This is a genomic window from Clostridium sp. AF34-10BH (assembly GCF_003478095.1).
In the GTDB taxonomy this organism is placed as follows: Bacteria; Bacillota; Clostridia; order Lachnospirales; family Lachnospiraceae; genus Acetatifactor; species Acetatifactor acetigignens.
Genome location: NZ_QUEC01000016.1, coordinates 4197 through 61867, shown reverse-complemented (window position 1 = coordinate 61867; position 57671 = coordinate 4197). Strand labels below are relative to the sequence as shown.

The following is a 57671-nucleotide window of genomic DNA, read 5'->3' as shown; positions in this document are numbered from 1 at the left end:
TCTCATAATCCGTGGTATCGTATTTATGATAGGTGACGGAGGGCATCACCGGCATGAGCCAGATACCATTGATTCCCAGATCCATATCTGTGGTATCATCACCGTCATTCAGGTAATCCAGCTTTTCCAGTACGCCCTGTAGATCTCCAATGCCATCACCGTCGCTGTCATAGAAGGAATATACGAAAAGCTCATAGTAGGTACGGTAGTTGTCGTCCGGGATCTGCAGTACCCGGTTGTCCTGCACCAGAGACGTGGTACTGCCGGTGCTGTCAGTGTTACTGTCCGTGCTCTCATCCTGTACGATGGCAGTCTCATTCTGTGTACCGGCAGCAGACGCATTGCTGTTTTCTCCTTTGCTGCCTCCACAGGCAGTCAGAGACGCTGTCATTCCCACCGCCAGTATTGCTGCCCATATTTTTCTGTTCCATTTGCTCATAGTTATCGCTTACTCCTCTGATCCGCTTTTTTCAAACCGGAACCATTTGAAATCAAAATTGCATCCCGGCAGGAAAACGAAGGTCACATTCTGCTCTCCCGTCACTCTTTCCAGAGGGAAACGCAGTTCCCTATATTCCTCGCTGTGCGGGAAGGGAAGTACCTGTGTAGCTCCATCGGTAAACCTAAGCTGGATCGTATTCTGCTGTAAAGGAGTTCTTCCGCAGATGACAATGCTATCGGTTCCCGCTTCTCCAAAGTTCATATCCGTAAATTCGAGAGAGACATTATTGCCGATCTGTTCAACGGCATCCCCGGTTCTCACAAAGCTGTCACCATAGGTAACTCCGTCCGTGAGAGCACTCAGTCTTGCATAAGCTTTTTCCTGTCTGGTGAAATGGAACTCTTTCAGGAAAATTTTGCTTTCTGACACTATTGTCAGTTTTGTTACACCCTTTAATCTCCGGGGCAATACGAAGGTATCCGGCTGGAAGACTTCCCAGATGCCCGGCTTCTGATAGGTTATTTCACCCACCAGTGTTCCCTGTGTCCCGGAACCGCTCTCTTCGGGCTCTCCCTTCCATATCTGAATCCGGTGGGGATCATTATCATTGGCAAAAATAGACAGCGTGATCTCGTCACTTCCGAATTCACCAAAGTCTAACGCTTCATAGACCAGTCCGGTAGGCTGTGCCTTGTCCGTTCCGGCACTGTTCTCCACTCCGCGGCTTACGTCTCCGCCAAAACTTCCGACATAAGAAATACCCGTCACCGGCTCATACGGAGAATGGAACGTCTGTCCCATGCCCTCCACTGCAAAGTCAAGTTGGGAAATCATTTTAATATTGGTTGTTCCGTTACAGGTCATACACCTTACCTGAAAACTGCCATCACTGACGCCTGTGATCCGGATGCTCTCGCCGTCTTCCAGTTCCTCCAGTTTTGCCACAGGGCTGGGGATACCGGAAGCATCAGTAATGCTCCAGAGAAGCTTACGGTCTGTGGCTTCCATGGGATAGATACGGGTATGTAGCAATACATACGGCTTCTCCGGTGTCAATCTCATATAGGGAGCGCTCATTTCCAGTTTCCGCACCGGAACAAATCCGGGATCCACAAAGGCGGGCGGATATTCTCTGTTTTCTTCTGTTGCGCAGACACCGGGACGAATCGGTGCTTCGACTGCCTGTAACGTCACTGTCGCCGTGCGGTGCCCGGCAGCTGCCTTTGCTGTTCCAGTGCCGGTTTCATTGGTCATGCTGTTCACTGTGGCTGCCCATGCATCCTCCACAGTCACACGAATCTCCCCCGGCGTAGTTTTTGCTGCGATCATAGCCAGTAATTTTCCCTGGAACAACTTACGTACGGTTCCCTTGTAGGCATCGTAATCGGCGCTGTCACCATTGTCCAGTCCCACCAGTCTTCCAGCACCTTCCACGGTCACTCTCACATAATCGGAGGCATTTTCCACAGGGTATCCATCCCGGTCCTCCGCAGAGATCTCCACGAAGATCATATCCTCGCCGTTGGCGCACATGGTAGATTTATTGGCTTTTACTATATAATGATCTGTGTTGCCGAAGGAATGTCTCTCCTGTCTGGCTATCTCCCTACCCGTTTCGTCGTATGCCACGGCACAGATACTGCCGGGTACATACGGTACTTTCCAGGAAGGCTGTAATACTGTTCCTTTCTGATGATCGATCTGCTGTTTTCCCTGTGACACTCCGTTTACGAACAGTTCCACCTCCGGAGCATTGCTGGTGATCCGCACGTCCACCTGCTGTCCCGGATTAAAATCCCAGTAGGGATATACATGGATCATGGGATCTTTTTTCCCATCCGTCCATTCCGAACGGAAGACGTAGTAGGAGTCTTTGGGAAATCCCGCCGTATCCATCTGTCCGAAATAGCTGTTTTTCGTCTGATAAGGGGTCGGCTCACCGATATAGTCAATGGCTGTCCAGATGAACTGACCACAGGAATAAGGGGTATCTCTGTCCATAGTGATACAGTATTCCGTATTTTTCGCCGCCCAGCTGGTAGTACTGTTGCCCAACGCAGAACACTGTTCGTCCGCTTCGATCAGATTCGCCCTCTCCAGCGGAAAATGATACACCCCTCGGCTCTGTACCACAGAGGAAGTCTCACTTCCGTAGATGATCCAGTCCGGATGCTTTTCATGGTGTTCCGCATAATATTTTTCCGCGTAGTTATAGCCCGCCACTTTCACGATATCCGCACATTTCTGGGCATTTTCCCAGGGCATGTAATTGGAACCGATCGTCACCGGTGCCACCTTCCGGTAATCCCACTTTCTGACTACTGCAAGGAGGCTACGGGTGATCTCCTGTCCATGGGCATCCGCATGGGTATCCGGAATCTCGTTGCCAATGCTCCACATGATAACGGAAGGATGATTGCGGTCTCTGCGGATCCAGCTGCGTACATCCTTCTCCATCCATTCCTTGAAAAATCTGGCATAATCATAAGGATTCTTTGCCATCTCCCACATATCGAACGCTTCGGATACGATCAGAAATCCCATCTCATCCGCCAGTTCCATCAGTTCCACAGCGGGCATATTGTGGGAAGTCCGCACAGCATTGACACCCATGGAACGCATGAGTTCAAATTTCCGGCGCATGGCTTCTTTGTGAAAAGCCGCTCCCAGTGCTCCGAGGTCATGGTGATCGCAGGCACCGTTCAGGCGCACTTTTCTGCCGTTTAATAAAAAGCCCCTGGCAGGATCAAATTGCATGGTGCGGAAACCGATGCGAAGATGTTCTTCCTGTGTGATTTCCGTCTTCTGTAAGGCTTCACCTGCTCCGTTCTCCCCGTCGTTCATTGGAAGTTTGCATAGACGAACTGTAAGATCATACAGATAAGGATCTGTGATGTCCCATTTCCGGGGATTATCCACAGGAATCGCCACAGATGTCTTCTCCTGTCCACCGGCGAGGGGCTGTTTTACCCGGAAAATCTCCCTGTTTTCCGTTTCTGCAGAGTTTTTACTGTCCCCGGCATAATGCAAGCAATATTCCAGTTCATAATTCTCAGTGATTGCTCCCCATTCCAGTTCCGTATCGATGGTCAGATCGTAGCCGTTTTCCGTCTCCACGGAGGAGGTATAGATACCGTCCAGCGGAATATGTGTCTCAGGCAGACGGATCATCCAGACATTACGATAGATTCCGGCACCGCTGTACCATCTGCTGTTGGGTGCCTGAAAGGTTACCCGGAGAACAACTTCATTTTCACCTTCACGCAGATGATCCGTAATGTCCCAGTCAAAGGTGGAGTAGCCGTATTTCCAGTCACCGAGGCACACGCCGTTTATATAGATGGAAGAATCCATGTAAACACCCTCGAAGCGCAAAATGACACGTTCGTCACATGTCGTGCAGGCATTACCTGCCACAGAATTTGACTGCTCCCGCAAGTTCTCCTGCGCCGCTTCGCCTGCACGCTTTACTCCGGATGCGGAATACACGAATTTCTTCCGATACCAGCCGATACTGTCTTCATAGAGGTTCTTCGTATCATAGATCAGCCAGTCGTGAGGCAAGTCTGCCGGCTGCATCTCCCGCTCCCAGAGAGTTCTGTCTTCCCAATTCACACCCAATGCTGTTTTTGCAAAATACCAGTTATCATTCCATAACGTTTTGCTGTTCATCGAAATTTCTGCCCTTTCTGTCCATATCGTTTCCTGTCAGATCCCTGCTTCTATAGTGCTGCTTTTCCTACCTGTGTCCCGTCTTATCGTTGTCTGATACGGTCTTCGCATCTGCCCGGTCTTCCAGACGTTTTACTATGTAAACTGCCAGTACTGCATCCAATGTTCCCAGTACCATGCCGCCCAGAATATCCGTGGGATAGTGGACAAAGAAATAAAGTCTGGAAAAGGCAATGACTGCTGCCATAAGCAGACTTAAAATACCCGCCTTACGATAATAACTGAAAATGGTCACCGCTCCGGCAAAACCGTTGGAAGTGTGTCCCGAAGGGAAGGAATATTCCGAAGGGAACGGAATTTTCAGCGTCACACCGGTGTCCACAGCACAGGGACGGGGTCTCGCGATCACATTTTTCAGGAACAAATTTCCCACAAGATAGGTGATTGCCATGGCGATTATCATGGTCAGACCGCATTTCCGGGTCTTCGGAATGCATGTCAGCACAATCGCAATGACGATCCATACCAGACCGCTTTCTCCGATCGTAGTAAAAAAACGCAGGATCTCTGTCAGCCATTCCTGATGGATCCCCTGAATCGCATGCAATATCTGTAATTCCATCCTTCGTTCCTCCTTGTCCGTCTTCCGGCTTGGTTATCGGCCGCTCCGTAATTTCACCGTCAGACATTCTTTTGAACTATTGTAATCTATTCAGAAATGCCTTTGCATTGGCTGCAATGTCATCCTTAAATACAGCGGAACCGGCTACAATGACATTGGCTCCTTTTTCCATGGCAAATGCTACATTGTCCAGATTGATACCACCGTCTACTTCCAGATCGGTAGACAGCCCCTTATCGTTGATCATTTTCCGGATCACCTGTACCTTATCCAGGCACTCCGGGATCAGCTTCTGTCCGCCGAATCCGGGCTCCACAGTCATTACCAGCACCAGATCCACCAGTTCCAGATAAGGTTCCACTGCCTCTGCCGGAGTGGCGGGCTTAATGGTGATGCCGGCCTTTTTGCCTGTGGCATGTATTTTTTCAATGCATCCCTCCACATCTTCTGTGGCTTCCAGGTGAAAATTCACCAGGTCCGCACCACAGGCAGCGAACTCTTCCACATAACGTTCCGGCTTCTCGATCATCAGATGCACATCGAGAAACATATCCGTGTGGGATCTGACAGCTTTTAATACCGGCATACCGTAGGAAATCGACGGTACAAACAATCCGTCCATCACGTCTACATGCAGCCAGGGGACTCCTGCTCCTTCCACAGCTTTGATATCCTCTCCCAGTTTCCATAAATCCGCCGAAAGAATTGAAGGTGATAATAAATTCATGTTACTCCTCATTTCTGCCCCGCAAGGCCTTGTCTGTTGCTTATTACCGTTCTATTCTAGCAAACTTGTTTTCGTAAAACAAGACTAACGAAAAGGAACCTTTTCCTTTTGGAAAAAAGTTCCTCCGTTCGCAATTCTCTATAGGTTTTTCACGTCTTCTTTCAGTTTGTTCCAGGCATCTTCATGCTCCGTATAGTAAATGGGACATTTCTTTCCGCCACAATCATAGTGGCGCAAGATGTCATCGGGTTGCAGGTCATAGGCATCAGTCAGCCATTTCAATAATTTGATCAGAGAATCATAGGTCTCCTGAGTAAACTGGCCGTTGTCCGCCTTGTAGCAGCATTCGATAGAAATAGAATCCTCATTGCGGGTCTGTACTGCATAGGCGATCTCGTCCAGAGGAACGCACTGAAGAATCTCGCCATCATAGCCAATGATAAAATGGGCACTGGCACTGCGTTCATGATTGTCTTTCAGCTGTTCGAAATAGCTGCGGTTCTGGGCCGCGCTGGTCCCAGGATTCGCCGTGTAATGTACAAAAATATTTTTCACTTCCGTCAGGGGATCTCCCGGTCTGGAATATTCATTCACGGTGAGAAAATCTTCTGTCCAGTTGGGATGTGCTGCATATACATCCGCCGGAAGTCCCTGGATCCGGGTTCCCGTGGTCTCCCCGATCTGTTTTTCGATCCGCTGCACAGCTTCTGCCGCAACTTCCACAGGAGTACTGGCCTCCGCAGTGCTGGCAGGTACTTCCAACAAATTTTTCAACATAAAGATTCCTGCAAGAATGCTGGCACACAGCAGGGAAATCTTAATATATCTGCGGATTCTTGCCTGTCTGCGGCGGCGCTGCCTCCCGGCTCTGACCCGGCGTTGTCTGACGCGGGTGCTGTAAGTATTGTCTTTGTAAACATTTTGCTCATATGCATTGCCCGGATGACCCTGCTCCTGCCGCCAGGCCTTGTTTTTCTGCTGTGCTGTCGTCGAATACTGCGGATGTGATTTCTTCCTTCCGCCTTCCTGCGGCATTGCCGATATGCTATGTTGTGACCGTTCTGTGCGTCCTCCGGTATGATTGCTTCGTGATTGATCGGCGTATCTTCCGGTCTGTCTGTCTTGCGGTTGTCCTACACGTCTTCCTACGTGTCTGACTATATTTTTTCCAGTCCGGTAATCCACCAGATACGGATTTCTTCGCACCTGTATCATTTCCAGATCCGGTTGTCTGCTCGAACGATTCTCCTGTGTCATATTGCTGCCCCCCAGAGTTAATTGCTTTCTTTGAGTCCCAGTTTAATCCGGAGTTGTCACATTTTTCGGCACATATTCCTTAAGATTTTATAAATTTATTGTTTAAAAAGTTCCAGCAAATACTTTTCTATCACCTGTGCTGCTTTGCGATGAGCTTTCACTCCGGGATGCAGGCGGCTGCCTACGGTGTCCGGTGTGGTGTTGGGAAGTTGTAAAAAGTGGATTCTGGTATCACCAGTCTGTTCCGCGTAGGTTTCCACCGCTTCACGGATGACGGGCAGGAAATTGTCTCCCAGCATACCATAGCCCCAGATGATCTGTGCCTCAGGATTGCAGTCACGCACAGCTTTCAGGAAATCTCGGATTGCTGTAGTCAGGATCTTTTTGACTTCTTTTATGTCACGGGTTCCTGCCCATTCTCTTACCAGTTCCGCTGCGGACTGGATTGCTGTGGCATCGTTGGTTCCCAGATTAATGATCACGGCATCCGGCTGCCATGCCTTGAAATCATAGTCTTCCAGTGCTCCCAGCGAAGCATTTCGCTCCCCGGTAAGCAATCCGCAGACCTGTTTATAATAGGGAGGAATCTTATTCTCTACAATGCCATCCCAGCCGGTGACGATTCCCCAGCCACTCTGGGACACCACACGATATTCCGCAGAAAGCGCATCCGATACCATACGGGGATACGTATTTTCCGCAGAGAAGAACGCACTGATCCAGTCTTCCTCACCTACCGGCCCCATAGTTCCCTCTCCACTGGTAATACTGTCTCCTACAAATTCCAGGCGATATTCAGGATCCGGCAGAACCAAAAATTTCCCATCTCCATATTGCAATCCCAAAATCTGTATCATGTGCAGCGGGTCCTGGTGCATAGCCTGTACTTCCTTCAGAATCCGTACATGCTTCGGCTTTCCTACTGTCATTCCTCGAAACAGGCATACTTCATTTTTCCCTTTATTAACCGGAAAACGGCTGATCTGGGCACCATTCAGTTCTACCGCCAGCCATGGCTCCATCGTGTCGTAATCAGCATTTACTTCCAGCCACAATTCACTGCCAGTATATAGAAATTCTATACCGCTGCCGGTCCAGAATAAATTGATCACATCTTTTCCCGTGGTCCGGCCCAATACCCGCACTTGCGGCAAATCCGCTATACTTATAATCTTTTTCTGCTGTTCCATTTTCCCATACCTTCTACTCTGTTTTCTGTTGCTTCGACATTTTCTGTTATGATCTTTCGATTGCCTGCTTTACTCTCTCCTGCCGTACTCTTCTGCGATCACATTCTCCGCAGGACGTCCACATACCGCATAAGGGCTCAATCCTTCCAAATTTCCCGGCCAATCCCAGATGCCGAAGCCTTTCACCCAGTCACGTTTTCTGCAGGCTGTAAACATTGCCCGGTACCAGTCCGCCTGTTCCGCATCATCCTCTTCACCCTGCAGTTCCCAGTTATTCGGAACCTGCGCAGAACCATGAATATTCATGCAACCCGCTTCCGAAAACAAAAAGGGCTTCTGAAATTTTTTCACAACCTTTTCGATCCGGTCTAACTGGTTGTCCCAGTCGTCTATGGGATAATATCCGCTGGACGCAATCACATCCACGGCATCCCACCATGTAATATGATCTTCTCCATATTTGTCGCAATTATAACCGACAGGTCCGTCATATACCGTCCGTACTTCTGCGATAAGTTTTCTCCACTCTGTCTCCCGGTGCTCCGTCATGGTCATTTCACACCCCGCCAGGAACAATTCACAGCCTGTCCGCTGCGCAATCTGTGCATAATGTTTCTGAAAGGCAATGTGACTCTCGAACCAGTTGCCCCATTTGGGTTCGCAAGGTACATCATGGTCAAAAAAGCTGATTCGTGCCCGCCAGACACCATTGTCACAATTCACCGTCGGTTTCAAAGCAACTTTCAGTCCCAGGCTCTGTGCATATCGAATCATATCATACAGTTCCTCATCCGTACAGCTTTTCTCCCCATCATAACGGATTTCCTCACTGTAAGGTGTTTCCTGCATCCCCGATGGTGTGAATATCACCCAATTCGTATGGATCCTTCGTACCATTTCCTCCATACTTTTTCTGGATTCTTCCGAACCCAATACTCCTCTGTGCGGAAAAACCGCAAAATTCACAGCGCGAAATGCCTCCATACAATACCTTCCCTTCCAAGTATCCCATTTGTGTTTCATTTCCTGTATTGTATCATTTTTAATTTTATTTAGCTAGTAAAATTAGCTTTTATTTGCCTAAATTTATTTTCCTGCATTTCATTGTGTTCATTCACACGATATGCTACCATGAAACTATATACAGTGCTTTCAGAAAGGAGCTATCTGCCATGCATTTTGTACAGGCAAAGGGGATTCTGTCTCAGAATAACGGAATGAATATTTACCGCGGATGCTCTCACGGCTGCATCTATTGCGACAGTCGCAGTAAGTGCTACGGCTTTACACATGCTTTTGAAGATATCGAAGTGAAAGGAAATGCACCGGAGCTGTTGGAACAAGCGCTGCGCTCCAAGCGTCACAGGTGTATGATTGGTACCGGTGCTATGTGCGATCCTTATCTTCCGGCTGAAAAAGAGCTGCGATTGACCAGAAAATGTCTGGAGCTGATCGATCAATATGAATATGGTGTGACCGTGCTCACAAAAGCCAGCCTGGTGCTTCGGGATCTGGATCTTCTGCAATCTATTAATCAGAAAGCCAAGGCAGTGGTTCAGATGACGTTTACTACTTATGATGAGGATTTGTGCCGGAAAATAGAGCCTAATGTCTCTACCACGAGAGAACGTTTTGAGGTGCTGATGAAATGTAAGGAATTGGGAATTCCCACCCTTGTGTGGATGACTCCCATTCTTCCTTTTATTAATGATACCCGGGAAAATATCGAGGGGCTTCTTGACTATTGCCTGCAGGCGGATGTGAAGGGAATCCTGCTGTTCGATGTAGGAGTCACGTTGCGGGAAGGAGATCGGGAATTTTTCTATCAGGCTCTGGATCGTGATTTTCCCGGCATTCGGCAAAAATATGTCCATACTTACGGAAATGCCTATGATATTCCCAGTCCTCACGCAAAAGAGCTTATGACACTGATTCAAAATACCTGCACAGCGAATGGCATGCTGTGTTCCCCGAAGGAATGCTTTACTTACCTGCATGAATTCCCCGAGAGATACGTGCAGCAGACATTGTTTTAGGTTCCAATGGCGATAATTTCTACAAAAAAGTTTATATAGACAACACAGTAAAATCGGGAGCTTTTGCTCCCGACATCTTGATAACGCAAAAACGAATATTTACATTCAGAATAGAACTACACTCAGAAAATTGGTAGCTATAGCTTCAGCGCCCAGAACAAAAACGGCATTGTGATCACGGAAAGCAATGTGGTCAAAGCCACGCCCCTGGATGTCAACCGATAATCGCCATTGTACTGCTGTGCCAACATTACTGTCATGCTGCCTACCGGTGTTGCCATCATTACCAGACAAACGCCTCGGAATATCGGATCCTTGATAAAAAAGCACAGTCCCCACAGAAGCAATGCCGGCAATAGTACCAGTTTTACTACAGAGAAAACGAGTAGGCGCACATCTGTAAACAAATCTCTTAACCGGGTCTGCGCCAAAGAGTCACCAATGACCAACATGCTTAACGGACCTGTGATGGCACCAGTGAAAGTTGCTGTATCTTCAAGGATCAATGGGACCGGAAGATTGGTGATATACAGAACTATCGCAATAATGCAAGAGCCTACGCCTATATTCACGAGTTGTTTCCAATTTATATTTTTCTGACAACCACCAATCTGCATTTTGTGGATGCCATAAGTATAGATCAAGACATTATATAACAAGTTGAAGATTACAGCGTGAATTATTGCATTGCTGCCATACATGACATCCAGCAAGGGATAACCCATAAATCCAATATTGGAAAAAAGCATCATGACCTGATAAGCGCCGTAGTCCTCTCTGTCTGCATGAAGCAATCTGGGCAATAGTTCCGCGACAGCAAACATAATTGCAAAATAGATCAGCGCAACACCCAGAGTAAACAACAATTTTCCTTTATTCTCCAGTCTCTCAGGATTCATACCAGAGGCAATAATCAGCGCAGGATTTCCAATATTGATTACTATACTTGAAATTGTTTTGCCTGTAGTATCTTTAAACACACCGATTTTCCGACAGATATATCCGATGAGCATAATCAAGAAAAACATTATCATTTTTTGGAGTAAAAGCATACAACACCTTCATATAGTAAATATATAAGCTCGCAAATTATACGTTCTTACAAATGCATCTCTAACCGCTGCCAACATTACTTTGCAGAGTCGCCCATTATAACACAGGAAGGAGAGGGAATTACAATTTCCTGTCCGCTCCACTTTAAAATCCCTTTATTTTCATCAAAGAAAAAGGTCTGTACCACATCTGTATGCTGAATACCCACTATCAGCATAGAGCCATCTGGTACAAAACAAAACTCCCGGCAGAAATCACCTGCCAACATTGTATGTCCTTTCAACATCAACAAACCGGTTTCCTTATCTACCTCATAGACAACAATTGAATTGTGCCCTCTGTTCCCAGCCAAAAGATATCTACCGGATGGATGCATCTGTAGTGCCGAAGTATAGTTCTCCCGGTCATAACCATCCTCACGTCTCGTCGATATTACCTGGACATTCCGTAACATATCTTTGCAATCCGGCTGATACTCAAACACAAAAATTTGACAGCTCAATTCAGATACCATATATAGATATTTTCCATCCGGACTGAAACGGAGTTGTCTGGGTCCACTGTCTTCCGGTGCTTTCCACTCGAAAACTTTTTGATACGTTTTTGCATCATAAAGATATATATAATCAAGACCACAATCCGCAACCGCAATATATTTTCCATCCGGTGTAGGCATGGATGCATGAATATGAGACATCCTTCCATTTGGTTCCTGGTGATGCTCTACTCGTCTTTCCTCCCCAATGCTTCCATCCTGATTAATGCCGTACACCACCAACAATCCATTACGAAAAACAGATACTAAAAGACTATCTTTTTCCTCATCCGCTATAACATGACATGGCCAGCCACCATAAGCATATCTGCTATTTAAAAATGAAAGTTTATTATCCTCTATGCGATAAGCAGCAACACCTCCACCCGGTACACCTTTATATTCCAGTGATTCCATAACCGCATACAGACATTTTCTCTTTTCCGAAACATATAAATATGCAGAATCGTCAGCCTCTACTGTTGAAGCTTCCCTCATTTCCCCATTTTGAGTATTTATCTCCAATGTGTAAATACCTTTCGATCCTCTCAAGGAGTTCGTTCCTACGTAACACTTCATCCATTTCTCCATATCTTTACCTTTCAGTTTCGTCATTGTACTCTCCGTTGTAAATTTGATAAGCTCTTGGCATTCTTTTTTCCCATAAACGTTTTCCCTCACATAGATCAAAAAGCTCCAGTCTTCCGGTTGATTCCGCAAATTCTTCATCAGCAATCAGCAAACAATCTAGCTGTTTCAGATACAGAAAGCTCCTGGGCCATCCCAGTGTTTGCAAAATTCTCCCTTCCCGGATCATTCCGTTTTGCTCAACGACCAATTCCCGGATCAGATTAGCTCCCCGTACTCCTACGAACAATCTTCCTTTTGTCCAATCTGGACACAAAATTGAAGAAAGACTTTTTCGTGCTCCGGCAGGGAGCAAACTGACACGCTGCTTTTCTTTCAAACCTCCGTCTGAATTTTTCTCCAACACGATCAATTCATTCGATAATTCTGTAACGAGGTATACGATTTTTCCTAATGGATGTATCTCCAGAAATCTTGGACCTGATCCCCGGGGCTGTTGCTCTATTCTCCAGTTGTCCCGGTTTCCCCAAAGTTGGCTCTCACTACTATGATATACTGCATCCGCGCCCAGATCGGCAATCCAGCACTCCTCCTGCATCCACTTTACAAAATGCGGATGAGACGCTTCCTGCCTGCTAACTACCGGACCATTTCCTTTGAAAATCACCCTTCCAGATTCTTTGCCGATGCGCCCCTCCGCTACGTCCACTGATACAACCATTTGTTCTCCATACACAGCAATCAAAAGAGCCTTTCCCTGCTCCCAAAAGCTCATATGGCTGATCCCTCTCCAAGGGAAACAGCTTTTCTCCAAAAAAAACAGTTCTCCTGTAAGTTGCTTCAAATAAAACGACTGAATATAACTTCCCCCTGATTCTTCCTGTCCTACCGCATACAGTATTCCGTTGGGCGCAATACACGCCCATTCCAGATTTTTCAGTGGTGCAGCCAAAGTTTCCCTGCTGTCATTTCTCCCCAGGTCAATACGATATATCCCATCTGTCGATGTGTTTCCAAATGTATTGCAAAAATAGAATGTCATTTAAGTCAGCTCTCTCCATTATGAAAACAAAAACTCTACTTCCTCTTGCGTTAATCTCTTTTCTGATGCACGAAGGCTCTCTTCCAGTTCCTTAACCCTGCAAGGTCCTACGATCGGAATAACCTGAAAAGGCTGCGCATAAAGATATGCTAATGTTATTTCCAATGGAGTGGCATTCGTGAGCTTGCATAGTTCGTCTACTCTCTCCGCTCTTTTTAAGGATTCCGCATTATAAAACATATCTCTGGGGAAAGCAAATTTATCGTCCTTGAGAAATCCCTCTTCCTTATGTAATACAAAAAATCCTGCTGCCTGAGAAGTATATGCAGTTACCGGTTTACCGGTTTTTTGGTGATATTCATATATGTTCTCTGTCATATGGGTCTGTACAGCTGCCTCCACTGCCTCGTCATTCGGTTTTGCCAAATTAAACATAATTTCATGCCCAACAAAGGATTTCAAATTATGCTCTTTCGCGTAAGCATCTGCAGCCCACATTCTTTCTGCCGACCAGTTCGAACAAGCAAAATATCTCACCTTTCCTTCTCTGACAAAGCTGTTCAAAGTTTCAATAATTTCACCAACCTCACGCTTCGGATCATCTGCATGTAAATAGTATAAATCTATATAATCAGTCTGTAAGCTTTTCAAACTGCTCTCCAGATCCTCTCGTATCTCTTCCGGCGCCAGCCTTTTTATGCTCGGTGTTTCAAGTGCATGGCAGGCTCCTTTGGTCGCAACTACCAGCTTGCTTCTCAATCTATGCTGTTTCATCCATCTTCCAATCAATAATTCAGATAGTGGAAGATTTCCTGGATTCCACCTTCCATACACATTCGCTGTATCAATAAATGTACCCCCATTTCCTACAAAACAATCGAGGATATCGAATGATGCCTGGTCGGAAATACGGCTCCCGAGCACTCCACCTCCCAACGCTATATCTGACACTCGCAAATTTGTTCCTTTATAATTTACAATATTCATCCTTCGCTCTCCTTTTAAAACACTTCTCAGCCTTTCACTGCTCCAACTGTCATACCTCTTGCAAAATAGGACTGGAAAAACGGAAATATCATCATAAGAGGTAAAATACCGATTACTGCAATTGCCATACGAACCGTGATGGTAGGCATTTTACCCAAGGCATTGGCAGCCTCTGCGCTTCCTGCCATACTTTGTGTCATAAACTGAATATCCAGCAAAATTCTATTCAAATAATTTTGCAGACTGAATAATTTTGTATTCGTAAGATAAAGGAGACCATTATACCAGTCATTCCAATAACCAATACCAATCAACAATCCTACCGTAGCCAGGATGGGTTTCGAAATCGGCATAATAATACTAAAGAAAATTCGGAACTCCTTAGCGCCATCTACCATAGCTGATTCGATCAATTCCTTAGGCGTATTGTTATTAAAGTATGTTCTCACCAGCAGAACATTGAAACCATTTACCAAAATATTATTTGGCAAAAGTAATGCAAATATAGTATTTTTGACATGTAACGTATTTACATATAATAAATAGGTGGGAACCATACCTCCGTTAAAAAGCAATGTAAAAAACACGAGAAAATTGATTATCTTTCTTCCGGGTAATTCATTACGCGAAAGTGTATATCCCAGCATGGCTGTAAGCATCAATCCGGAAATCGTACCTATAAATGTAGTTAGTATTGAAATCCCGTATGCACGGAATATTGTCTGCCCCTGCGTTGCCATATAGCGATATGCTCCCAGACTCCACTCTTTGGGCCAAAAGGAATAACCATTTCGGAACACACTATCATTATCCGACAGAGAAGACGTTACCAGCAACAACGTAGGAAGAGTACAGAAAAGCACGAAACAAATTAAAACTATATGTGCTACTAATGCTGATTTGTTTACTTTCATTCGTTTCATCTCACACCTCCTAAAACAGAGAATCTTCCGGGCTGATCTTCCGAAGTAACAAATTTGTAATTAAAACAATTAAAAAGCCGACTACTGACTGATATACTCCTGCTGCTGCAGACATACCCACGTCTCCTGTCTGTATCAATGTGCGGTACACATAGGTATCTATTGTATTTGTAGTACTGTATATTGCTCCTGAGTTCTGCGTAACCTGATAAAATAAACCAAAATCAGAATAAAAAATCTTTCCTACCGCCAATAATATCATCATTATAATAACCGGTTTCAACAATACCAGTGTGATATACCGTACCTGTTGAAGCTTTGATGCCCCATCCAGTTGAGCCGCTTCATAGTAAGACTTATCAATAGAAATAACATTGGCATAATAAATAGTTGCCTGAAATCCAAATGACTTCCATGTATTTACGATCGGTAATATTATAGGCCAGTACTTTGACTCATTGTACCAGGATATCGTGCTTTTTCCCAAGGGCTCCAGGATCCCTTTATTAATAAAGCCTACATCCGTACTTAAGAAAGCAAATACCAGATAACTGATAATGACGATAGAAAACAAATATGGCAAAAGAATCACTGTCTGATATACTTTTAAAGCCTTTTTGCTTGTCACTTCGCTCAAAAGAATTGCTACTAAAATACCTAAAAATGTATTAATTATAATAAATGCCACATTGTACAATATTGTGTTTCTGGTAATAATAAAAGCAACTGAGTTTTTAAATAAAAACAAAAAATTTCTAAAGCCTGCCCAATCACTTCCATAAATTCCTTTGCTGTAGTCGAAATCTTTAAAAGCTACCACCATACCCGTTAGTGGTAAATAATTGTTAATAAACAAATAAACCAATGCCGGCAAAGCCATAATGTATAGTGGCAAAAGCTTTTTTATTTTTTTTAATCTTTTATACATACCAGGCTCCTTTGAATAGAAAGGTCAGTTGTGTTATACCTCTGACCTTTCCGAGAAACTTTACTTATTTTGTTGCCGCCCACTCGTCTAACTGCCGCTGCTTTTCTGCAATAACAGTATCAATCCCTGCATCCTTCAGTGTCTGTCGGAATTTCGGTAAATTTTCATCAGGATCGATTACTCCATTCTCCAGAGGCAGACGATACTCATCCATTACTGCCTGTACAGCCGCCGCTTCTGCCTTCACAGGAGTGGTGTCAAACACAAATCCCAGCGCTTTAGATTTGATTGCATTATCATTAAATTCCTCATATTTTTCATTTAAATCTTCGGGATCCGTATTCCAAATATAACTCAGATAACGATTTCCAAAAGCGTAAGTTGCACTCAGAGTATAGCCGGATGTTTCTCCAGTTACACCGTCCGGATAAGTAATCCACTTTTCGCTTCCTTTTACATGCTGATAGTGTGTACCTTCAATACCCCATACCAACGCATTATATACTTCTGCATCACTATAAAGCAGATTGACAAACTCCAACACTTTTTCAGGATTCTTACAGCTGACAGGGATCGACTGAATAACAGCTCCAACCGTTTGTGTATTTCCAAAAGCCGGATTTACAATTGCTGTACTGCATGGAATACCTGTCATATTGGTGCTGTCTGTAGGCACACCCGGATGAATCAGGGACATTGTGGATGCCACTTTTCCTGTTTTGAAATAAGCTACTCCTGTATCAGGATTCGTTGAAGCATCTGGAAGAATATAGCCCTTCTCATTCCACTCTCTGGCTTTCCTCACACACTCCTCGTAATATTCTGTATCAAAGAGATTTTGCACGGTCAGATCGCCCTGTCCCCAATCCATCAGGACTCCCATGGTATCACCCAGCCCATCATATGTTTTAAAAAGGCTTTCCAGAATGCTGGTTCCCTGGCTTTGCGGCTGCGTTACATACTTGTCCGGTTCTCCCTCTTTAATTCTGGCAAAAAGGTCATCTAATTGTTCTACTGTTAATCCTGCATCAGCATCAATTCCATATTTCTCGATAATATCATTGCGAAGAATCAGTCCGTATGCACTTGCCATATCACGTATGGTCGGAAATCCATATATTTTTCCGTCAACTGTGGTAGCTTCCATATAGTCGCCGATTACTTCCATTGCATCCGGTGCATATTTACGAACCGTTTCTTCATCCAGCCCAAGCAGTTTATTGGAAGTGACATCACTACTGAATGTAGTTCTGGCTGATGCATTTACCAGATCCAGCTTTTCGCCACTGGTAATCATCAGATTAACCTCCTGCTGATAGTTTGCTCCTGTCATAGGCAAAAGCTTAACCTTGGCACCAATCTTGTCATAAACAATGTTGCTTAGATTCTCCTCTACCAAATCCCAATCTGCCTGCTGTACCCATACATCAAATGCATAAACAATGGTATATGGTTCCTCTCCTTCCTGCACAGTGTCATTCGTTTCACTTTTGTCTGTCTGACCTACGCTCTGATTACCGCTTTCATTTCCACATGCGGAAAGCACTGTACATGCTGCCAACAATAAGGCAAATACTTTACTTACAATTTTCTTTTTCATATCATTTTCTCCTTCCTTTTATGTATGTTTTGTATCTTTTGTAATTAAACTATATCTCTTATAATTATTTCTTTCTCCCTGAATTTCGACCTTCACTTATGAATTTTATACGCTTTTTGTTTTATCGAAATCCAGCTCATGAAATGGATCTTTGTCCTCTCCATCATAATCCGTCAGCTTACTCGCGATCCTTTTCAGATAACTATTTGTGTTTGCAAGAGATCCGCTAATAATATCCTCTTCTGTTATTTTGGCAATTAAAATTTCTCTGGCGGAAGCCATCACCTCTTTCATATTGGATAGATAACTTCCACGTTCCCGATCATATGTTACATAGATAAATCCATCATCTGCTTCCTTTGCATCCGGATAAGAAACTTCTCTCTCGTCTAATAGTAATTTATAAGGGAACGTTTTTCCTTCATCCTCTGACAGCATTGCCGTAAGATTATTTCTTCCACTAAACTTAAAATGATTGATCAGCAGGATTCTACCTGAACGCAATCTTGTAATATGGAATCTCGAACAGGGACCACCATAGCCAGTGTCAAAATCTTTACTCCAGCTTCTTCCTCCATCATAAGAATTCGATGCGCCAATCCCATACTTTGTCCTAACAAACATTCTTAGGCTTCCATCCTTCATCTCCAAGATCATATGTTCATCATAATGCCGGTCTTTCACGTCTGCAAAGCCAAGCTTCTGAAAGGTTTTCCCGCAATCATTGGTAGCATAAACAAAGGAGCCTTTTTCCGTAATTTTAGTATCATATTCTTCTGATAATACTCTTATACCATCATTCCATACAGCAATCGGGAACAACCATTCACCAGATTTCACCACTATAGGTTTATTCATCATTACATTATGGCCTACCAGAAATTCTTCTCCCCAAACCAGCTCCTCTGCATCAGGATCTCGGCAAACAGATGCATATAAACCATCGTCCGGACACTTTGCCCATGTCAGCCAAAGTTCTCCCAATGAATCTATCCAAAGGCATGGGTCATAGCATCTTCCATTATCTTCTTTTACAATAACAATCGGTTCCGAGAAATGATTCCCTCCGTCATCCGACTTAATTACGATCACATAATTTCCTATTTCTTCCTTGACTCCACCTGAATAGAAAGTAAGGAAAATCCTTCCTCGTTTTGTCACCTCAATGCTTGGGATTCCTTGCCATAGGCGTTTTGAAGCCCTGTATTTTTGTAATTCCTTTGTTTCCGTATACAACATAATCGTTTCCTCCAACAGACTTATATCCATGTTTTCTGCATCTTCTTTAAAAATACAGGAGCTGTTATATCAACGGAACAACGGACAATGCAGCCCCTCTTTTTTCATTTTCTAAATATACAGTATATATAATATATAATTTATGATCTGCTTCATAGGCGCATGGGTAACACCACGCTTTTCCATAACCTAATCTGTCGGAAAAGCCATTTTGTAGTATAATGCCTGTCTCAAAGGTACTTTCTTTGGGTTTGGAGAATGCGAGTACAAGTTTTTCTCTTCCCGGATACCAATTTCCTATTATATAATTTCTACCATCAGAAAGCGTGCCCGCATATATTTTTGAATCTGAAAAAGGAATATCATAGGAAAAGGCATCCGACCATGTCTCGCCATAATCCTGTGATAAATATACAAGCGGAACTTTTCGCTCGTCATCTCTCGAAAACATGGCAATTTTATTATCTTCTATGATTGCGGTAATTTCCGGATGTACCAGCTTAGAACCATCAGGTAAGTCTCCATTTTCCTGAATATATACTAATCTCCAATCATCATCTATTTTCCCGGAATCCGAAATAAGTACCGCCGGAGTATTCGGGAAGCCATCTAGTTCAGCAATACGTCCCGGCAAAAGCAATTTCCCATTTGCCATCTTATACACATTCGTATTTAGCTTAAAAGGAATCGGTTTGGACCATAAAAATTCAAAACAGTCCTTTTCCTCTTGAAATACATAAAGATCAAGAGCATGAATATGATCTGCTGATACCATTTCATTAATAAGCATATATAGTTTATCTTCGCAAATACCGTACACTGGTGGGCAGAACAAAATTTTGCCGGTTTGATCCTCCGCTATCGTTTCAATATCACTCCATGTCTTTCCACCGTCTTTTGACCTTTTTTGTCTGATTGGAGTAGGTCCGATCAGTTCTTTTTCCTCGCAATTATACCAGGCAGCAAATAGCGTTCCATGATATTCTATAATAGCTGCTTCATGCAAAAAAGCATATTTATCATCCGGGCCGGCGACTTCATATATCTCTGTTTCACTGTTATCCTTTAAGCTTATTTCTTTTTCAGCCATATTCAGATGTCCTAACATATTATATAGTTGTTTATCTTCCTTTGAAAAAAAATCAAACATTTTGTTCCTCCCTTTCCATATCATTCTTTTCATTTAGGATCAACTATAGTATAATCTGCTATTATGTTCTGACTCTACTTGAAACTCGACCTTCACTTATGATTTTTATACAAAAAGACCTGATCCTCAAAGATCAGGTCTTTCCATCCCACCGTTTTTTCGATATTCATTTGGTGAAATTCCTACTTCTCTTTTAAACATTGCAGAAAAATTAGACATATTTTCATAGCCGCACCGGGATGCAATCTCACATACGGAAATCTTTGGGTTTAACAGCAATCCTTTTGCCATATTTACCTGTTCCCTTAAAATATAGCGATTTACCGAACATCCCATTTCCTTTTTAAATCGTCTATCCAGGTAATCCGGATTTAAATACAGTGCTGAAGCAACTTTTATCCTATTCAGTTCCTCATCGAGATGGGTCTGTATATAATAAATCGTTTGTTCCCTGATCCCACTTAAGTTCGATACATCCTGCATGATCCTGGAAACAGCTCCCATAGTTTCCTCAATCCATGCATCCATTTCCTCCAGTGAACCAATTGCTGTTACTCTGTTACATCCATTTTCTCTATCATATAAAAATTGATGTGCCTGAATTCCATTTTCCTGAAGTGTCGAATAGAACAACTGTTCCAAATCATACTGAAGCATTTGAAGTGCTCTCCTATTTAACTTTGCCTCATTGTCTTTTCCCCAAAGCCATTTTCGGATTATATCTTGAAGTTCCACAGTCTTGCCATTATCAATATATGCTTTCCATAGCGTCATATCAGGCATACCAATTGCTTCACTGTTTTTAGGCATATTTATAATATCCAAAATCTGTCTTCTACTGCAAACATTATTCCATGCAAACTGTCGAAGCTTATCTACCATGGACTGTACTTCTCTCCCTGTACACACTTCTCCTATGCATATTCCAATTTTTTCGTATAATCTTTCTGTCTTAAATTGCTGTAATATCGCATCTTTTAATATTATGCCATTTCTTTCAGTGCCAGAACTCAGCCACTCGTCTGAAATAAAAACCAGGCCTGCAAATTCTTTTTGAGACAATACCGGAAGCAGAAAGTCACCAGCCACTGTTCCCAAGTCCTCTTTTACCTTCTTCCTGGTCTGCTTTATGTCTTCTTCTGCTTTGTCATTTGCATATTGATAAAATAAAATTGGGATCAGCCTTCTATCTTGCTCCTCTTTCCATTGCTTCTCCTCATATTCTTCACACTCCCTGTTCGGATCATCACGTAGTCCTCTGAGCATTTCCTCCCAATATTTTTCTTTCCATACTGGTTTTAACTGGTTCCATACAATTCCTTCTTCCTGTAACTGCGCCTGATGACGCTCTCTTTCAATCTTAGTGACAAGATTTTTCATCACCTTAATAATATCATCTTCCATGACCGGTTTAAGCAGATAATCATAACATCCGTATCGCAAGGCAGTTCTGACATAAATAAACTCCGCATGGCTTGTCAACATGACGATTTCTAAATCCGGAAAATTTTCCTTTGCCTTTTTTGATAATTCCAATCCATCTGTCTGAGGCATTTCAATATCGCAGATCATAATATCAATTTTTTTCTCATTTAAAATTCGAACAGCGCTAACTGCATTTGTAGCAGAATAAATCTCCGTAATACCCAGCATCCCCCAGTCCGTTACTGTAACTACTTCTTCTACCACCAGATATTCATCATCTACAATAAGTAAGTTCATAGCTGATCTCCATTCCAACATCTTTTTCTAGTTATCTTATAGTTTCCCTTTTGTTCATTTTGGTACATTTATGACAACGCTAACTCCTCCACTGTCCCGATTTGTAACCTTGACACTGGCAGCCTCTCCATAATGCATGTGCATTCTATCTACTATATTTTTTATTCCAATATGCTCCCTATCGTTTTTCACAATTTTCTCATTTTGGTTTATTTTTTTAAGAATGTTCTCCTCAATTCCTTCTCCATTATCCTGAATTTCAATTTTTATATTGTCTCCCTCTACTTTGGCTGAAACGACAATCATCAAATCATTCGAGAAATCCGTGGAATATTTGATTGCATTTTCCACAAAAGTTAATACACACATAGCCGGCACCATGCTGATTTCTGCTTCCGGCTCTATTTCACACTGAAGATGCATAGCACCCGCAAAACGAAACTTTTGAATCGCCATATAGTTTAACATAAAATTGATTTCCTCCTTCAGAGGAACCATTTCTCCTTGACGAGCAAACACACTTTTAAAATAATTTATCAGATATGTTAGAAGAATATTTACCTGATTGTTATCTTTTCTTTTATTCAACATATAAATAGTATTTAAAGCATTTAAAAAGAAATGAGGGTTAATCTGAAGCATTAAATATTGTTTATACAGCTCAGACTGCTTTTTTTCTTTCTCATAAACATCAATTTTCAGAATTTTAATTTTTTCCATCATATTGTTAAAGTTTTTACTGACAATATGATACTCTTCCCAGTTGTCAAACTCCGGCATTTTAAGATCTATTCCTTCTTCATCCACCTTTTGCATTACTGATACAATCCTTTTTACCGGATTTGTAAACCAGTGATACATGGAAATATAAAGAGCAAAAAGCAGTATGATCAAAATCACAGCAAAAACCATACTGAAGTTTAATAACGGTCTGATTTCTTCAAATAGCTTTTCTGAAGGAATTACAATTCTTACACCCACATCTGTTTCTTGAATTGGCAGTTCTATTTTTAGATCTTTCCCTGACTCGTTGTCTAAAATCATTGTGCCAATTTTATAGTAAGAAACATAATAATCACTTAGTTGTACAGCTTGCATTGTTTCAATCAGTCGATTAAGGCTCACTGCACAGCCAATCCCCACACCATCCTTTGATACAACTCTGATTAAATATTGATAACCTTCTGCATCAAACAGCTCCCATTTTTCTGTAGGTTCTCTACTCTCCAATAACCTTTTCAACTGTTCTCTGATATTCTGACTTTGTATTTTTGCTTTCTTTTTTGCAGATTCCACCATCATGATATCTGCATATTTGTCTTGAAATATAAAAAAGTAATCAGCAGAACTATAAACAAGAATATCCTCATTCAATTGATTATACAGCCGCTGTCTTGACAAATTGTTCATAGATTCTTTATCCTCTTCACAATTAGTCATACCATAATAATCCGCCGTTTCGCTTATTCTAAGAAGATAGTCCGAAACATTGCTCAAATTATTTTCTACATCGCGTGTATAGTACTCCCCCATAGAATGATAAGTCTTTTTTGCCTGTTTCCAAGTCGTACGAGCTGCACTGATGCAACTACATAAAAGCATTATTATCATGCAAAAAATAATTACAGATATAAGACTATTCATGCAAATTACAACAGATTTTTTCATTTTGCTTAACATGATTTCGCCTTTCTTAAGAGCACCAACCGTTGTGACACCAGCACCGTATATATATTTCTATCTAATATAGTATCATATTCTTGTGTAACTTCCGCTTGAATATCGACTTTTGATACCTAATTTTCGACTTCTTTTACCTGATTATCGACTTCTTTACAATATTATCTTCTTTTTCATTTATTATTTCGAGCTCATGATACCACGACGCAAAAGAAGCCGCCAGTCTCTGTTTTCACATAACTGGCGGCTTCCTCTTGATATCTTATATTCTCTTACAGAAATTCTTTGACAGACTTGTAAACGCCCTTGGCATCCAGACCGTACTTCTCTACCAGAGCAGCAGCGGAACCGGACTCACCGAAGACATCCTGCATGCCGACCTTCTTCACAGGCACGGGATGATTTGCGCACAGACAGTCGCAGACAGCGCTTCCCAGTCCACCAATCACGGAATGCTCTTCCACGGTCACTACCTTGCCGGTCTTCTTGGCGCTGTTAATGATGATCTCCTCGTCCAGAGGCTTGATGGTACAGATATTTACAACCTCTGCACTGATGCCTTCCTCTTCCAGCATCTTTGCTGCACCCAGAGCGGAATCTACGCAGATACCAGTGGCTACGATGGTGACATCCTTACCTTCACGGACTACGGTTCCCTTACCGATCTCGAAATGATAACCGGGATGATCATTGATCACGGGTACTGCAGCACGTCCGAAACGAATATATACAGGTCCTTCATATTCCAGAGCGGCACGAACAGCGGCTCTTGCTTCCACATCATCGGAAGGGCACATTACTACCATGCCGGGAATGGTACGCATCAGAGCGATATCCTCGTTACACTGGTGGGTAGCGCCGTCCTCACCTACGGTGATACCTGCATGGGTCGCACCGATCTTGACATTCAGATGAGGGTAACCGATAGAGTTCCGTACCTGTTCAAAGGCACGTCCTGCTGCGAACATTGCAAAAGAGCTTACGAAGGGAATCTTACCTACCAGAGACAGTCCTGCAGCCACACCCATCATGTTGGACTCTGCGATACCGCAGTCGATGTGGCGGTCGGGATATGCCTTACGGAAGATTCCGGTCTTGGTAGCTGCTGCCAGGTCGGCATCCAATACGACCAGATTGGGGAATTCTTCTGCCAGCTCCTTCAGGGAGTTACCATAGCTTTCTCTGGTTGCGATTTTTTTCACGGTATTCTCTGCCATTACTGCTCACCTGCTTTCTCTAATTCTTTTTCGATCTTATCAAGGTCTGCCATTGCCACTGCATACTCCTCATCGTTGGGAGCCTTGCCGTGCCAGTCCACACTGTTCTCCATGAAGGAAACGCCCTTACCCTTCAGGCTATGGAATACGATACAGGTGGGCATGCCCTTGGTCTCTCTTGCTTCCTTGAATGCTGCACGGATCGCATCAAAGTCATGAGCATCTGCATTGATTACATGGAAATTGAATGCCTCGAACTTCTTATCGATAGGATAAGGAGAGCATACCTGGTCGATAGGTCCATCGATCTGCAGATTATTGTTATCTACCATAACACAGAGGTTGTCCAGCTTACGGAAGCCTGCGAACATGGCTGCCTCCCATACCTGACCTTCCTCGATCTCACCGTCACCCAGCAGTGTGTATACACGGAAATCACGATTCTCCATCTTTGCACCCAGTGCCATACCTACTGCTGCGGAAATGCCCTGTCCCAGGGATCCGGAAGACATATCCACGCCGGGGATATGGATGCAGGGATGACCCTGCAGATAGGAACCCAGGTGACGCAGAGTAGGCAGATCCTCTACCGGGAAATATCCTCTGTAAGCCAGTGCGGAATAGAGTCCGGGAGCTGTATGACCCTTGGACAGTACGAATCTGTCACGCTCCTCCATATCGGGATTCTGTGGGTCAATGTTCATCTCCTCAAAATATAAAAATGTAAAAATATCTGCGGCTGACAGGGATCCACCGGGATGTCCCGCTTTCGCACCATGAACTGCGGTCACAATGCCCTTGCGGACATCATTGGCACGCTTTTGCAGTTCTAAATTCTTCATTGTCTCCTCCATTCCGCCATATTGGCTTGTCTGTTGCGATTTACGTTGTTATACTAGCATACTTACGAATGCTAGTCTAGTAAAAGAATTGCTCTTCTACCGTAAAATATTGCGGTGGCAAATTCCAGCATACAGTTCAGACCTCCATTCATAAATTTGTTCGTTCCACTCACAAATTCATTTCATGGAGGTGCGCTCCGCTAATAGAATTTGTCATATAGTGCTCTGTGTGCAAGCACCCTCGCACTATAAGCCAAATTCTATTTCTGAACTGTTTGGCCATAGTATGCATTCTTTCCATGCTTGCGATTATAGTGCTTATCCTGCAGCTCCTGCGGTGCCGGCTGAATTCTGGGGTTGATCGTCTCTGCACGATAAGCCATTTTTGCCACCTCTTCCAGTACTACCGCATTGTGGACAGCCTCTCTGGCATCCTTGCCCCAGGCAAAAGGCCCATGGTTCTTGCACAGAACGGCAGGCACTGCTTTCGGGTCCTTGCCCAGACGTTTGAACTCGTTGACAATCAAGTGTCCGGTATTTTCCTCGTAAGCGTCCTCGATTTCTTCCTTTGTCAGGCAGCGCACGCAGGGAACCGGACCGTAGATATAATCTGCATGGGTGGTTCCGTAGCAGGGAATGTCTCTTCCCGCCTGTGCCCAACTGGTAGCATAGGAAGAATGGGTATGCACGATACCGCCGATCTCCGGGAACGCCTTGTACAGCTCCAGATGAGTTGCAGTGTCGGAAGAGGGATTCAGATCCCCTTCCACCTTATTGCCGTTCAGATCCATGACTACCATCATCTCCGGTGTCAGCTTGTCATAATCCACACCACTGGGTTTGATCACGAACAGTCCATTCTCTCTGTCAATGGCGCTGACATTTCCCCAGGTGAAAGTCACCAGACCATACCGGGGCAGATCCATATTTGCTTCATATACTTTCTGTTTTAATTCCTCTAACATATACTTAATCTCATTCCTTTCCACAGCCTGCCAACTTTCCGACACATAGGTATCGTGTACTTCCGTACACTATGCAGGCTCAAATTGCATCTGAAAAATTATTTTGCCGCAACGGCTGCCTTTTCTGCGGGAAGCAGTTTCTTGTACTCTTCCAGGAAAGCATCAAATCCCTTCACATCCTCAGGATCCGGGTTCAGTGTGGTTCCGGTCTGTCCTGCGAAGATCTTGTCATTCAGATAGGAAGAAAGAGTCTCGCCGTCTTTTTTCTCCTTCATGAAAGCTGCCAGAATAGCAATACCCCAGGCACCGCCTTCACTGGCTGTATCCATAACGGTGATCGGTGCGTTCATGCCTGCTGCCATGACACGCTGTCCCACCACGGGAGTCTTGAAGAAGCCGCCATGGCCCATCAGGGAATCCACGGCTACATGCTCTTCTTTTAACAGAATGTCCATGCCAATCTTCAGGGTAGCAACTGCGCTGTACAGATGGGAACGCATGAAGTTTGCCAGTGAGAAATCCGCATCGGGAGTTCTTACCACCATGGGACGCCCTGCATCCAGTCCGGTGATGGGCTCTCCTGAGAAATAATTGTATGCTGTCACGCCGCCGCAGTCCGCAGCACCTTCCAGTGCCTTGCGGTACAGCACGCCGTACAGTTCATTCTTATCTACTTTTACGCCAAAGCTCTCTGCACATTCGCCCAGAAGATTTACCCAGGCATTCAGATCGGAGGTACAGTTGTTGCAGTGTACCATAGCTACCGGCATACCGTCGGGAGTGGTGACCATATCGATCTCTTCGTGTACTTTTTCCATAGCCTTCTCCAGTACCACCATAGCGAAAATGGAGGTTCCGGCAGAGACATTACCGGTGCGGACTGCCACACTGTTGGTGGCTACCATGCCGGTTCCCGCATCACCTTCGGGAGGACACATGGGTGCGCCGGGCTGTAAGGTTCCGGTGGAATCCAGTAATTTTGCACCTTCCGCGGTCAGAACACCGGCAGGCTCTCCGGCTACCAGTACCTTCGGCAGAATGTCACGGATCTTCCAGTCAAAATTGTGTAAGCCATCGAACTGATCCAGCATCTTCTGATCAAAATCCATAATGGTGGAATCAATGGGGAACATACCTGCTGCCTCACCGATGCCCAGCACCTTTTCTCCGGACAGCTTCCAGTGAATGTATCCTGCCAGGGTGGTGAAGAATGCGATATCCTTCACATGATCTTCTCCGCTCAAAATAGCCTGATACAGATGTGCAATGCTCCATCTCTGGGGAATGTTGAAATTAAATACCGGGATTAGCTTCTTGCAGGCTTCTTCCGTCATGGTATTTCTCCAGGTACGGAAAGGCACCAGAAGTTCTCCGGCTGCATTGAACGGCATATAGCCGTGCATCATTCCGCTGAATCCCAGAGAGCCCAGGGTGGTCAGCTTCTCACCGTATTTTGCCTCTACATCGTCTGTCAGGCTCTTGTAGCATCCTTGCAGACCTTTCCAGATATCTTCCAGGCTGTAGGTCCAGATGTTGTTCTCCAGACGGTTCTCCCAGTCGTAGGTTCCCATGGCGATGGGTGCGTGGCTCCCATCTACCAGTACCGCTTTGATTCTGGTGGAACCAAACTCAATACCGAGGGCTGTTTTTCCTGTTCTGATCGCTTCTTTTACTGCTTCGTTCATTGTGTTCTCTCCTTTTCACTTCTTTATATTTATCTCATTTTTTATTTCCGTTTTCAGTGCATTCCGCAACAGATTCCCGCTCTACGACACGGGTGTCAAATTCGTAAGTCAGGTCCTTTTTCCTGCCCGCGATCATCTGTAACAATGTCTCCGCTGCTTTTTTCCCCAGATTCTCCTTGGGGTGCGGCAGGGAAGTGATGGGCACCTCGCTGTGTCTCGCCAGATCCGAATCGTCGATGCTGATGACTGACACATCTTCCGGTACCCGGATATTGCGTTCTGTCAACATCCGAATCAACTGAAAAGCAATCTGATCATTGTATGCCAGAAGGGCGGTGCATTCCTCCACCCGATTCAGGATTCTGTCCCGGCAGTAACCAAGTTGCTTCGATTCGTCCGTGTCGATCCACACCATCCGGGAATCCGTCACAGTGAGCCCGGCCTCTTCCATGGCCTTCAGATATCCCAGATAACGCTGTCTGCCCTGACCGTCATCCAGCTTCAGGATTGCCCCGATCTTCTGATGCCCCTTGCCAATCAGATATCTTACGGCCTTGTAGGCCGCCTCCGCATCATTTAACGATACATGCGGTGCCTCCAGTTCGGGATAATAGGTATTGAAAAACAGAAGCGGTATCTTTCTGGCCATCAGGTGCCGGTACAGATCCAGGTTCGGATTCGGCAATCCGCTCTTTGTCCCCTCCATGATCACTCCGGCCACATCGTCCCGTTTCAACAGATCCTTCAGAATACTTTTCTCCCGGTCCAGCGTGTTGTTTGTGAAATAGATCTGGACAGAAAACCCGCTTTCAAATAAAGTATTCTGCATTCCCTGTAAAATTCTGGGGAAAATGTAGCTGTCCACGTAGGTAGTCACCACGGCGATGCTGTTGCGCTGTTCCAGATTCTTCCGGCGGTCAAAGCTCACATAAGTGCCACTGCCACGGATCCTCTGCACCAGCCCGTCCTCCTCCAGCGTGCCGATAGCTTTCCGCACCGTCTGCCTGCTGATATGGAACTGTTCCGACAGCTGATTCTCCGAGGGAACTTTCTCTCCCGGACCTAGTTGTCCGTCTGAGATCTGTTCCTGTATGTAATTAATGAGGTTTTGATATTTTGTCTCCATAATCACTTTCAGTATAATCAGACCACCGTACAAAGTCAATACATCTTTTACCTGTTTTAGGTACATTTGTATATAGTTGTATGGTATACAACCTTGCAGTAAGTCTATCCCGTGGAGTATTCACATATACTCTTACCAACACTCTTTTTCATCAGGTAATCATCGTGCGTAAACGTCCCCCTCTCTCCTTCCCTCAACTACTCATATGTATTAGTCTTCTCTGCGCCCTCACCGGTGCTCTGACCCTTGTAGCTTCCCATACCTCCCCGGATAGACATTTTGAGCAGTTCACCTCCCAACTTTTTCAGGAGGAAATGACTGGCAGTACCCTGAATATGCACTACACCATTGCCGATCCAAAGACCTTTGGCATCTCCGAATATGAACCTGTGCTTCCGATCTACCACTCCGGCCAGCCGGAAGACAGCAAAGAACACTGTTCCGACTTGTTGCACCGGCTTGACCGTATAGACCCTGACAGACTTTCCCCGGAAAATGCCTATACTTACCGGTTATTGCATCGCTCTCTGGAAAATGATCTGGCTCTGGCAGATTTTCCTTATTACAATGAGCCTCTGTCACCTTCCTCCGGAATGCAGTCCCAGCTTCCCGTTCTGCTGGCGGAATACACCTTCCGCACAAAACGGGATGTCACGGATTACCTGGCTCTCCTGGATCAGATAGATGACTATTTTGCCTCCCTGCTTCTCTACGAGCAGGAAAAAGCTGCCGCAGGCTTCTTTATGCCTGCCTGCTCCTCAGAAAAAGTCCGGAAGCAATGTGACACCATTGTCACAACCGAAGAACTGGCACAGGGAACCCATTTTTTACAGACTACTTTTGAAGACCGCCTGTCAGAGCTACAGAAGCAGGGACTTTTTACACCGGAGGAGACTGCCTCTCTGATTGAGACCAACGAACACCTGCTTGCCACGGTGGTGCAGCCCGCCTATGCCGCCCTGTCCGAAGGGCTTCTTTCTCTGGAAACTTCCACCAATGCCGATTCCACTGCATCCGAAACAACTGCCAATGCTGCTTCGGGCGAAAACAACAGTGCCCACAATGGGCTCCCGAAAGGGCTCGCCCTGTTGCCGGACGGAAAGACCTACTATCTCCATCTGCTGTTTTCCGAGACCGGTTCCTCCCGTTCCGAAAAAGAACTGGTGCAGATGCTGCTTGTGCAATTTCAGAAAGAGCAATCTGCGATCCGCAATCTGGCTTCCCAGTCCCCTTCCCTGATTACACTGCTTTCTGAAGAAAATACGGCAGTTTTCCCTCTGGCAGAACCGGAAGAAATGCTCTCGGATCTACAGGCTCGTATGAAAAATGACTTTCCTGTCAGCAGTCCCGTTCCCACCGTCACTGTCAAAGATGTGGTCCCCAGTCTGGAGCCCTATAGTGCACCGGCCTTTTACCTAACCACGCCTCTGGGAGATTCCGACAATAATGTCATATATATAAACCGCCGGAACTCCCCTCAGGGACTGGAGCTCTACACCACACTGGCTCATGAAGGATTCCCGGGACATCTCTACCAGACCGTGTACAGTAACCGCACCTTTTCCAACAGAGACAGGAATCCCGCCAGGAAACTCATCTGGTACGGCGGTTATCTCGAAGGCTGGGCACTGTATGTGGAATTTCTTTCCTATGATTATGCGGCCACTCTGTTGGAACAGGCCGGACAGTCGGATGCCGCACAGTCGGCCCGGCTGGAGAAGCATACCCGCAGCTTGCAGTTGTGCATGTACACTCTGTTGGACCTCCTGATCCACGGAGAGGGCGCCGGATACGATCAGGTGGCAGAGGTTCTTGGGAAATTCGGTATTGATTCTCCCGGGACCTGCGAAGCAATCTACACTTATATCGCAGAAGAGCCCTGTAATTATCCGAAATATTACATCGGTTATCTGGAGATTCTGCAGCTGCAGGACACCGCCAGAAGTCACTGGAAAGATGCTTACTCCGACCTTAGATTCCATACCTTTTATCTGGAACAGGGAACTTCTGATTTTTCCTCACTGGAAGACCTGCTTTTAATGACAAATTAACGTTTTTGTGATAGGATAAAGTGTACGGATCATCAGGTTGGAGGAACCCATGACACAGTTTACAAGCAAGGCTATCGAAGAATCCTTTATCCGGTTGTTGAATGAACGGCCGCTGGATAAGATCACTATAAAAGACATCGTGGATGACTGCGGCATCAGCCGCAACACTTTTTACTATCATTTTCAGGATATCACCGCTCTGCTGGAACACATTCTGAATGCAGATGTGGAGCGGGTACTGTCACAGCATCTGGATATGGACTCCTGGGAGGACGGCTTTATCTCCGCTGCCCGGTTCGCTCTGGAGAATAAGCGTCTAGTCTACCATATTTACAATTCCGTCAGCAGAGAACGGGTGGAGCGCTACCTTTACAGTATCGCCGGAGAGGTCATGCGACTGTATGTATCCAGGATCACGGAACAGGTGGAACATGCGGCTCATAAAAAAGTATTTCCCGAAGATCAGAAAATGGTGGTAGATTTTTACAAATTTGCCCTGGTTGGCATGATTTTAGACTGGCTGAACACCGGAATGAAGAAAGATCCGGAGGGACTGATCCGGCGTGTCGGCGAGATTTTCCACGGAAATATCGAAGCAGCCCTGACCCGTGTGTCCCGTTAATTTGGACATTTGTCCATGTTTGCACATATTTTGGATTATTTAAGAGCAATGCGCAATTTTTGTGCATTGCCTTTTTTTGTCCGTTTTCAAGACTGGATTCCTTGCATACAATACCAATTGAGAAAGAATCGACAACGAAAGGAGCCCTGTTTTATGAAATTTGGTAAATGGGTCGTAAAATGCCGTATTCCTATTCTGATACTGGCAGTTGCACTACTGGTCCCTTCCCTGATCGGTATGATCATGACGCGGATCAATTACGATATGCTGACTTACCTGCCCGGTGATATTGACACGGTAGTGGGTCAGGATATTCTGATGGATGAATTTGGAAAAGGAGCCTTTTCCTTCGTTATTATCGAGGGAATGGATCCCAAGGATGTCTCCTCCCTTCGGGAAGATATTTCCCATGTAGATCATGTGGACACCGTTCTTTGGTATGACGATTTCGCAGATGTTTCCGTTCCCATGGAAATACTTCCTTCCAAACTATATGACGCTTTCAATTCCGGTGACAGCACCATGCTAGCGATCTTCTTCGATACCTCCACCTCCTCCGACGATACTATGGAGGCGATCACAGCGATCCGCAGCATTGCCGGCAAGCAGTGTTTTGTCTCCGGTATGTCCGCCATGGTCACCGACCTGAAGGATCTGTGCGAAAAAGAGGAACCGATTTATGTAGGTATTGCCGTTGCACTGGCCTGCGTAGCCATGATGATCTTCATGGACAACTGGATCACACCGTTTGTTTTCCTGATGAGTATCGGTATGGCAATCCTCTTAAATATGGGTACCAACTATTTCCTCGGAGAGATCTCTTACCTGACCAAAGCACTGTCCGCTGTCCTGCAGCTGGCTGTAACCATGGACTACTCTATTTTCCTCTGGCACAGCTACGAAGAACAGAAGAGTATGTATGAGGATAACAAGGAAGCCATGGCTGTAGCCATCAACAACACTCTGACCTCCGTGGTCGGAAGTTCCATCACCACGGTAGCCGGATTTATCGCTCTGTGCTTTATGAGCTATACCTTAGGTCTGGATCTTGGTATTGTCATGGCCAAGGGTGTCATCCTGGGTGTCATCGGTTGTGTCACAACGCTTCCTTCCATGATCCTGGTACTGGATAAGTTATTACAGAAGACCAGTCACAAATCCCTGCTGCCGGATATGGGAAAAGTTGCTTCAGGTATCACCAAAGTATTCCCGGTATTCCTGATCCTGTTCCTGGGGCTGGTACTTCCTTCTTATCTGTCTTATAAGGCAACCAACAATGAAGTGTATTACGATCTCGGTGAAACCCTTCCCGAAGATATGGCCTACGTGGTAGCCAACAGCAAATTGCAGGAAGACTTCGGTGTAGGTGCCACCCATATGGTACTGGTAAGCACCGATGTATCTGACACTGACGTACGTGCCATGATCCACGAGATGGAAAACGTCGAGGGTATCAAATATGCTCTGGGTCTGGAATCCGTAGTGGGCCCCCTGGTACCAGAGGAAATGCTTCCGGAATCCGTAAAAGAAGTATTAAAGAGTGATGACTGGGAACTCCTTCTGGTGAACTCCGAATATAAGACCGCTACCGATGAGGTAAATGCCCAGATCAATGAGCTGAATACTATTTTGAAAAAATACGATTCCAAGGGCATGCTGATCGGTGAAGCTCCCTGTACCAAGGATCTGATCGAGACCACCGACGAGGACTTCAAAGTTGTAAATACCGTCTCTATCGTAGCGATCTTCGTGATCATTGCTCTGGTAGAAAAAAGTATTACCCTGCCGCTGATCCTGGTAGCTGTTATCGAGTTGTCCATCTTCATCAATCTGGGCCTTGCTCACCTGACAGGAACGTCACTTCCTTTCATTGCCCCGATCTGTATCAGTACGATTCAGCTGGGTGCTACTGTGGACTACGCTATTCTGATGACCACAAGATACAAGCAGGAACGCTACGAAGGCAGGGACAAACGTGAAGCTGTCACCAACGCCCTGAAGGTATCCATTCCTTCCATTATCGTCAGCGCCATGGGACTGTTCTCCGCCACCTTCGGTGTTGCCCTGTATTCCGACGTGGACATTATCAGTTCCCTCTGTGATCTGATGGCAAGAGGCGCTATTGTAAGTATGTTTGCTGTTATCCTGTTCCTGCCGGCCATGTTCATGCTGTTCGACAAGATGATCTGTGTCACCAGCATCGGCTTCCGGAACAAGAATGCAGAACCCTCCAATACATTGAAAGAAAGGACGGCATAAGATTATGATCAATTTGAAAAAACAAGCCTGGAGAACCGGGGCTCTGTGCCTCGCCGGTGTGGTAGCCTTAAGTGTTACCGGTGTCTCCGTATATGCAAAAACTTCCGAAAAGAAAGAGACCGAGGTCAAGGAGCAGATCCGGGATGCCGTAGATGACATCTGGAAATCCGAAGATACCTCCGCAGCCTCCATTGATGAGACCGTCTATGTGATCCTGAATGCAGACGGAACCCAGCAGAAGATCTACGTCAGCGACTGGCTGAAGAATCAGGGAGAAAAAGATTCCTACACCCAGAGCAATCCCGATAAGGAGGCTCCCATTTCCCTGAAAGTTACTTATACGTTGGACGGCAAGGAGATCTCCCCCTCAGATCTGAACGGCCAGAGCGGTCATGTAGTGATCCGCTATGATTACACGAACGAATTATATGAGACCCGTGAGATTGCCGGAAAAGAGGAAAAGATTTATGTTCCTTTTGCGGTAATGACCGGTATGATCCTGGATAATGACAATTTCAGCAATATTAAGGTGTCCTCAGGTAAGGTCATCAACGACGGCAGCCACAGCGTTGTCACCGGTATCGTCTTCCCCGGACTGGGTACGAACCTGGATATGGAAGAGGATTTCGACGATTATCTGGAGATTGAGGCCGATGCAACGGATTTCACCATGAATGAATCCTACTGCATCGCCACCAATTCCGTCTTCTCCCGTCTAGATTTCAGTAATGTGGATGATCTCGATGACCTGACAGAGGCAATGGATGATCTGGCGGATGCTACCAACAAACTGTTGGACGGGACTTCCGATCTTTATGATGGTGTCACAGAGCTTTATGACAAATCCGGTGACTTGCAGGATGGTGTAAAAGAACTGTCCGATGGTTCCAACGACCTCCGGGATGGCGCTTACAAAGTAGCTGACGGTACTGTCACTTTAAGAGGCGGTGTCGGTTCTCTGCGGAGCGGCATCGGTACACTGCAGGAGGGCACCAAGACCCTGTTAGCAGGTACACGGAGCCTGCAGTCCGGTACTAATGATCTGAAGAATGGTCTCGGTCAGCTGACTGCACAGAATGATACTTTGAACGGCGCTGCCGGCCAGGTATTCGATACTTTGTTGAAAACTGCAGCTTCCCAGTTAACGGCTGCCGGTCTCACGCTTCCGGAAGAATTGACAATATCTAATTATGCGACCATATTAAATACTCTGTATCAGCAAATGGAGCCTCTCTCGGATGCTGACGTTGCTCTGGGATATGTCCTCCAGCAGGCCGGACTGACAATTGAAAAATATCAGGGTATGATTCAGGCATCCCAGAGCGTATCCTCAGGTGATGCCGCACTTCAGGCAAATTTGAAAACCATTCAGGATAAAGCCACAAGTCTTTCACAAGCTGCCGGCAGCATTGCTGCCTTGAAAGCTTCTCTGGATGGCTATAATCAGTTCTACACCGGTCTCCAGACTTACACCGCCGGTGTAGCATCCGCAAGTGCCGGTGCTTCCAAACTGGCTGACGGTTCCGCCCAGGTCGTTGCCGGTGCTTCCCAGTTAAAGGATGGCGCTGACAAACTGGCAGACGGAAGTAAAGAGCTGTATGATGGTGCTGATACTTTAGTAGAAGGTGCCAGAGATCTGGCCTCCGGCAGCGGCAAACTGGCTAACGGCGTAAACGAGCTTTCCGATGGAAGCGATAAGCTGATCGATGGTATCAGTCAGCTGAAGGATGGTTCCAAGGAATTAAAGGACGGCATGATCGAATACAATGACGAAGCCATCAGCAAACTGACTGATATGGATACCGATGAACTTCAGGAAGTGATCGATCGTATGAAAGCTACCTCTTCCGTATCCGAAAATTACAACTCCTTCACCGGAGACAATAACGGTATGGACAGCAGTGTGAAATTTATCTACAAGATCAACGCTGTAAAATAAAACATCACAAGCACGTAACTTGACAAAGCCCCTCTCCTTTTCTATACTTGCAAAAGGAGAGGGGCTTTTCACTTCCTATATTCCGCTTCCGATAACAGAAAGGCATACAAATTCCCATGGAACAACTATTATTCAGTCTCAATGCAACGATTCCCGTATTCCTGGTCATGGTGATCGGTTATGTTTTACAGCAGCTGCATGTTACCAACGACTCTTTTGTCAAAACCCTGAATTCATTCAATTATAAAATCACCCTGCCCGTACTTTTGTTCAAGGACATGTCCACTGCAGATTTTTACAGTGTATGGGATACCGGTTACGTGCTGTTCTGCTTCTTCGTGACCCTGTTCTGCATCGTCATCACCTGGGTCGTGGCAGGCATTTTTTATAAGAACAAATCCCGCCTGGGAGAGCTTGTCCAGGCAAGCTATCGAAGCAGTGCCGCTGTCCTGGGTATCGCCTTTATACAGAACATCTACGGAAACTCCGGCATGGCTCCCCTGATGATCGTAGGTACGGTTCCCCTGTACAATATCGCTGCCGTACTGATCCTGTCCTTCACCGGACCGGACGCGAAGGGCTTCGATAAAGAATCCCTGCTGAAATCCTTAAAAGGGATCATCACGAATCCGATCATTATCAGTATCGCCCTGGGTATGTTGTCCAGCGCCTGCCGGATCAGTTATCCCGTGATCATCTCGAAGACCATCAGCAATATCGCCGTGTTGGCAACCCCATTGGCCCTGATCGGCCTCGGTGCCGGATTCGAGGGTAAAAAAGCCTTAAAGCTTTTAGCCCCCACCGGAGTGGCAACCGTGTTAAAGCTGGTAATATGGCCAGCTCTGTTTCTGCCACTGGCCGTGTATTTCGGCTTCACCGGAGAAAAACTGGTGGCGATCCTCATTATGCTGGGCTCTCCCACCACTGTAAGCTGTTATATCATGGCGAAAAACATGAACCACGAAGGAACTTTGACTTCCAGTGTGGTCGTAGCCACCACTTTTTTAAGTTCCATCACCCTGACGGTGTTCTTGTTCATTTTGCGAAGCTTGCAGTTGATTTAGTTATATGATGCCCACGAATTGTTCCGTGCTGCGCACTCTCACAATTCTACCCAATATTCGCATATCGTGGGATTATCATCCCATTTTTCCCGCAAGGAAAATACTTGCCACTGTTCCCGCTAACGTTGCCAGCAATGCCCCCGGCAGCGTGTAGCGGGTTTTTGTTACTTTTGCTGCCAGAAAATACACGCTCATGGTGTAAAAAATAGTCTCGGTACAGCTCATGAGGATCGAAGTCAGCATCCCGGCATAAGAATCCGGCCCACAGGTCTTAAAAATATCCAGTACCAGCCCGGTTGCCGCAGAGGAAGAGAACATTTTCACAATGAGGAGCGGTATCAGCTGTGCCGGAAGTCCCACCGCCTGTGTGGCAGGTCCGATCAGATGCCCCAGCAGGTCAAAAAAGCCGGAGGTCCTGAGAATCCCCACTGCCATCATCAATCCTACCAGTGTCGGAAGGATCTCCACAACGATGCGCAGGCCCTCTTTGGCCCCTTTCAAAAAAGTCTCATAGACCTTCACCCCCGAGACCATCCCATAACCCACGATCCAGAAAATCACCATGGGAATCATAATATCTGACATGTGTGTCAATGTGTTCATCATGATCCTCACCTGTCCTTCCATTTACAGTAAATGATGGCAATGATCGTACTGAACAGTGTGGCCACCAGCGCCGGAGCAATGATCACCGCCGGATTGGCGCTGCCGTACTGGCTGCGATAGGCGATCATATTGACCGGGATCAGCTGTAAGGATGAAATATTCAGAATCAGGAAGGTGCACATTTCGTTGCTGGCTGCCGTGGCCTCTGCTCCATACCGCCGATCCTCCGATCCCTGTCGTCCCTTCTCCGTCCCCTGCCCTGCCACTGGTCGTAACTGCCTGTTCACAGGCTGCATCCTCTGCTGCTCTATCCGTCGCTGTTCTGCCCTCTGTTTCTCCAGCTCCGCCAGCTGCTCCATGGCCTTTAATCCAGCCGGCGTGCAGGCCCAGCCAAGCCCCAGGACATTAGCAATGAGATTCGTGGTTATGTATTCCCCTGCCGGGTGATCCTCCGGGAGCCTGGGGAACATGAATTTCAGAAAGGGGCGAATCCCTTTTGTCATTTTCGCGATCATTCCAGACTCCTGCGCGATCTCCATCAGTCCCATCCACAATGCCATGACCCCCGCCATTGTGATGCAGAGGCTCACGGCCTCTCTGGCACTGTCTAACGCGCCTCCCGTCAGTGCGCTCATCTGCCCGGTACAGACACCATAGATCACGCCTAACAGGATCATTCCTGCCCAGATATAGTTAAGCATCTCATAAACCGCCTGCTATTCCTTCGTTTCACTATATGCGGGCAGCGGTATGTCCTATGCGGCACAGGTCACCTTTGCACGTTGCTCCCGACGGGATGTCACATGCAAAATGAGCCTTGCGGGCAGTGCTCCCTGCCAGATTCAACGCTTCTTATCAGGTGCACTAAAATAAACCTCCCGGGAATAAATTCTCCGGGAGATTTACTCTAAACTACATTTATAAGTTATATTTATTACCTTCGGATCTACAGAGTTCCCTGTGTGAACAGGCTTCTCACATGTGCCACTTCTTCTGCGGTGGCTTTCTCCGCCGGCACATAATAAGACTTCTCTCTGGCGATCTGGTACAGTTCCTCCTGGGACTGCTCACAGGCCGTACGGAACTGCTTCAGTGTCTGTTTTAACTCCTTATTCTCCGACTGGGCGATCATTCCCGCATAACGGGTCAGCTCGCCGTTGATTCCGGCCAGAGTATCTGCTACCATTGTCTTTTCCTGCATTCTGCTGCCTCCTTACTGCAAAAACTTCATAAGCTGCTGTTTGTTCTCCATCGCGCTGCGAGCACCCTTTTCAAAAAACTGTTTTACCTTCGGGTCCTCCGCTTCCTTGGCGTACTCCTGCATTTTGCAATGGGTCGTGTCAAAACCGCCGATCAGATGGCGCAGATTCTGCAGATCTAATTCTGAAATATCACTCATGCTGTTAACCTCCTTTTTCTTATTTGCGAGGTTAGTATGCGCAGGATATTTTTTTCTATACTAGATAAAGTTTGCAAAAATAGATACCGAAATCACGGTCAAAATACCGCAGACCACGATGGACAGACTGCTCATGGCGCCTTCGATCTCACCCAGTTCCATGGCTTTTGCAGTTCCCAGCGCATGAGCACTGGTACCGATGGCAAGACCTTTGGCAATAGGATCCTCGATCTTACACAGGCGGCAGATCGTATCTGCCAGAATATTACCTAAGATTCCGGTGACAATGATGACAACTACGGTAATGGTCACGATCCCACCCATTTTTTCAGAAATCCCCATACCGATAGCCGTGGTAATGGACTTCGGCAGAAGCGTTACATACTGCTCATGATTCAGACCGAACATCAGGCTTAAAGCAAAAACGCTCACCATGGCAGTCAGCACGCCGGCGATGATTCCGCCGAAAATGGCCTTGGGATAAGTCTTTAACAGCTCCAGCTGACGATACAGAGGCACTGCCAGGCTGACCGTTGCCGGAGTCAGGAAAATACTGATATATTGCGCACCGTTTGCATAGGTCTCATAATCTATATGGAACAATAACAATACTGCCACGATCAGGATTACGGAGATCAGTAAGGGATTGGCAATGGCTTTTCCAGTCTTCTGTTTGATCCACAGACCGATCTCGTATGTGACCAGTGTAATGGCAATGCCAAAAAATATGGACTGACTCAATATTTCATTCATTTATCTGTCCTCCTTATCATCTGCGGCAGCTTTGGTTCCGACCATCTGCATGGCTGCGGCACCTTTGTTTTTCTGCCCCCGGATAATATGCTGGCATACCCGGCCTGTCACGATCATGATCAGTACCGTGGATACCACCGTGATCACGCAGATGGGAAGCAACATCTCTTTTAAAGCATCCACACTTGCCATGATTCCCACGGTAGCGGGCACGAACATAATGGACATGGCATCCACGAGGAAATCCGCTGCGGTCTCCACCTTTTCCAGTGGGATCAGCTTCGTGATCAGCCCCACCAGCATGATCACCAGACCATAAACGCTGGCTGCGATGGGAAGTGGGATCAGGATCTCCAGAAGCTCTGCCAGAAAGGAGATTCCCAGGATAATCGAAAATTGTTTCACATATTTCATGATATTGTCACCCTACCTGTTAACTTTAGTATTTCATTTCTTTGATGTCGGGGTCAAAAGCCCCCGACTTTGATGCCTACGGATTGCTCCGTGCTACGCACTCCCACGTCTCCGCTCCGCTTCGGTCCGTGCTAGACATGTGCCACTGGCACATAGCACCCTACCCAATATTCGCATATCGTGGGATTATCATCCCACTTTTATGCTCATATCAGGGCGGGTCCTAAGGTCTTTCACCCACCTATGAGCAAGCTCATGTGGGCTTAGACCTTTTGGCCCTGGCATCATCATTATATTGCACACAAACAAAAGAAGCTGCGCACTATTTTTCAGCACGCAACTTCGTATTATACTACTCGGTTTTTACTTTCACAATCAGCATTCTCTACCATTTGAGTAGACTTTTTGACCTTGCTTTCGTGAATTTTTACCTTACATCTGGTGTCTTACCACCGCATATTCGTCATCCAGTCGGAAGTAGGGACATTCCTGCTGTGTTCCGGATAAAAAGCGGTACATTTCATCTTCATCCAGATTCACCATGCAGCAATAGCATTCATAGTCTTCGTCATATTCATAATTGACACAAGCGTCACAATTAGTCATTTTCCCTCTCTCCGCATATGCCTTTCATGGATGTATCCTACACTATCCTCATATGCTTTTGTCTGTTTTGCTTCGGTTTCATTATGGTATTTTCACTGTTTCATGAGTTGCCATGCAAGTACTGATAGATTTCCCGTTTTCCGACACCCCTGTCTTTTGCCACCTGCTTCATGGCGGATTTATTATCCATGCCCTGCTCTTCGTAATAAGCCATATGTTCTTCAATGCTCATGGATTCCCAGGATGCGATCTCTTCCTGTCGTTTCTCTTTCGGACTTTTCCCTTCCACTACCAGGACATATTCCCCGCGGGGCTCCTCTGTCTTGTAGTAATCCAACGCCTTTTCCAAAGTGGTGGGGAATACGGTCTCGAACTTCTTGGTCAGTTCACGGCACAACGTGATCCGCCGCTCCCCCAGTGCCGCATACAGTTCCTCCAGTGTCCGGATCAGATGATGGGGAGCTTCATAGAGGATCATGGTACGGCTCTCGGTCTTCAGTTCCTCCAGGATCATTTTCTTTTCCTTTTTATCTGCAGGCAGAAATCCTTCAAAGCAAAACCTTCTCGTACTGAGTCCCGACAAAGTCAGCGCCGTAATGCATGCTGCCGGACCCGGCAGAGAAGTGACGGGAACGCTCTGCTCCTGGCACATCCGCACCAGTACTTCACCGGGATCGGAGATCGCCGGGGTACCGGCATCAGTGATCAACGCAATGTTCTGTCCGTTTAACAGCTGTCCTACCAGCTGGTGCGCTTTTTCTACTTTATTGTACTCGTGGTAACTGGTCATAGGTGTGTGGATGTCGAAATGATTCAGCAGCTTGATACTGTTACGGGTATCCTCCGCCGCGATCACATCCACCGTCTGCAGGGTCTCCACCACCCGCGGTGTCATATCACCCAGATTTCCGATAGGCGTCGCACACAAATATAAAGTTCCGGGCATGAGCTCCTGCCTCCTTTCCAAATCACTTTCCCTTTTTAATATCCATATATATCATATATTTCCGGCATATATACTCCCGGCGCCTGGTACACGATCAGTGGCTTTTCCACGGTCATGCGTGATCTGCCGCCTCGCACCGCCTCGATGAGCACCATATTGGGCTCCTTGTCGATATAGGGATATACCAGCTGCATCCGTTTCGGCTCCAGCTTGTATTTTACCAGCATGGTCATGATCTCCGCCAGCCGAAAAGGGCGATGTACCATGTAAAAATGTCCGCCGGGCTTTAACAGTTTTGCTGTCCTGCTGACCACATCCTCCAGCGTGCAGAGCACTTCGTGTCTGGCGATTGCTTTTGGTTCCTCCGGGTTCGTCAATCCATGCTGTCCGATCATATACGGAGGATTGCAGGTAATACAGTCAAAGGAAGCAGCCGGGAAAATCTGGTCTGCTTCCTTGATGTCTCCTGTCACGATGTCAATGCGATTCTGCAGGTCATTCAGTGCCACGCTGCGTCTCGCCATATCTGCGCTCTCCTCCTGGATTTCCAGTCCGGTGAGATGAGAACAGTGGTATTTTGCCTCCATCAGAAGCGGGATGATCCCGGTGCCTGTGCCAAGGTCAAGCATCGTATCCCTTTCTCTGGCATGGGCAAATCCTGTCAGAAGCACCGCATCCATACCGAAACAAAATTTCTCCCGATTCTGTATGATCTGATAACCGTTCCGCTGAAGGTCATCAATTCGTTCTTTATCCCTCAGTTCAACCTTCATTCGTGTTCTCCGGTTTTCTTCCGTTACCGTTATTACCGTTGTTGCCGTCTCTTCTGCCGCCGTGTCTCGGTCGTCTGCGGAAGGAATTGTCCCTCTGAGTTCTGCGCTCGCCTTCCTGACCGTTACCACCTTCCTGTTGTGTCTGGCTGGCGGGACGGAACTGATCTGCTCTCTGTGCATTGTCCCTTACCTGGTCCGGACGGTTCTGGGGACGGTTCTCGCGGCGTCTGTCACCTCGATTATTATCCCTGCGGTTCTCACTTTTGTTGCCATTGTCACCACCACGGTTGTCATTGCGGTTCTGATTCTCGCCGTTACGGTTATTTTCCCCGCGGTTATTATTTCTGCGGTTGTCGTCCCTGCGTCCGTCGCGTCTGCGGTTTTCTCCACGGTTGTCACCACGATTCTCTCCGTCAGTTCTCTGCTCTCTGCGGTCCTGACGCTGCTCCGCACGTTTTTCTGCGCGTTCTTCCGCTTCTTCCTTCTCCTCGATCTCCTCTAACTTCTCGAGTTCCTTCTGTTCTTCCTTAGACAGTTCCTGACCGCCCTTTTTGCCGCGGCGTCTCTTGAATTGTAACGTGTCTGCCGCGTACTCCTTCAGTTCCTTCTCGTCGCCGACTTCTACCAGCACCTTGACCAGCTGGCGCAGTACGTTGACGCTCTGTACCTCGCCGTGCAGTCCGTCCGCCGTCTGGACATAGTCGCCCACACCGGGAAGCTTGCGGTTCAGTTCCTCGTAAGTGTCTTCCTCATTTTTCAAACAGCACATCAGTCTGCCGCAGACTCCGGAGATCTTCGTCGGATTCAGGGACAGATTCTGCTCCTTCGCCATCTTGATGGATACCGGTACGAAATCCGACAGATAGCTGTGGCAGCACAGAGGCCGTCCACAGATGCCGATACCACCACGGATCTTTGTCTCATCACGGACACCAATCTGACGCAGCTCGATACGGGTCTTGAACACACTTGCCAGATCCTTTACCAGTTCACGGAAGTCGATACGTCCGTCTGCTGTAAAATAGAATAATACCTTATTGTTATCAAACGTATACTCCGCATCGATCAGCTTCATTTCCAGACCGTGCTTTAAAATCTTCTCCTTACAGATCTTGAAGGCTTCCTTTTCCTTCTCCTTGTTGGCAGCCTCCTGCTCGATATCTCTCTCTCCGGCGATCCGCATCACAGGCTTCAGCGGCTGGATCACCTTGTCATCCTCCACTTCATGCACTCCCGCAACGACCGTGCCGAACTCAATACCTCTGGCGGTCTCCACGATCACGTGGTCGCCTCTCTTTATCTCAAGCTGCAGCGGATCGAAGAAATATACCTTGCCCGCTGTACGAAATCTTACACCAATTACTTTTGTCATATCTATCTACCTCACTGATGCCGGTGGCATCTTCTAATAAATTAAAATAACGTAGCTATTCAGCACCCCATCGCAAAATAGCAGCTGCCTGCGCGAAATGCGCCTGCAACTGCTATTTTATCATATCTTTTCGAAAATGACTACTCTATTTCTTCTATCGCTTACCGCTTTAGGATCTGAGTTCCACACCCAGCTTATTGTTCAGGTTCTTGAGAATCTTCTTCACGTAGCCGTCCACTGCCTCTGTGGTGAATTCTTCCTCCTTCGGGGCAAAGGTTACGGTGAAGGCCATGGACTTCTTCTCGGGTCCCACCTGTAATCCCTCATAGACATCGAAGAGTTCTACGGACTCCACGAAGCTGCTGGCTTCCGCGATGGCCTTCTCTACCTCGCCACAGGTAACGGACTTGCTCATTACCAGTGCCAGGTCTCTGGTCTCCTTGGCGAACCTGGAGATCGGTGCGAAGGTAGGAACCTTGCCGTATACGGGACGCAGGGCTTTCAGATCGATCTCTGCGATGTATGCGGATTCACGCATATCTTCTTCCTTCTGGATCTCGTAGGTCAGCTGACCCAGGTAGCCGATCTCTTCGCCGTTGTACAGAATCTTTGCAGTACGATAAGGATGCAGGAAGGTCTTCTTGTCCTCTACATATTCGAAATCAATGAACAGAGTCTCTGCTACGGTGTCTACCAGACCTTTCAGAGTGAAGAAATTCTCTTCCTTGCCCCAGATACCGATGCAGATGGTCTCTCTCTCATCGGGATACTCGGTCAGCGGCAGATCCTTAGGGATGAATTTATTGCCGATCTCATATACTCTGCCTTCCAGACAACCGTTCTTCTGGTTACGGGCAATGGCATGGATCATCTGGGGAGCCAGAGTGGTACGCATCAGAGACAGATCCTCGTTGATCGGGTTGATCAGACGGATGGCCTTTCTCTCCGGTGCATCCTCAGGCAGGCCTAACAGATTCAGATCGGAAGGAGAGAAGAAGGAATAATGTACACCCTCAAATGCGCCCTGTGCACACAGTGCTCTCTTGATCTTAAGCTCTGTCTTCTGCTTTATATTCATACCGCCGCTGGTTACGGCTGCTGCCTTCAGGAAAGTAGGCGTCACATGGTCGTAACCATACATACGGATCACTTCCTCTGCAATATCGGGATAGGATTCCATATCTTCACGATATGCGGGTACCTGAATGGTCAGTTCGTCACCGTTAATTACGGGCTGGAAGTTCAGGGATTTTAAGATTCTCTCAATATCAGCGGTAGGTACTTCAATACCCAGTACACCATTTACTTTCTTGATGCTTGCCTTCATCTCGGCAGGCTCGATGGAGTTGCCGGTGCTGACTTCTACGTGAGTAGAGGATACTTTACCGCAGCCCAGCTCCTCGATCAAATGCAGTGCTCTCTTGCTGGCCATAACGGTAGCATACTCATCCACACCCTTGGCATATCTCTGGGAGGAATCGGAAGACTGTCCCAGTGCTCTGGAGCTCTTGCGGATATTGTCTCTTGCAAATTTTGCGGACTCGAAGATGACAGCCTCTGTGGTGTCGCGGATCTCGGAGTTCAAACCACCCATGATACCGGCTAAAGCTACGGGCTTTACGCCATCGCAGATAACGAGGTTATTTTCGTTTAATTCAAACTCTTTTTCATCCAGGGTCATGATCTTTTCCTTGTCATGGGCACGTCTTACATGAATGGCATTGCCTTCAATGTAAGAAGAATCAAATGCGTGCATAGGCTGCCCCAGCTCTTTTAAGATGTAGTTCGTGATATCTACAACATTGGAGATAGAACCGATGCCCACCAGTGCCAGACGTCTCTTCATCCATGCGGGGGATTCGCCGATTTTCACATCAGTTACATAGTGTGCGATATATCTGGGGCACAGATCCGGAGCATCCACGGTTACGGTAAATCCGTCCTTGGTAATGCCGCTCTCAGTATAATCCAGTGCCGGAGTCTTCACAGGCTTATTCAGGATAGCCGCTACTTCTCTGGCAATACCGAAGATGCTCTCGCAGTCCGGTCTGTTGGCGGTAATGGCAATGTCGAAGATCCAGTCATCCAACTGTAACAGGGGCTTTACGTCCGCACCGACCTCAGCATCCTCCGGCAGTACCAGCAATCCGTTGTAGCCAGCGCCGGGATACAGATCCTCGTTCAGTCCCAGCTCAGTACCGGAACACAGCATACCGCAGGACTCATAGCCACGAAGCTTGCCTTTTTTGATCTTCATGGTACCTTCGATGGTCACATGATCTTTTGCGGTAGCATATACCTGCGCACCTTCCAGTGCTACGGGGTATTTGCCGCCTGCGTGTACGTTATCTGCACCACAGCAGATCTGCAGGGGCTCTGCGCCTCCTACGTTTACCTTACATACATGTAAGTGGGTCTCAGGGATCGGCTCACACTCTTCTACCAGACCTACGACCACACCACTGATATCCTTGCCTGCTTCATAGGATTCCTCTACCTCAAATCCGCAGGAAAATAACTTTTCCTCCAGTTCCTTGGCTTCTACATCAATATCTACATATTCTTTTAACCAACTAAGTGGTACTAACATATCTTTTACCTCCTTCGGCGTCGTCTTTTACGACGTCCTCTCGTACTATTCCTTGCATTGCTACTGTTCTAAAATCATATTTCCGTGATCTTAGTCATCATTGATCTGATCCAGTACTCTCATATCAGATTGATATAACAGTTTGATATTGTTAATACCGTACTTTAACATTGCCAGACGCTCAATACCGATACCGAATGCCAGTCCACTGTACTCCTCGGAATCAATGCCACAGTTCTCCAGTACCTTCTTATTCACGATACCTGCACCCAGTACTTCGATCCAGCCGGTACCCTTGCACAGACGACAGCCACAGCCTCCGCAGGCGAAGCAGCTGACATCCACCTCTACGGAAGGCTCGGTGAACGGGAAGTAAGAAGGACGCAGTCTTGTGGTGGTACCTTCACCGAAGATTTTCTGTACCAGTACTTCCAGCATACCCTTCAGGTCGCACAGAGTGATGGTCTTGTCTACTACGAGACCTTCCATCTGGGTAAACATGGGAGAATGGGTCGCATCATCATCGGATCGGAATACTTTACCGGGGCTCAGGATCTTGATGGGAGGCTTCTGGCTCTCCATAACGTGTACCTGACCTGCAGAGGTCTGGGTTCTAAGCAGAAATTCCGGAGACAGGTAGAAGGTATCCTGCATGTCTCTTGCGGGGTGATCCTGCGGGGTATTCAGTGCGGTGAAGTTGTAATAATCGGTCTCGATCTCAGTACCTTCATATACGCTGAAGCCCATGGATGCGAAAATGTCGATTAACTGGTTACGCACCTGAGTTACAGGATGCAGATTACCGGTCTTACGGCTCTTTGCCGGCATGGAGATATCGATCTTCTCACTCTCGTAGCGCAGCTCCATCTCTTTTTCTTTTAACTTCGTATTCAGCTCGTCAAAATGCTCGCTGGCCCAGTTCTTCAGTTCATTGACTTTCTTACCGAAGTCAGCTTTCTCTTCCTTGGGTACGGAACCCATCTGCTTCATCAGACCGCCGATAATACCGTTCTTGTCCAGAATGGTCTTCTTGTACTCGTAGACACCCTTGGTATTCTCAATCTTTTCCAGTTGTTCCCGGATGTCGGCTTTGATCTGTTCGACTTTTTCATTCAATTCGTTTAAATCTGCCATCTTACTCCTCATTTCTGTGTGCTATTCTGCACACTGTGCCTTGTTGCACACGTGTTTTTACTTGTGCCTGGGTGTGTATTGCATTTTCATATTGTAACTATTCAGAGCCTCATTCGCAAAATCGCATCTGCGATGCTTACTTGGAGAACAGGCTTACCTGTTCTCTGCTCATTGAGGCTGCTTCGCCATTGGCTCTGAATAGTTACAAAAAACCGCGCATACAAATTCACCCCATTGGGACGAATTTTATATCCGCGGTACCACCCAAATTCCTTATGTGAAAAATGAAAACTTCTTGAAGCTATCTTTACATTCACGATAAGACTCTTAACTCACGTAACGAGTGAGGAAACGTCATACCCTACCAAATCTTCCATTCTTCCGGTATGCGGCTCGCGTGGGAATTTCGATTCTGCTTGAACCTCAGGAAGCTTTTCAGCCGGTGAACTTCCCTCTCTGTCAGGAAAAAAGAATCTTACTGTGCACGTTCATTGCCTTTACTTTGATATGATAATACCGGAATAGCGGAAATGTCAAGGTCTTAATTCACAGAAGTCTCTCTACTGCCTTGGCTGCCTCTGTCTTATCCGTTCTCTTTGATCTCCAGCATCAAAAGTTCCATCGTCAGATCAAAGTTTACATTAGCATCCAGACGTCTCTTGGCCTTATCCAGGGCTTCGATGACTTCCTCGATTCCCTCATAGCTGCTGCGCTGGGCCACGCGGCGGATGGCACTGATCTCTTCACGAAAAACGAGATGGTTCACATCACTGGTTGCCTTGAACAGGAGCACATCCCGGTACCAGATTGCGATGAGATCCAGATAATCATTGATCTGCAGCTTATATTCCGTGATCTTTTTGATCGCTGCGGTGATCTCACTCAGATCCATATCCTGAATATATTTCAATAGCGACAACGCTTCATTCTTAATATTATCGAAGTCCTCACTGGACGCCAGAGATTTCGCCTTGCCGATATTACCTCTGGCAAATGCCACACAGACCTCTGCCTTATAATCTGGCACCTGCAGCTGATGCATGAGATAATTACGCACCAGTTCATCGGCTACCGGCTTCATGTTCAGTACCACGCAACGGCTGAGGATCGTCGGCAGCAGAGAATTCACGTTAGAAGTCAACAGCATGATCACTGCATACTCAGGCGGTTCCTCCAGCGTTTTCAGGATTGCATTCTGCGCCTGGGGCGTCATCTTCTCTGCCTCGTTCATAATATAGATCTTATACGGGCTGCTGTAAGGTTTGATGGCGATATCGTTGTTGATCTGCGCACGAATATCATCTACGCTGATGGTATTGGGCTTCTCATGGCTGACATAGATAATGTCCGGCTGGTTGTCCGACAGCGCCTGCTTACAGGAATGGCATTCCTGACAAGGCTCGGTTCCGCCCTTTTCACACTGCAGGGTCATGGCAAATACTCTGGCAATAAATTCTTTGCCGGAGGATTTTTCACCGTTGATGATATAAGCATGGGAAATCTTCTTCGCCGAAATGGCGTTCTGTAAATGCTCTTTAATCTGTTCCTGACCTATGATGTCATGAAATGTTGCCATTGGTATTCCCCCTGTCCGTATCTTATTGTCTTTTTGGTCCTGCTTTTATCGTACTGCCTTCTTGCGAATCACGCAAGCGTTTCCTGTATTTTTCATCAGGTAAAGATATCCAATAACAGTCCCCGGATCTCCCCAATCTTGTTCAGGATCGCCAGATTGTCTTTTTCATCCTTCATCAGTTCCTGTGCCAGCTGATCCAGATTCTCATCCACCAGCCGGATAATGCCATACACACGGTGCCGGCCTCTCCGATCCAGGAAGTTCTCTCTGGAAAAAGAATGGGATCTGGTCACCACTTCATTGAGAAATTCCTTGACCAGCCCACGGTAATGTCGCATATCCTTCACATCCCGTTTCTTGGCCAGCTTTTCGCCCTCTGTGGTGATCTCCGCCATCAGGTTCGTCAGTCGCTCCTGAAGTTCTGCTTCCTCCACATGGCTCGCCAGCATGAATTTGAAGCTGCCGTCCGTGGGCGCTGTGTTCTGTACCTGCTCCACGGGAGCCGGCTGCTGTATCTGATTTACTCTCATTTCCATACGCCCACCTCTTTTCCTCTGTTTACCGGCTTTATTCCGGCATTTTTCTTCTCTGTTATCAGTATTTCGGCTATATTCCGGCTTCTTTTAAGTACTTTGTAATATCTTTCAGACATTTTGTCAGATCTGTATTCTCGAATCTGTCCCGGATCCCTGCTGCCGCCAGCTTTTCTTCGGAGAAATCTGCGCTGTCCGCCAGAAATCTGCGACACATCTCTTCGTACTTCGGCTTCTCCTGTCGCAGTTCCCTGTCCAGTGCCCGCTGCAGGCGTACACCGTCATCCAGCTCAATATAGACCGGCAAAATAGCTTCTGTTCCGAAATAAGCAATCATTTTCTCATAGGCTTCCAGTGTTCCGATCATGAGATAATTCTTCGTGGTCAAATCTATCTGTCCGTCATCCACTGTAAAATACCGCCAGATGCCATAGACCGTATTATAAGCTCTGTCCTCTATGACCCTCCCCTGTTCCCTCAGGGTCTGAAAACCGGTCTCATCTGTGAAAAAATATTCCACACCATTCTCTTCTCCTGCACGGATCGGTCTTGTCGTATAAGGCACGATGGTCCTCAGATCCATCGTGCCCTCTTTCATCAGTTCTTTAAAAACAGTATCTTTCCCCGAGGAACTTTTCCCCATGAGATATACAATTTTTCCCATATCTGCGTTCTCGTTTTCCCGCTCCTGTTTCGGCTGTTTGACCGCCGTACAGTACGTTTTTATTCTACTTCCACCACGTGGATCATATCGGTCTTACCTACCACGCCCAGAGGTACGCCTGCGGTGATGACAACCGTATCCCCGGTTTTCACCAGACCGGCCTGCTTTGCCTTGAATACCGCTTCCTCGAACAGAGCATCCGTGGTCCGCTCCTTCTGGATCATGACAGGTTTTACACCCCACAGCAGATTTAACTGGCGGTATACCTTCTCATCCAATGTACAACCGATGATCTGGCATCCGGGCTTATAACGTGCGATCATATTCGCGGTAAATCCGGACATGGTAACAGTGATGATGGCTGCTGCCTTCAGGTCAGATGCCACGCTACAGGTTGCATAAGAGATTGCCGTGGTAATATCCGGAGTCTCCTGTCTGTCTTCCTTGACTCTCTGCATTCTTCCGCGGTAGTCAATATCCTGCTCTGCTCTCTCCGCAATGCGGGACATAGTCTTAACAGCCTCTACCGGATACAGACCGGCTGCGCTCTCGCCGGAAAGCATGATGGCTGTGGTTCCGTCATAGATCGCATTGGCAATATCTGTTGCCTCCGCTCTGGTCGGACGTGGATTCTTGATCATGGACTCCAGCATCTGGGTCGCAGTGATTACATGCTTGCCCTGTGCCACTGCCATCTTGATCATCTTCTTCTGCAGAATAGGTACTTCTTCCAGAGGAATTTCTACACCCATGTCACCACGTGCTACCATGATACCGTCTGCCACGTTAATGATCTCTTCCAGATTCTGGATTCCCTGCATGTTCTCGATCTTGGCGATGATCTTGATCTTGCTGCCTCTGTCCTCTACGATCTTGCGCACTTCCTGAATATCTTCCCTGGTTCTGACAAAGGAAGCTGCGATAAAGTCAAATCCGTGCTCTACACCAAACACAATATCTGCCAGATCCACCTCACTGATATAAGGCATGGACAGAATCGCTCCCGGCACATTGACACCCTTATGATTCGATACAAAACCGCCGTTTATGACCTTACATACAATGTCTTCTCCTTTGATCTCTTCTACCGTCATTTCGATCAGACCGTCATCGATCAGGATCGTTTTCCCGACATTGATGTCATTTTTCAGATTTTTGTAGGAAATAGTGGCTCTTTCCGCTGTTCCCATGATTTCTTCCGTTGTCAGGACAAACTGCTGACCGGATACCAGCTCTACCTTACCGCCCTCAAAATCACGCAGACGAATCTCCGGTCCTTTGGTATCCAACAGAGTTGCTACCGGCAATCCCAGTTCTTTTCGTACTTTCAGTACTCTGTTGTATTTAACCAGCTGTTCCTTATGGCTTCCATGGGAAAAGTTAAAACGTGCCACGTTCATGCCTGCAAGCATCAATTCTCTTAATTTCTCCTCACTCTCACTGGCCGGACCGATGGTGCAAATAATTTTGGTTTTTCTCATACAGGCTAAATCCTTTCTGCTGCTATTTTTTTTGATTTTTGACTACGGTAATGCAATATTCGTCTTTTTCGGTGACTCCCTGTACCTTCAGACCCTTTCTGAAATACTCCGCAAGCTTTCGGCAATGGATCTCTTCGATCTGTTCTCCCGGTACCAGCACCGGAATTCCGGGAGGATACAGATTCACAAAATCTCCTGCAATCCTGCCTGCAGCCTGTGCCAGAGGAATCTCCTCTTTTTCGGCATCCCATGCATCCGCAAGAGACAGAATGACTTCCGGCTGCATGTGATAGAGAGATGTCTCTCTGGAATCTCCGCCTTCCGTCTGTGGCTGCGTCTGCCACCTTCCCGCAGATATGTCACGATCGATGGCAAGCAATGCATCCGTCATTCTTGTGTATGCCTCGTCACTGTCTCCTATGGTGAACATCGCAAGACAATGATCTGCAGCTGCCATTTCCAACTGCAAGTGGTACTCCTCTAATAGAATATCATAAATCTGCTGTCCTGACAAACCTGCCTTTGAAGATAATATCACCAGTTTTCCGATATCCTGTCTGGCATCCAGCGGCAAGAAATGAAGGTTCCTGCATTCTGACAGTTCTGTCAGCATTCTCAGATAATTCACCTGCAACCGGGCAAACAGATAATCTCCCTGCTCCTTTACCAGCTGTAGTGCATTGTCAATTCCTGCCATTAGTACATAGGATGGACTACTGGACTGATAAATATGCAAAAACCTGCGCAAACGCTCTCTGTCGACCAGTCTTCCGTTGACATGAAGCAACGCGCTCTGTGTCAGTGCCGGCAAAGTCTTATGAACACTGTGGATCACCAGATCCGCGCCACACTGGCAGCTGTTCTTCGCAAATCCTTCCGCCAGTCCCAGATGAGCACCATGGGCTTCATCCACGATCAGAGGAATTCCTTTACTATGTACCAGCTTTGCGATCGTCTCTATATCTGCGATCCTGCCTTCATAAGTGGGTGACACCAGAAATACCGCATCCGGAACAGGCTCCCGGCTGAATGCCTCTGCGATCTGTTCCGGAGTTACCGCATCATAAATATCATACTCCTCCATCATTTTCGGATACAGATAAGAAACTGTTAAATTTCTCAGATATGCCGCATGATACGCAGATTTATGGGCTCCTCTGGTCATAAGGATCCGCCCGCCCCTCGGAACCGCCGCACTGATTGCCGCCAGAACCCCGCAGGTACTTCCGTTGATAAGGTAAAAGCTCTCGTCTGCGCCGTACAGTCCGGCTGCCTCGTCCTGTAATCGTCTTAGGATTTCCTCTGGAGCATGTAGATTATCAAATCCATCAATCTCCGTGATGTCGATATCCATGATCTCCCGGGGGAATTCTCCACAAAGCAGTCTCTTATGTCCCGGCATATGATAAGGATAATAATCTGTCTTACTGTAGTCTTTTAATCTCCGGTATAATTCACCCAATTCCATCATTCTCCTGTTTTGGGTTTCCACCCTTTTATTTTCCCTGCTCCTCTTCAATCTTCCGAAGCTTCTCGATCAGGGCTCCATGTCCCTTATGTACATGAAATGTCTCCATAAGCGAACACCATTTGTCTGCCATGGTGACGATCCAGGCTTCACGACACATGGGAACTGCGGAGATTGTTAGCGGCCACATATGTTTTTTTATAATATCTTTTTCCCTGGGAGTGAGATGGTATTCCTTCTGTGCATTGTGAAGCGCTCTTCCCGGATGATAAAAGCCATGCAGCTTATGGGGGCTGATATGATCCGGCGTGTGCCAGTCGTACAGAAAGTAATCATGCAATAATGCCCCACGGATCAAATCCTTTTTTTCACAGGGAATATGCAGCTTCTCGCTGATGGCAAGACTATATTTTGCCACATTCATACTGTGATCATTGACTGTCATGTTACCGTGCTGTACATGTGAACGTGTGGAGCGAAAGTTCTTAGAACGCAGAATATCCGGTGCTACCGCCCGGATCTCCTGCCTTAACTGTCGTTCTCTTTCAAATCTCTCTTTCCACTTCTGCACTTTTTTTGCTGAACGCTGTTTCATAGAACTGCCTTCCTTCTCAATATCCCATCATCTATAGTCACACTGATTCGCATTAATAGTAATAGCATACTACCGGGAAACCGGTAGATACATATTCATAAATAGCTGCCGCCATATTCAGTGGCAGATTGACACAACCGTGAGAGCCTGATGTCAGATAGATGGTTCCACCGAAGCTTCCTCTCCAGGTAGCATCATGCATTCCGACATTTCCGTTAAAAGGCATCCAGTAGTTTACCGGCGTCTCATAATCCGCACCGCGTAATACAGCATTTTTTGTCTTATAGGTCAGTCCGAACACTCCGGGAGGGGTCATGCAGCCCGCTTTGCTCATATTACCGGATACAAAATCTGTCTCCAATACAATGCTTCCATTCTGGAACAGATAAAGATGCTGATTCGTCAGATCAATTTCCACGTAGGAATTACCGATATCGTCACTTCCCTTTTGTGCTCCCTTGCTGCTGTATACCGGTTCCTTGTCGATGTTTTCTCCCTTTTCAATAGAAGCTGTCAGTTCTTTGACCTCTTCCTCGCGGTCGGTCTTCCAGCCGTAAGCTCCGCTGGGCAAGGTAAGCTCAATTCCCTGAACTGTGGTAAACTTTCTCTTTTTGCCATAGGTATCGTATTCTTTGGCCTGCTCTGCTACGAATTCCTCGATTGCTTCCTCGTCCAGTTGGGGATCCTTGTTATCCGTCTGGATCCACTCATGGATCGTATCTCCGTCAACGACAACCTTATTGCCGTTCCAGTCATAGGTGATCTGTGCGCTGACCCATTTATTCATGGTATCACAGGCTTTTACCAACGCTGCATCCTCTGCCGTTATTTTGGCAGTTTCATAACAGCCCTGCTCCTCCAGATCTACCGTGGTATCTCCCTGCATGATTGCTGTGGATACTACTTCTTCTACCAGGTTGTTGTTCAACTCTATTCCCATGGTCTCCGGAATGATTTCATAATTCTTGTTCTTCTCGGAATATTCACTGATATAAGCATCTTCCGGTGCAATCATATTTTTGTTCTGCAGTGCAGGCATCTGTGCCAGTTGTTCCTGCAATTTGTCTGCATCATAGGACACACCCTGAACTACATCATGATTCTGCGTACTCCACAGCATCTCAATCCACAGGAATTCATTCTGTCTGTCCAAAAGCTCCTGTGCCGCATTCAAAGTATCCACCCAGTACATTCCAATCTCAGATGCTGTGATCGTACCGATCTCTTCCTGCACACCGTTCTCATCTCTGCCCAGAATCTGTAAACTATACTGCTGTGACTGCTGATCCATGATCGCCGCTACCTCTGTCGCCGTCATATTACTGCAATCACTGTTATTGATATAAGTATGATTCAGGAAATGAGACTGGTAGTAAATTGCCACACCACCATATGCCAATAGAATTACTGCAACTACAGCTGCTACAATACCAATCCATTTTTTGCTCTTTTTCTTCTGTACCGCTGTCTCTTCCACAGGCTGTTTTGTTTCCTCTTTGCTCTCCGTTTCTTTCTTATCAGCCTCTTTCTTTGTTGTTTCTTCTTTTAATTCTTTGTTATCGGTTTCCATTTTATCTTCTGTTTCTCCCTCATCTTATTTCTGTTGCGCTCATTATAGCATTTAATTTCGTAAAAAAACAGTGTGAAAAGGCTGAAAAAAAGCCTTTTCACACTGTTTTAGAATACTACTTGCACTAATATCATATAAAGTATGGTCCCTACAGCTATACTCAGCAACGTATTTTTCTTCCAGATATGAAGCAATGCCACCACGGCAATAGACAACAATTCCGGAATTCCATGACTGCCGGTAAACAGATTAATTTCTTTTACACAGTAAATAACAAGAATCACCATAATGGCCGGCGGGAGTACTTTTCCCAGATATGTGACTGTTTCCGGAACCTCTCTCTTTCCACCAAATGCCACGAAAGGAACTGCCCGTATGATCAAAGTAACAATAGCTGCAACTGCTATGATTGCGACGGAATGTAACATTTTTTCTTAACTCCTAATAATATGATTGCGGCAATGGTCAATGCAGGTAATAAAAAGGTGTCTGCGCCCAGTACCAGTAAACACAGAACTCCGACAACGCCTCCGATGACTGCCGGTTTATGTTCTTTCGTATCCATCCACTGGTTGACTACTATAACTGTGAATAATGCCGTCATGGAAAAATCAATTCCCGTAGTGTCGATTGGCAGGACACTTCCGGCCAGTGCACCTACACAGCTTCCCAGAATCCAATAGCAATGATCCAACAGAGAAATGTAGAAGCTGACCCGTTCCTCACGCATTCCCTCAGGAACTTTCAGATCACATAACAGAGAAAACGTCTCATCCGTAAGGGAAAAGATCATATAAGGATATGTTATACCCATTTTTTTGAAATTTTCTACAAAAGAAAGTCCGTAAAATATGTGTCTGCCATTGACAAACAACGTCATGATCAGTGTATACCACAGACTTGCTCCCACCGTCAGCAAGGTGACCAACACAAACTGCATGCTTCCCGCATACACAAACAAGCTGATAAAAAAGGCCCACCAGAAGCCGTATCCTGCATCATTCAGCATCAGTCCAAAGGCAAATCCCAGGAAAAGATATCCCAGCATGACTGGTATGGACTGTACGATTGCGTAACGCAGTTCTTTTACTTTACTTTCCATTTCGATTTTAAATCTCTTTCGTTGATTTCTTTGTTTCCGACGAATTATTTTAGCATATCATTCTTGTGCAGGCAATGGTCTGATATAGGTTCTCTTGTGCCTGGAAAAACTATGAGAAACACGCTTCGCGAGTTTCTCAAGTTATCGCAGCAGTCGCCAAGGTCTCGTGCAAGCACGGACTTTGGCTCGTTGCTCGCATAAATTAAAAGAGATCAATATACAAACCGTATATTGATCTCTCTGCAATGAGACACGGGGGATTCGAACCCCCGACAACTTGATTAAAAGTCAAGTGCTCTACCGACTGAGCTAGTATCCCATAAATATTTATTTTTGCATATTACAAATGCCCAGAACCGGAATCGAACCAGTGACACGAGGATTTTCAGTCCTCTGCTCTACCAACTGAGCTATCTGGGCATTTTAGATCTGAATTTTAACTCAGATCTTAGTAGCGGGGACAGGATTTGAACCTATGACCTTCGGGTTATGAGCCCGACGAGCTTCCAGACTGCTCCACCCCGCGATATTATGTTGTATATGATATGTTTTCCTTTTCAAAAATATTCCTGAAAAAGAAAATGGATGGAGGTGGATTCGAACCACCGAAGCAAATTGCAGCAGATTTACAGTCTGTCCCCTTTGGCCACTCGGGAATCCATCCATATGGAATTGTATTCCATAAAGCCGATGATCGGACTCGAACCGATAACCTGCTGATTACAAATCAGCTGCTCTGCCAATTGAGCCACATCGGCGTATTCATAACAGCTGATTTGTAATCAGCAGTTCTGCCTACGCTTGACTCGTTTCACTCCTCAATCGTCATGAATTGAGTCACATTGGCGTAACATTTAAAACCGTTTTCACTAGAAATGGGGCCTATAGGGCTCGAACCTATGACCCTCTGCTTGTAAGGCAGATGC

At 46.2% G+C, this 57671-nt stretch carries 49 protein-coding genes, 6 tRNA genes, 1 pseudogene and 1 other annotated feature (2 of these 57 cut by a window edge); of the genes and pseudogenes, 6 read left to right on the top strand and 50 right to left on the bottom strand.

The features are described 5' to 3' along the window. From DWZ61_RS11615 to DWZ61_RS11585, 7 genes are all read right to left on the bottom strand, one after another. Positions 1 to 439: the 5' portion of an alpha-amylase family glycosyl hydrolase gene (locus tag DWZ61_RS11615; RefSeq protein WP_118538617.1), read on the bottom strand. 1307 nt of this gene lie to the left of the window's left edge; the window shows 439 of its 1746 coding nt (coding positions 1-439); its start codon is at positions 437 to 439; its stop codon lies off the left edge, out of view. Positions 440 to 448: 9 nt separating this feature from the next. Continuing rightward, positions 449 to 4114 (bottom strand): glycoside hydrolase family 2 TIM barrel-domain containing protein, encoded by a 3666-nt coding sequence (locus tag DWZ61_RS11610; protein ID WP_118538615.1) that lies wholly within the window; start codon positions 4112 to 4114, stop codon positions 449 to 451. Between the two features lie 67 nt (positions 4115 to 4181). Beyond that, positions 4182 to 4736, bottom strand: a complete 555-nt coding sequence (locus tag DWZ61_RS11605) for a phosphatase PAP2 family protein (RefSeq protein ID WP_117466020.1) — start codon at positions 4734 to 4736, stop codon at positions 4182 to 4184. Between the two features lie 76 nt (positions 4737 to 4812). Then, a complete protein-coding gene (rpe, locus tag DWZ61_RS11600; protein WP_117466021.1) occupies positions 4813 to 5463 on the bottom strand; it encodes a ribulose-phosphate 3-epimerase in 651 nt (216 codons plus the stop codon). Between the two features lie 138 nt (positions 5464 to 5601). Further along, on the bottom strand, positions 5602 to 6720 hold the full coding sequence (locus DWZ61_RS11595; RefSeq protein WP_117466022.1) for a peptidoglycan recognition family protein: 1119 nt from the start codon (positions 6718 to 6720) through the stop codon (positions 5602 to 5604). A 95-nt stretch (positions 6721 to 6815) separates the two neighbouring features. Continuing rightward, positions 6816 to 7910, bottom strand: coding sequence for an SGNH/GDSL hydrolase family protein (locus DWZ61_RS11590; protein ID WP_118504197.1), 1095 nt, complete (start codon positions 7908 to 7910; stop codon positions 6816 to 6818). 69 nt (positions 7911 to 7979) lie between these two features. Beyond that, entirely contained in the window at positions 7980 to 8894 is a 915-nt protein-coding gene (locus DWZ61_RS11585) for a 1,4-beta-xylanase (protein ID WP_117466023.1), read from the bottom strand. A 188-nt stretch (positions 8895 to 9082) separates the two neighbouring features. On the opposite strand from DWZ61_RS11585, the gene DWZ61_RS11580 reads away from it, so the two are divergent. Beyond that, positions 9083 to 9946 carry a radical SAM protein gene (locus DWZ61_RS11580; RefSeq protein ID WP_117466024.1) on the top strand — a complete coding sequence of 288 codons (864 nt, stop codon included), beginning with the start codon at positions 9083 to 9085 and terminating at the stop codon, positions 9944 to 9946. Positions 9947 to 10083: 137 nt separating this feature from the next. Here the strand turns inward: DWZ61_RS11580 and DWZ61_RS11575 are convergent, their stop codons facing one another. The 16 genes from DWZ61_RS11575 to DWZ61_RS11500 all read right to left on the bottom strand — a co-directional run bounded on the left by DWZ61_RS11575 (position 10084) and on the right by DWZ61_RS11500 (position 29228). Then, positions 10084 to 10980: an AEC family transporter gene (locus DWZ61_RS11575; RefSeq protein WP_279220502.1), complete on the bottom strand. Its 897-nt coding sequence runs from the start codon at positions 10978 to 10980 to the stop codon at positions 10084 to 10086. A gap of 95 nt (positions 10981 to 11075) precedes the next feature. Then, complete coding sequence (locus tag DWZ61_RS11570; RefSeq protein WP_181968684.1) at positions 11076 to 12149, bottom strand: lactonase family protein; 1074 nt, start codon at positions 12147 to 12149, stop codon at positions 11076 to 11078. Further along, positions 12130 to 13164, bottom strand: coding sequence for a beta-propeller fold lactonase family protein (locus DWZ61_RS11565; RefSeq protein WP_022312719.1), 1035 nt, complete (start codon positions 13162 to 13164; stop codon positions 12130 to 12132). The genes DWZ61_RS11570 and DWZ61_RS11565 overlap by 20 nt, the downstream gene beginning before the upstream one ends. Positions 13165 to 13182: 18 nt before the next feature. After that, complete coding sequence (locus DWZ61_RS11560) at positions 13183 to 14151, bottom strand: aldo/keto reductase (RefSeq protein ID WP_022312720.1); 969 nt, start codon at positions 14149 to 14151, stop codon at positions 13183 to 13185. Positions 14152 to 14177: 26 nt separating this feature from the next. After that, positions 14178 to 15074 carry a carbohydrate ABC transporter permease gene (locus DWZ61_RS11555; protein WP_118538609.1) on the bottom strand — a complete coding sequence of 299 codons (897 nt, stop codon included), beginning with the start codon at positions 15072 to 15074 and terminating at the stop codon, positions 14178 to 14180. Between the two features lie 10 nt (positions 15075 to 15084). Continuing rightward, positions 15085 to 16002 carry an ABC transporter permease subunit gene (locus DWZ61_RS11550; protein WP_117569116.1) on the bottom strand — a complete coding sequence of 306 codons (918 nt, stop codon included), beginning with the start codon at positions 16000 to 16002 and terminating at the stop codon, positions 15085 to 15087. Between the two features lie 64 nt (positions 16003 to 16066). Then, positions 16067 to 17602, bottom strand: coding sequence for an ABC transporter substrate-binding protein (locus DWZ61_RS11545; RefSeq protein WP_118538607.1), 1536 nt, complete (start codon positions 17600 to 17602; stop codon positions 16067 to 16069). A gap of 105 nt (positions 17603 to 17707) precedes the next feature. Further along, entirely contained in the window at positions 17708 to 18841 is a 1134-nt protein-coding gene (locus tag DWZ61_RS11540; protein WP_117466031.1) for a sialidase family protein, read from the bottom strand. Positions 18842 to 18905: 64 nt separating this feature from the next. Next, complete coding sequence (locus DWZ61_RS11535; protein ID WP_172594675.1) at positions 18906 to 19991, bottom strand: sialidase family protein; 1086 nt, start codon at positions 19989 to 19991, stop codon at positions 18906 to 18908. 126 nt (positions 19992 to 20117) lie between these two features. Beyond that, the gene (locus DWZ61_RS11530; RefSeq protein ID WP_172594674.1) at positions 20118 to 21713 is read right to left on the bottom strand and encodes a response regulator; all 1596 of its coding nucleotides are present in this window, start codon (positions 21711 to 21713) and stop codon (positions 20118 to 20120) included. Between the two features lie 54 nt (positions 21714 to 21767). Next, a complete protein-coding gene (locus DWZ61_RS11525; protein ID WP_118538603.1) occupies positions 21768 to 23393 on the bottom strand; it encodes a histidine kinase in 1626 nt (541 codons plus the stop codon). 272 nt (positions 23394 to 23665) lie between these two features. Then, complete coding sequence (locus DWZ61_RS11520; RefSeq protein ID WP_022312728.1) at positions 23666 to 24610, bottom strand: transketolase family protein; 945 nt, start codon at positions 24608 to 24610, stop codon at positions 23666 to 23668. Continuing rightward, a complete protein-coding gene (locus DWZ61_RS11515) occupies positions 24610 to 25452 on the bottom strand; it encodes a transketolase (protein WP_022312729.1) in 843 nt (280 codons plus the stop codon). Before DWZ61_RS11515 ends, DWZ61_RS11520 begins: the two co-directional genes overlap by 1 nt. Before the next feature lie 260 nt (positions 25453 to 25712). Continuing rightward, a complete protein-coding gene (locus DWZ61_RS11510) occupies positions 25713 to 26417 on the bottom strand; it encodes an L-ribulose-5-phosphate 4-epimerase (RefSeq protein WP_118538601.1) in 705 nt (234 codons plus the stop codon). A gap of 98 nt (positions 26418 to 26515) precedes the next feature. Then, the gene (locus DWZ61_RS11505; protein WP_118538599.1) at positions 26516 to 28102 is read right to left on the bottom strand and encodes an FGGY-family carbohydrate kinase; all 1587 of its coding nucleotides are present in this window, start codon (positions 28100 to 28102) and stop codon (positions 26516 to 26518) included. Positions 28103 to 28136: 34 nt separating this feature from the next. Continuing rightward, complete coding sequence (locus DWZ61_RS11500) at positions 28137 to 29228, bottom strand: GntR family transcriptional regulator (protein ID WP_118538632.1); 1092 nt, start codon at positions 29226 to 29228, stop codon at positions 28137 to 28139. Between the two features lie 314 nt (positions 29229 to 29542). Here DWZ61_RS11500 and DWZ61_RS11495 point away from each other — a divergent pair, with 314 nt between their 5' ends. The 5 genes from DWZ61_RS11495 to DWZ61_RS11475 all read left to right on the top strand — a co-directional run bounded on the left by DWZ61_RS11495 (position 29543) and on the right by DWZ61_RS11475 (position 37163). Further along, positions 29543 to 31279 (top strand): DUF885 domain-containing protein, encoded by a 1737-nt coding sequence (locus DWZ61_RS11495; RefSeq protein WP_182427058.1) that lies wholly within the window; start codon positions 29543 to 29545, stop codon positions 31277 to 31279. A 49-nt stretch (positions 31280 to 31328) separates the two neighbouring features. Then, positions 31329 to 31901: a TetR/AcrR family transcriptional regulator gene (locus DWZ61_RS11490; protein ID WP_118538595.1), complete on the top strand. Its 573-nt coding sequence runs from the start codon at positions 31329 to 31331 to the stop codon at positions 31899 to 31901. A gap of 153 nt (positions 31902 to 32054) precedes the next feature. Continuing rightward, positions 32055 to 34160 (top strand): MMPL family transporter, encoded by a 2106-nt coding sequence (locus DWZ61_RS11485; protein ID WP_118538593.1) that lies wholly within the window; start codon positions 32055 to 32057, stop codon positions 34158 to 34160. Positions 34161 to 34164: 4 nt separating this feature from the next. Then, positions 34165 to 36099 carry a hypothetical protein gene (locus DWZ61_RS11480; RefSeq protein WP_118538591.1) on the top strand — a complete coding sequence of 645 codons (1935 nt, stop codon included), beginning with the start codon at positions 34165 to 34167 and terminating at the stop codon, positions 36097 to 36099. Between the two features lie 116 nt (positions 36100 to 36215). Continuing rightward, positions 36216 to 37163 (top strand): AEC family transporter, encoded by a 948-nt coding sequence (locus tag DWZ61_RS11475; RefSeq protein WP_118504151.1) that lies wholly within the window; start codon positions 36216 to 36218, stop codon positions 37161 to 37163. 75 nt (positions 37164 to 37238) lie between these two features. Here DWZ61_RS11475 and DWZ61_RS11470 read toward each other — a convergent pair whose 3' ends face one another. From DWZ61_RS11470 to DWZ61_RS19935, 27 genes and pseudogenes are all read right to left on the bottom strand, one after another. Then, positions 37239 to 37769 carry a nucleoside recognition domain-containing protein gene (locus DWZ61_RS11470; protein ID WP_347475436.1) on the bottom strand — a complete coding sequence of 177 codons (531 nt, stop codon included), beginning with the start codon at positions 37767 to 37769 and terminating at the stop codon, positions 37239 to 37241. Between the two features lie 5 nt (positions 37770 to 37774). Next, the gene (locus DWZ61_RS11465; protein WP_022312739.1) at positions 37775 to 38470 is read right to left on the bottom strand and encodes a hypothetical protein; all 696 of its coding nucleotides are present in this window, start codon (positions 38468 to 38470) and stop codon (positions 37775 to 37777) included. A 245-nt stretch (positions 38471 to 38715) separates the two neighbouring features. Further along, complete coding sequence (locus DWZ61_RS11460) at positions 38716 to 38970, bottom strand: spore coat protein (protein ID WP_022152866.1); 255 nt, start codon at positions 38968 to 38970, stop codon at positions 38716 to 38718. A 12-nt stretch (positions 38971 to 38982) separates the two neighbouring features. Further along, entirely contained in the window at positions 38983 to 39168 is a 186-nt protein-coding gene (locus tag DWZ61_RS11455; protein ID WP_022312740.1) for a hypothetical protein, read from the bottom strand. Between the two features lie 60 nt (positions 39169 to 39228). After that, positions 39229 to 39921, bottom strand: coding sequence for an LrgB family protein (locus DWZ61_RS11450; protein ID WP_117569186.1), 693 nt, complete (start codon positions 39919 to 39921; stop codon positions 39229 to 39231). Beyond that, the gene (locus DWZ61_RS11445; RefSeq protein ID WP_118538589.1) at positions 39922 to 40335 is read right to left on the bottom strand and encodes a CidA/LrgA family protein; all 414 of its coding nucleotides are present in this window, start codon (positions 40333 to 40335) and stop codon (positions 39922 to 39924) included. It abuts the gene before it with no gap. Positions 40336 to 40767: 432 nt separating this feature from the next. Further along, positions 40768 to 40941: a DUF6472 family protein gene (locus tag DWZ61_RS19765; RefSeq protein WP_022312743.1), complete on the bottom strand. Its 174-nt coding sequence runs from the start codon at positions 40939 to 40941 to the stop codon at positions 40768 to 40770. Between the two features lie 100 nt (positions 40942 to 41041). Next, positions 41042 to 41887, bottom strand: a complete 846-nt coding sequence (gene rsmI, locus DWZ61_RS11435) for a 16S rRNA (cytidine(1402)-2'-O)-methyltransferase (protein ID WP_022312744.1) — start codon at positions 41885 to 41887, stop codon at positions 41042 to 41044. 35 nt (positions 41888 to 41922) lie between these two features. Continuing rightward, positions 41923 to 42660: a tRNA1(Val) (adenine(37)-N6)-methyltransferase gene (locus DWZ61_RS11430; protein ID WP_118538587.1), complete on the bottom strand. Its 738-nt coding sequence runs from the start codon at positions 42658 to 42660 to the stop codon at positions 41923 to 41925. A gap of 466 nt (positions 42661 to 43126) precedes the next feature. After that, a pseudogene (locus DWZ61_RS20400) lies at positions 43127 to 44032 on the bottom strand (stage 0 sporulation family protein); the annotation flags it as partial. 169 nt (positions 44033 to 44201) lie between these two features. Continuing rightward, positions 44202 to 46622 carry a phenylalanine--tRNA ligase subunit beta gene (pheT, locus tag DWZ61_RS11420; RefSeq protein WP_118538584.1) on the bottom strand — a complete coding sequence of 807 codons (2421 nt, stop codon included), beginning with the start codon at positions 46620 to 46622 and terminating at the stop codon, positions 44202 to 44204. 90 nt (positions 46623 to 46712) lie between these two features. Further along, complete coding sequence (locus DWZ61_RS11415) at positions 46713 to 47756, bottom strand: phenylalanine--tRNA ligase subunit alpha (RefSeq protein ID WP_022152876.1); 1044 nt, start codon at positions 47754 to 47756, stop codon at positions 46713 to 46715. Between the two features lie 232 nt (positions 47757 to 47988). Continuing rightward, positions 47989 to 48257, bottom strand: a binding site (T-box leader). A gap of 82 nt (positions 48258 to 48339) precedes the next feature. Beyond that, positions 48340 to 49332, bottom strand: coding sequence for a DNA polymerase III subunit delta' C-terminal domain-containing protein (locus DWZ61_RS11410; RefSeq protein ID WP_117466061.1), 993 nt, complete (start codon positions 49330 to 49332; stop codon positions 48340 to 48342). A gap of 95 nt (positions 49333 to 49427) precedes the next feature. Beyond that, positions 49428 to 49868, bottom strand: coding sequence for a YaaR family protein (locus tag DWZ61_RS11405; RefSeq protein WP_117466062.1), 441 nt, complete (start codon positions 49866 to 49868; stop codon positions 49428 to 49430). A gap of 70 nt (positions 49869 to 49938) precedes the next feature. Further along, positions 49939 to 50529, bottom strand: coding sequence for a guanylate kinase (locus DWZ61_RS11400; RefSeq protein ID WP_117466063.1), 591 nt, complete (start codon positions 50527 to 50529; stop codon positions 49939 to 49941). A 59-nt stretch (positions 50530 to 50588) separates the two neighbouring features. Next, on the bottom strand, positions 50589 to 52010 hold the full coding sequence (pyk, locus tag DWZ61_RS11395) for a pyruvate kinase (protein ID WP_118538582.1): 1422 nt from the start codon (positions 52008 to 52010) through the stop codon (positions 50589 to 50591). 22 nt (positions 52011 to 52032) lie between these two features. Continuing rightward, complete coding sequence (locus DWZ61_RS11390) at positions 52033 to 53472, bottom strand: PLP-dependent transferase (RefSeq protein WP_182427055.1); 1440 nt, start codon at positions 53470 to 53472, stop codon at positions 52033 to 52035. Between the two features lie 34 nt (positions 53473 to 53506). Then, a complete protein-coding gene (locus tag DWZ61_RS11385; protein WP_022312595.1) occupies positions 53507 to 54073 on the bottom strand; it encodes a hypothetical protein in 567 nt (188 codons plus the stop codon). A gap of 52 nt (positions 54074 to 54125) precedes the next feature. Then, positions 54126 to 55643 carry a peptidoglycan binding domain-containing protein gene (locus DWZ61_RS11380; protein ID WP_118538578.1) on the bottom strand — a complete coding sequence of 506 codons (1518 nt, stop codon included), beginning with the start codon at positions 55641 to 55643 and terminating at the stop codon, positions 54126 to 54128. 107 nt (positions 55644 to 55750) lie between these two features. Continuing rightward, on the bottom strand, positions 55751 to 56071 hold the full coding sequence (locus DWZ61_RS11375) for an AzlD domain-containing protein (RefSeq protein WP_117466068.1): 321 nt from the start codon (positions 56069 to 56071) through the stop codon (positions 55751 to 55753). Further along, the gene (locus DWZ61_RS11370) at positions 56047 to 56745 is read right to left on the bottom strand and encodes an AzlC family ABC transporter permease (RefSeq protein ID WP_118538576.1); all 699 of its coding nucleotides are present in this window, start codon (positions 56743 to 56745) and stop codon (positions 56047 to 56049) included. The genes DWZ61_RS11375 and DWZ61_RS11370 overlap by 25 nt, the downstream gene beginning before the upstream one ends. 246 nt (positions 56746 to 56991) lie before the next feature. Next, a tRNA-Lys gene (locus DWZ61_RS11365) sits at positions 56992 to 57064 on the bottom strand. 28 nt (positions 57065 to 57092) lie between these two features. Beyond that, positions 57093 to 57165: transfer RNA gene (locus DWZ61_RS11360), tRNA-Phe, on the bottom strand. Positions 57166 to 57197: 32 nt separating this feature from the next. Then, a tRNA-Met gene (locus tag DWZ61_RS11355) sits at positions 57198 to 57271 on the bottom strand. Positions 57272 to 57327: 56 nt separating this feature from the next. Next, positions 57328 to 57409, bottom strand: a tRNA-Tyr gene (locus DWZ61_RS11350). A gap of 21 nt (positions 57410 to 57430) precedes the next feature. Continuing rightward, positions 57431 to 57503: transfer RNA gene (locus DWZ61_RS11345), tRNA-Thr, on the bottom strand. A gap of 118 nt (positions 57504 to 57621) precedes the next feature. Further along, positions 57622 to 57671 (bottom strand) — tRNA-OTHER (locus DWZ61_RS19935) (it continues 77 nt past the right edge of the window).

What these genes read in the sequence shown, in the direction of transcription:
- DWZ61_RS11485 (WP_118538593.1), top strand. Translation starts at nt 32,055, where the DNA reads ATGAAATTTGGTAAATGGGTCGTAAAATGCCGTATTCCTATTCTGATA.
- DWZ61_RS11450 (WP_117569186.1), bottom strand. Translation starts at nt 39,921, where the DNA reads ATGAATGAAATATTGAGTCAGTCCATATTTTTTGGCATTGCCATTACA.
- DWZ61_RS11610 (WP_118538615.1), bottom strand. Translation starts at nt 4,114, where the DNA reads ATGAACAGCAAAACGTTATGGAATGATAACTGGTATTTTGCAAAAACA.
- DWZ61_RS11540 (WP_117466031.1), bottom strand. Translation starts at nt 18,841, where the DNA reads ATGTTGTATACGGAAACAAAGGAATTACAAAAATACAGGGCTTCAAAA.
- DWZ61_RS11470 (WP_347475436.1), bottom strand. Translation starts at nt 37,769, where the DNA reads ATGATGAACACATTGACACACATGTCAGATATTATGATTCCCATGGTG.
- DWZ61_RS11525 (WP_118538603.1), bottom strand. Translation starts at nt 23,393, where the DNA reads ATGTTAAGCAAAATGAAAAAATCTGTTGTAATTTGCATGAATAGTCTT.
- DWZ61_RS11430 (WP_118538587.1), bottom strand. Translation starts at nt 42,660, where the DNA reads ATGAAGGTTGAACTGAGGGATAAAGAACGAATTGATGACCTTCAGCGG.
- DWZ61_RS11585 (WP_117466023.1), bottom strand. Translation starts at nt 8,894, where the DNA reads ATGGAGGCATTTCGCGCTGTGAATTTTGCGGTTTTTCCGCACAGAGGA.
- DWZ61_RS11565 (WP_022312719.1), bottom strand. Translation starts at nt 13,164, where the DNA reads ATGACATTCTATTTTTGCAATACATTTGGAAACACATCGACAGATGGG.
- DWZ61_RS11490 (WP_118538595.1), top strand. Translation starts at nt 31,329, where the DNA reads ATGACACAGTTTACAAGCAAGGCTATCGAAGAATCCTTTATCCGGTTG.
- DWZ61_RS11495 (WP_182427058.1), top strand. Translation starts at nt 29,543, where the DNA reads ATGACTGGCAGTACCCTGAATATGCACTACACCATTGCCGATCCAAAG.
- DWZ61_RS11535 (WP_172594675.1), bottom strand. Translation starts at nt 19,991, where the DNA reads ATGTTTGATTTTTTTTCAAAGGAAGATAAACAACTATATAATATGTTA.
- DWZ61_RS11375 (WP_117466068.1), bottom strand. Translation starts at nt 56,071, where the DNA reads ATGTTACATTCCGTCGCAATCATAGCAGTTGCAGCTATTGTTACTTTG.
- DWZ61_RS11515 (WP_022312729.1), bottom strand. Translation starts at nt 25,452, where the DNA reads ATGAAGAATTTAGAACTGCAAAAGCGTGCCAATGATGTCCGCAAGGGC.
- DWZ61_RS11500 (WP_118538632.1), bottom strand. Translation starts at nt 29,228, where the DNA reads ATGGAGACAAAATATCAAAACCTCATTAATTACATACAGGAACAGATC.
- DWZ61_RS11405 (WP_117466062.1), bottom strand. Translation starts at nt 49,868, where the DNA reads ATGGAAATGAGAGTAAATCAGATACAGCAGCCGGCTCCCGTGGAGCAG.
- DWZ61_RS11505 (WP_118538599.1), bottom strand. Translation starts at nt 28,102, where the DNA reads ATGAACGAAGCAGTAAAAGAAGCGATCAGAACAGGAAAAACAGCCCTC.
- DWZ61_RS11570 (WP_181968684.1), bottom strand. Translation starts at nt 12,149, where the DNA reads ATGACGAAACTGAAAGGTAAAGATATGGAGAAATGGATGAAGTGTTAC.
- DWZ61_RS11380 (WP_118538578.1), bottom strand. Translation starts at nt 55,643, where the DNA reads ATGGAAACCGATAACAAAGAATTAAAAGAAGAAACAACAAAGAAAGAG.
- DWZ61_RS11415 (WP_022152876.1), bottom strand. Translation starts at nt 47,756, where the DNA reads ATGGCAGATTTAAACGAATTGAATGAAAAAGTCGAACAGATCAAAGCC.
- DWZ61_RS11560 (WP_022312720.1), bottom strand. Translation starts at nt 14,151, where the DNA reads ATGAATATTGTAAATTATAAAGGAACAAATTTGCGAGTGTCAGATATA.
- DWZ61_RS11465 (WP_022312739.1), bottom strand. Translation starts at nt 38,470, where the DNA reads ATGCTTAACTATATCTGGGCAGGAATGATCCTGTTAGGCGTGATCTAT.
- pyk (WP_118538582.1), bottom strand. Translation starts at nt 52,010, where the DNA reads ATGAGAAAAACCAAAATTATTTGCACCATCGGTCCGGCCAGTGAGAGT.
- DWZ61_RS11580 (WP_117466024.1), top strand. Translation starts at nt 9,083, where the DNA reads ATGCATTTTGTACAGGCAAAGGGGATTCTGTCTCAGAATAACGGAATG.
- DWZ61_RS11385 (WP_022312595.1), bottom strand. Translation starts at nt 54,073, where the DNA reads ATGAAACAGCGTTCAGCAAAAAAAGTGCAGAAGTGGAAAGAGAGATTT.
- DWZ61_RS11545 (WP_118538607.1), bottom strand. Translation starts at nt 17,602, where the DNA reads ATGAAAAAGAAAATTGTAAGTAAAGTATTTGCCTTATTGTTGGCAGCA.
- DWZ61_RS11475 (WP_118504151.1), top strand. Translation starts at nt 36,216, where the DNA reads ATGGAACAACTATTATTCAGTCTCAATGCAACGATTCCCGTATTCCTG.
- DWZ61_RS11510 (WP_118538601.1), bottom strand. Translation starts at nt 26,417, where the DNA reads ATGTTAGAGGAATTAAAACAGAAAGTATATGAAGCAAATATGGATCTG.
- rpe (WP_117466021.1), bottom strand. Translation starts at nt 5,463, where the DNA reads ATGAATTTATTATCACCTTCAATTCTTTCGGCGGATTTATGGAAACTG.
- DWZ61_RS11605 (WP_117466020.1), bottom strand. Translation starts at nt 4,736, where the DNA reads ATGGAATTACAGATATTGCATGCGATTCAGGGGATCCATCAGGAATGG.
- DWZ61_RS11480 (WP_118538591.1), top strand. Translation starts at nt 34,165, where the DNA reads ATGATCAATTTGAAAAAACAAGCCTGGAGAACCGGGGCTCTGTGCCTC.
- DWZ61_RS11575 (WP_279220502.1), bottom strand. Translation starts at nt 10,980, where the DNA reads ATGATAATGTTTTTCTTGATTATGCTCATCGGATATATCTGTCGGAAA.
- DWZ61_RS11550 (WP_117569116.1), bottom strand. Translation starts at nt 16,002, where the DNA reads ATGTATAAAAGATTAAAAAAAATAAAAAAGCTTTTGCCACTATACATT.
- DWZ61_RS11530 (WP_172594674.1), bottom strand. Translation starts at nt 21,713, where the DNA reads ATGAACTTACTTATTGTAGATGATGAATATCTGGTGGTAGAAGAAGTA.
- DWZ61_RS11455 (WP_022312740.1), bottom strand. Translation starts at nt 39,168, where the DNA reads ATGAGTGATATTTCAGAATTAGATCTGCAGAATCTGCGCCATCTGATC.
- DWZ61_RS11410 (WP_117466061.1), bottom strand. Translation starts at nt 49,332, where the DNA reads ATGGCAACATTTCATGACATCATAGGTCAGGAACAGATTAAAGAGCAT.
- DWZ61_RS11445 (WP_118538589.1), bottom strand. Translation starts at nt 40,335, where the DNA reads ATGAAATATGTGAAACAATTTTCGATTATCCTGGGAATCTCCTTTCTG.
- DWZ61_RS11400 (WP_117466063.1), bottom strand. Translation starts at nt 50,529, where the DNA reads ATGGGAAAAATTGTATATCTCATGGGGAAAAGTTCCTCGGGGAAAGAT.
- DWZ61_RS11460 (WP_022152866.1), bottom strand. Translation starts at nt 38,970, where the DNA reads ATGCAGGAAAAGACAATGGTAGCAGATACTCTGGCCGGAATCAACGGC.
- DWZ61_RS11590 (WP_118504197.1), bottom strand. Translation starts at nt 7,910, where the DNA reads ATGGAACAGCAGAAAAAGATTATAAGTATAGCGGATTTGCCGCAAGTG.
- DWZ61_RS11595 (WP_117466022.1), bottom strand. Translation starts at nt 6,720, where the DNA reads ATGACACAGGAGAATCGTTCGAGCAGACAACCGGATCTGGAAATGATA.
- DWZ61_RS11555 (WP_118538609.1), bottom strand. Translation starts at nt 15,074, where the DNA reads ATGAAACGAATGAAAGTAAACAAATCAGCATTAGTAGCACATATAGTT.
- DWZ61_RS11370 (WP_118538576.1), bottom strand. Translation starts at nt 56,745, where the DNA reads ATGGAAAGTAAAGTAAAAGAACTGCGTTACGCAATCGTACAGTCCATA.
- DWZ61_RS19765 (WP_022312743.1), bottom strand. Translation starts at nt 40,941, where the DNA reads ATGACTAATTGTGACGCTTGTGTCAATTATGAATATGACGAAGACTAT.
- DWZ61_RS11520 (WP_022312728.1), bottom strand. Translation starts at nt 24,610, where the DNA reads ATGGCAGAGAATACCGTGAAAAAAATCGCAACCAGAGAAAGCTATGGT.
- pheT (WP_118538584.1), bottom strand. Translation starts at nt 46,622, where the DNA reads ATGTTAGTACCACTTAGTTGGTTAAAAGAATATGTAGATATTGATGTA.
- rsmI (WP_022312744.1), bottom strand. Translation starts at nt 41,887, where the DNA reads ATGCCCGGAACTTTATATTTGTGTGCGACGCCTATCGGAAATCTGGGT.